Annotated in this window: 36 protein-coding genes and 2 tRNA genes; 21 read left to right on the forward strand and 17 right to left on the reverse strand. The window is 44.1% G+C overall.

The annotated features are described in order from the left end of the window. Positions 1-8 precede the first annotated feature (8 nt). On the reverse strand, positions 9-1523 hold the full coding sequence (locus EI162_RS04035) for a type IV pili methyl-accepting chemotaxis transducer N-terminal domain-containing protein (protein WP_192523146.1): 1515 nt from the start codon (positions 1521-1523) through the stop codon (positions 9-11). A gap of 384 nt (positions 1524-1907) precedes the next feature. Between EI162_RS04035 and EI162_RS04040 the strand changes: the two genes are divergently transcribed. From EI162_RS04040 to modB, 13 genes are all read left to right on the forward strand, one after another. Continuing rightward, positions 1908-3287: a NarK family nitrate/nitrite MFS transporter gene (locus EI162_RS04040; protein ID WP_192523147.1), complete on the forward strand. Its 1380-nt coding sequence runs from the start codon at positions 1908-1910 to the stop codon at positions 3285-3287. A 353-nt stretch (positions 3288-3640) separates the two neighbouring features. Next, the gene (locus EI162_RS04045) at positions 3641-7399 is read left to right on the forward strand and encodes a nitrate reductase subunit alpha (protein WP_192523148.1); all 3759 of its coding nucleotides are present in this window, start codon (positions 3641-3643) and stop codon (positions 7397-7399) included. Between the two features lie 92 nt (positions 7400-7491). Then, on the forward strand, positions 7492-9030 hold the full coding sequence (gene narH / locus EI162_RS04050) for a nitrate reductase subunit beta (protein ID WP_192523149.1): 1539 nt from the start codon (positions 7492-7494) through the stop codon (positions 9028-9030). Positions 9031-9079: 49 nt separating this feature from the next. Then, on the forward strand, positions 9080-9880 hold the full coding sequence (gene narJ / locus EI162_RS04055; RefSeq protein ID WP_413038374.1) for a nitrate reductase molybdenum cofactor assembly chaperone: 801 nt from the start codon (positions 9080-9082) through the stop codon (positions 9878-9880). A gap of 14 nt (positions 9881-9894) precedes the next feature. Continuing rightward, positions 9895-10620, forward strand: coding sequence for a respiratory nitrate reductase subunit gamma (narI, locus tag EI162_RS04060; protein WP_192523151.1), 726 nt, complete (start codon positions 9895-9897; stop codon positions 10618-10620). A 103-nt stretch (positions 10621-10723) separates the two neighbouring features. Then, the gene (locus tag EI162_RS04065; protein ID WP_192523152.1) at positions 10724-11782 is read left to right on the forward strand and encodes a peptidylprolyl isomerase; all 1059 of its coding nucleotides are present in this window, start codon (positions 10724-10726) and stop codon (positions 11780-11782) included. Positions 11783-11925: 143 nt separating this feature from the next. Next, positions 11926-13221, forward strand: coding sequence for a gephyrin-like molybdotransferase Glp (glp, locus tag EI162_RS04070; RefSeq protein WP_192523153.1), 1296 nt, complete (start codon positions 11926-11928; stop codon positions 13219-13221). A 251-nt stretch (positions 13222-13472) separates the two neighbouring features. Further along, complete coding sequence (moaA, locus tag EI162_RS04075; RefSeq protein ID WP_192523154.1) at positions 13473-14582, forward strand: GTP 3',8-cyclase MoaA; 1110 nt, start codon at positions 13473-13475, stop codon at positions 14580-14582. A gap of 143 nt (positions 14583-14725) precedes the next feature. After that, a complete protein-coding gene (moaB, locus tag EI162_RS04080; protein ID WP_192523155.1) occupies positions 14726-15256 on the forward strand; it encodes a molybdenum cofactor biosynthesis protein B in 531 nt (176 codons plus the stop codon). Between the two features lie 104 nt (positions 15257-15360). Beyond that, positions 15361-15639 (forward strand): MoaD/ThiS family protein, encoded by a 279-nt coding sequence (locus tag EI162_RS04085; RefSeq protein ID WP_192523156.1) that lies wholly within the window; start codon positions 15361-15363, stop codon positions 15637-15639. A 64-nt stretch (positions 15640-15703) separates the two neighbouring features. Beyond that, entirely contained in the window at positions 15704-16195 is a 492-nt protein-coding gene (locus EI162_RS04090; protein WP_192523157.1) for a molybdenum cofactor biosynthesis protein MoaE, read from the forward strand. A 281-nt stretch (positions 16196-16476) separates the two neighbouring features. Continuing rightward, positions 16477-17409, forward strand: a complete 933-nt coding sequence (gene modA / locus EI162_RS04095) for a molybdate ABC transporter substrate-binding protein (RefSeq protein WP_192523158.1) — start codon at positions 16477-16479, stop codon at positions 17407-17409. Positions 17410-17742: 333 nt separating this feature from the next. Continuing rightward, complete coding sequence (gene modB, locus EI162_RS04100) at positions 17743-18444, forward strand: molybdate ABC transporter permease subunit (protein WP_192523159.1); 702 nt, start codon at positions 17743-17745, stop codon at positions 18442-18444. Positions 18445-18506: 62 nt separating this feature from the next. On the opposite strand, the gene EI162_RS04105 is transcribed toward modB, so the two are convergent. Then, positions 18507-18986 carry a hemerythrin domain-containing protein gene (locus EI162_RS04105; protein ID WP_192523160.1) on the reverse strand — a complete coding sequence of 160 codons (480 nt, stop codon included), beginning with the start codon at positions 18984-18986 and terminating at the stop codon, positions 18507-18509. Positions 18987-19292: 306 nt separating this feature from the next. Here EI162_RS04105 and EI162_RS04110 point away from each other — a divergent pair, with 306 nt between their 5' ends. After that, positions 19293-20012, forward strand: coding sequence for a hypothetical protein (locus tag EI162_RS04110; RefSeq protein WP_192523161.1), 720 nt, complete (start codon positions 19293-19295; stop codon positions 20010-20012). A 17-nt stretch (positions 20013-20029) separates the two neighbouring features. Here the strand turns inward: EI162_RS04110 and EI162_RS04115 are convergent, their stop codons facing one another. Together EI162_RS04115 and EI162_RS04120 are read right to left on the reverse strand one after the other, a co-directional pair. Continuing rightward, positions 20030-21535, reverse strand: coding sequence for an ATP-binding protein (locus tag EI162_RS04115; protein WP_192523162.1), 1506 nt, complete (start codon positions 21533-21535; stop codon positions 20030-20032). A gap of 1 nt (position 21536) precedes the next feature. Then, positions 21537-22268, reverse strand: coding sequence for a heavy metal response regulator transcription factor (locus EI162_RS04120; protein WP_192523163.1), 732 nt, complete (start codon positions 22266-22268; stop codon positions 21537-21539). A gap of 211 nt (positions 22269-22479) precedes the next feature. Between EI162_RS04120 and EI162_RS04125 the strand changes: the two genes are divergently transcribed. The 3 genes from EI162_RS04125 (at position 22480) to EI162_RS04135 (ending at position 24518) form a co-directional block, all read left to right on the forward strand. Further along, entirely contained in the window at positions 22480-23124 is a 645-nt protein-coding gene (locus EI162_RS04125) for a DUF411 domain-containing protein (protein WP_192523164.1), read from the forward strand. A gap of 41 nt (positions 23125-23165) precedes the next feature. Continuing rightward, entirely contained in the window at positions 23166-23651 is a 486-nt protein-coding gene (locus EI162_RS04130; RefSeq protein ID WP_192523165.1) for a DUF305 domain-containing protein, read from the forward strand. 102 nt (positions 23652-23753) lie between these two features. Then, the gene (locus EI162_RS04135; RefSeq protein ID WP_192523166.1) at positions 23754-24518 is read left to right on the forward strand and encodes a DUF305 domain-containing protein; all 765 of its coding nucleotides are present in this window, start codon (positions 23754-23756) and stop codon (positions 24516-24518) included. Between the two features lie 55 nt (positions 24519-24573). Here the strand turns inward: EI162_RS04135 and EI162_RS04140 are convergent, their stop codons facing one another. From EI162_RS04140 to EI162_RS04185, 10 genes are all read right to left on the reverse strand, one after another. Further along, positions 24574-25002 carry a PaaI family thioesterase gene (locus tag EI162_RS04140; protein ID WP_192523167.1) on the reverse strand — a complete coding sequence of 143 codons (429 nt, stop codon included), beginning with the start codon at positions 25000-25002 and terminating at the stop codon, positions 24574-24576. A 39-nt stretch (positions 25003-25041) separates the two neighbouring features. Continuing rightward, entirely contained in the window at positions 25042-25974 is a 933-nt protein-coding gene (locus tag EI162_RS04145; protein WP_192523168.1) for a DMT family transporter, read from the reverse strand. Further along, the gene (locus EI162_RS04150; protein WP_192523169.1) at positions 25967-26107 is read right to left on the reverse strand and encodes a hypothetical protein; all 141 of its coding nucleotides are present in this window, start codon (positions 26105-26107) and stop codon (positions 25967-25969) included. Before EI162_RS04150 ends, EI162_RS04145 begins: the two co-directional genes overlap by 8 nt. A 26-nt stretch (positions 26108-26133) precedes the next feature. Next, positions 26134-26556, reverse strand: a complete 423-nt coding sequence (locus tag EI162_RS04155; protein ID WP_192523170.1) for a tetratricopeptide repeat protein — start codon at positions 26554-26556, stop codon at positions 26134-26136. Positions 26557-26689: 133 nt separating this feature from the next. Then, positions 26690-27181 carry a M48 family metallopeptidase gene (locus EI162_RS04160; protein ID WP_192523171.1) on the reverse strand — a complete coding sequence of 164 codons (492 nt, stop codon included), beginning with the start codon at positions 27179-27181 and terminating at the stop codon, positions 26690-26692. Between the two features lie 247 nt (positions 27182-27428). Then, positions 27429-29474, reverse strand: coding sequence for a choline BCCT transporter BetT (gene betT / locus EI162_RS04165; protein ID WP_192523172.1), 2046 nt, complete (start codon positions 29472-29474; stop codon positions 27429-27431). Between the two features lie 269 nt (positions 29475-29743). Then, complete coding sequence (gene betA / locus EI162_RS04170; protein WP_192523173.1) at positions 29744-31444, reverse strand: choline dehydrogenase; 1701 nt, start codon at positions 31442-31444, stop codon at positions 29744-29746. A gap of 274 nt (positions 31445-31718) precedes the next feature. Then, entirely contained in the window at positions 31719-33221 is a 1503-nt protein-coding gene (gene betB, locus EI162_RS04175) for a betaine-aldehyde dehydrogenase (RefSeq protein ID WP_192523174.1), read from the reverse strand. Between the two features lie 289 nt (positions 33222-33510). Beyond that, complete coding sequence (locus EI162_RS04180) at positions 33511-34077, reverse strand: TetR/AcrR family transcriptional regulator (protein WP_192523175.1); 567 nt, start codon at positions 34075-34077, stop codon at positions 33511-33513. A gap of 21 nt (positions 34078-34098) precedes the next feature. Next, entirely contained in the window at positions 34099-34443 is a 345-nt protein-coding gene (locus tag EI162_RS04185) for a DMT family transporter (protein ID WP_192523176.1), read from the reverse strand. Between the two features lie 592 nt (positions 34444-35035). On the opposite strand from EI162_RS04185, the gene EI162_RS04190 reads away from it, so the two are divergent. Both EI162_RS04190 and EI162_RS04195 read left to right on the forward strand, forming a co-directional pair. Further along, positions 35036-35111: transfer RNA gene (locus EI162_RS04190), tRNA-Asn, on the forward strand. Positions 35112-35317: 206 nt separating this feature from the next. Beyond that, complete coding sequence (locus EI162_RS04195; RefSeq protein ID WP_192523177.1) at positions 35318-35647, forward strand: CopG family transcriptional regulator; 330 nt, start codon at positions 35318-35320, stop codon at positions 35645-35647. A gap of 306 nt (positions 35648-35953) precedes the next feature. On the opposite strand, the gene EI162_RS04200 is transcribed toward EI162_RS04195, so the two are convergent. The 3 genes from EI162_RS04200 to EI162_RS04210 form a co-directional block, all read right to left on the reverse strand. Beyond that, positions 35954-36044: transfer RNA gene (locus EI162_RS04200), tRNA-Ser, on the reverse strand. A gap of 92 nt (positions 36045-36136) precedes the next feature. Further along, the gene (locus EI162_RS04205; protein ID WP_192523178.1) at positions 36137-37312 is read right to left on the reverse strand and encodes a type I glyceraldehyde-3-phosphate dehydrogenase; all 1176 of its coding nucleotides are present in this window, start codon (positions 37310-37312) and stop codon (positions 36137-36139) included. 76 nt (positions 37313-37388) lie between these two features. Further along, entirely contained in the window at positions 37389-39314 is a 1926-nt protein-coding gene (locus tag EI162_RS04210; RefSeq protein WP_192523179.1) for an AAA family ATPase, read from the reverse strand. A 414-nt stretch (positions 39315-39728) separates the two neighbouring features. Between EI162_RS04210 and EI162_RS04215 the strand changes: the two genes are divergently transcribed. Together EI162_RS04215 and EI162_RS04220 are read left to right on the forward strand one after the other, a co-directional pair. Further along, a complete protein-coding gene (locus EI162_RS04215) occupies positions 39729-41255 on the forward strand; it encodes an aldehyde dehydrogenase family protein (RefSeq protein ID WP_192523180.1) in 1527 nt (508 codons plus the stop codon). Positions 41256-41821: 566 nt separating this feature from the next. Continuing rightward, complete coding sequence (locus EI162_RS04220; protein WP_192523181.1) at positions 41822-42514, forward strand: VIT family protein; 693 nt, start codon at positions 41822-41824, stop codon at positions 42512-42514. The last annotated feature ends 251 nt before the right edge of the window (positions 42515-42765 follow it).

A 42765-nucleotide genomic window follows, 5' to 3' on the forward strand; every position in this document is an offset into this window, starting at 1 on the left:
CTTTTACATCAATTATGGCTACGTCTGATGCCAGCATACTTTTTAGAACACCACCGAATTTTTAAATAGGACAACGACTGTGCCAAAGAATCATGCAGTTCTCGAGCGATGGTCGAACGCTCTTCGAATAGGATAAGTTGATGTTCCTGCTGTCTTTGCTTACGTAGTGACAAGGCGGTGCTGACTAAATTGGTTAGCGCAACGATTAATTCATCATTTTGGGTATCTAACTCAACACTGGTAAACGGAAAAATGCTGTCTGTTCCCGTTTCTATGGTCTTGATACGCTGTGATGGCGCCACACCATCACCAGTATCATTATGGACGTTACTAGTGGCAAAAGACTGATTCATCACTAGCGTCGACTTTGGTCTGACACGTAATTCACCAAACTCTTCTTGTTGATGAGTAATTGGATAAGACTTTGTGAACTCACCATTTTTGGTGGCGCAGCTATCACAATTGAGCTTTTTGCACAGCTCTTTCATTCTTTCACCATGCAGAACGATGGCGTTTTTATTGGTAATATATTTATTCTGTATGCACAGCGTAAACTCTAAGTGTGGCAAGGTTTTGCTGAAATCTGCTACCAGCTTATCTAGCTGATATAAGCTGACTTTATTGGTGGTAATGGTTTTGGAAAAATCATAAAACAACGACAGCACATGATTGGCTTTTACCAAATGTTGGGTCTTTATCTGCACCTCACTCTCAAGCGAGCGCTGATAGGTCTCAATCGTACTTGCCATGTCGTTAAAAGAATTGCCGAGCACCTCAAACTCTCTATAGCCCGTTATAGATACTCGGGTATGGTATTTGCCTCTTTTAAATTGATTATTGGCTTTAATCAGCTGCTGGATAGGAGTTAGCACCGCTTGATGCAATCTTTGCATACCAATCAACATCACAATGAGGGTAAGTATCAATGAGAGTATTTGTAGGTTTTGCTGCCATATTTGACGCTGCTCGTTTCTATACTGTAGCTCGCCTACAAAGCGATCTACGTCTTTAATATACTTGTCTGAAACGCGATAAAACATCTGCTTATCTTGTGCCAACAATGCAGGTTTTAAATCCTGAGACCATTGGGACTGAACCTGTTTTAGCTGGTTGTTGATGCGGGTATGCCTGTTGGCACTCGTCAGTTGATACTGCTGTAACTCTTCAAGTCGTTCTTCCATGTCTTCGACAAGAAGCCCAACCTTTTCAGGCTTGGTCTTATTAGAAAAGTCCAGTTTGTCCTGTTTTTGAAGCGGCTTACCATCTGTATTGTTTACGCTATCTTGGTAAATGTTTAACACTGAGCTCGCGGGATGGTCATCAGAAAAGTCAGTCGCTAACTGAAAATTGATACGGTAGGCTGCCATCCGTATCGAGCCTGCGGTATTAATCGCCTCAGCATCTGAGCGTGCTACCCAAGCCAATGCCCCACTTCCTATCGCTGACATAAAGCATAAGATAGCGATGGTAATAATAGCGATCCAAGCGTGCAGGGACAAAGATTGTTTTCGTAGATTAGACATAACTAATAGCGCTCACCCATCAAAAATCAGTTTCTAAAAATATCTGCTCATAACTTTCAAGACCGTTGTTTTAACTATAGGGTTTGGAAAATAAAGAAGCTTAAATACAAATACCTCATTTGTAAACCCGCCTGCAACCTACCCCCTTCAGTCATCAGTATACCACTATGTATGAATACTCATATTCATGATAACGCAGTACCGTGAGTTATCATTTTTTGATAGATCAAGTGATTCATAGCGCTGACTAGCAGGCACAGTAGCCCTTTTTTATTAATATTAATATGAGTGGGCTTTACGGTATACCGCGAGTTTAAACGGCGGCTTAATCATAAGAAAACACTGATCATAACTAAGCGTAGCCGATACTAAGTGAGGAATAACATGGGCAGTCGTTACAACTTCAAAGGTGGTAAGCTCATCACTGACTGGCGTCCTGAAGTAGAAGAGTTTTGGGAAGGCGGCGGCAAAAAAGTCGCTCGTCGAAATTTATGGATATCGATACCATCATTGCTATTAGCGTTCGCGGTATGGATGGTATGGAGCGCGGTCATCGTACGCTTACCAGAAATTGGTTTTGCTTTTGATGCCGGCCAGCTGTTTTGGCTCGCGGCATTGCCAGGGCTATCAGGGGCGACGCTACGGATTTTCTATTCTTTTATGGTGCCTATTTTTGGTGGCCGACGTTGGACAGCGATATCTACCTTGTCTTTATTAATCCCAGCATTATGGATGGGATTTGCGGTTCAAAACCCTGATACACCATTTATAATATTTGCTATTATCGCCCTACTTTGTGGCTTCGGTGGAGGTAACTTTGCCTCATCGATGTCCAATATTTCATTCTTTTATCCAAAGGCTGAACAAGGCACGGCGCTGGGGCTAAACGCAGGTCTTGGTAATCTTGGCGTATCTGTGATGCAGTTCGTGGTACCGATGATTATCTTGGTTGCCGCGTTTGGTAGCTTGGGCGGTGATGCACAAATATCTGACAGCGGTAGATTGTTTTATCTACAAAACGCCGGCTTTATTTGGGTGCCTTTTATCCTGCTCTTCTCAGCATTGGCGTGGTTTGGCATGAATGACATCGCCACTGCTAAAGCCTCATTTAAAGACCAATCGATTATCTTTAAACGCAAACACAACTGGATCATGTGTATTCTTTATATGGCGACGTTTGGCTCGTTTATTGGCTTTTCAGCAGCGTTCCCGATGTTGATTAAAAACTCATTTCCTGCCATTGATGCACTCAAAGTTGCATTCTTAGGTCCTCTCGTCGGTGCTTTATTCCGCCCATTAGGTGGCTGGATATCTGACAAAACCAGCGGCGCAAAAGTTACCTTTTGGAACTATGTAGTAATGGTATTAGCAGTATTGGCAGTGATGTACTTCTTACCAAGTGAAACCCATGAGGGCAGCTTCGTCGGCTACTTTATCTCCTTTATGGTGTTATTCATCACCACCGGTATCGGTAACGGCTCTACTTTCACCATGATACCAGTCATTTTTAGAACCTTTCACGATCGCCGTCAGCCTCAAAAAGCAGGGACAGAAGAACTATTCGTCGAGATTCGCAAAGAGTCCGCAGCTGTGGTTGGCTTTACCTCAGCGGTCGCCGCATACGGCGCGTTCTTTATCCCCAAAATGTTTGGTTCAGGGTTGGGCGTTGATGGTACGTTTATTGCGCTCATCATCTTTTATATCCTCTGTATCGTTTTGACTTGGTGGTATTACAGCCGTGCTAATGCTGAAATTCCTTGCTAAGGGCAATCTATTAAAACGGGCTTTTAAGCACCATTCTTAAACCAAAACGTCTCTCTTTATAGTGCTACTTACCAGCGTAAGTAGCACTTTTTTTATTCAAGTTTCTGTTTGCTGTTTTTTAGTTTATCGATGCAGGCTATTTAACTTTTCTTAATGGTGTTTTTAACGATATTTTATTTTTGATAGCTACTACTAAGGTGGTAGTGCCCTGCTCATGTTAGCTAATAGTAAGACCGCCGTGGGGTAATTAAAATGACACCATCGAAAAATATTTACAGCTTGGGCAAAGGGTTATTTGTACCGCGCCACTCAGCTTTAGATACACCTTAGGCAATAATACAGAGGATAGCGAAATGAGCCATTTACTCGACCAATTCCGTTTTTTTAAACGTAAACAGGACGAATTCTCCGATGGGCATGGCGAGACACGCGATGAGTCTCGTGATTGGGAAAATGTGTATCGTAGCCGTTGGCAATATGACAAAGTCGTGCGCTCAACGCATGGTGTCAACTGTACTGGCTCTTGCTCATGGAAAATCTACGTCAAAAACGGCTTGGTCACGTGGGAGACGCAGCAAACTGACTACCCTGAAACCCGCCCCGACCTACCAAACCACGAACCGCGCGGCTGTCCTCGTGGCGCAAGCTATAGTTGGTACATGTACTCTGCCAACCGTGTGAAATATCCTAAGGTGCGTAAGCCACTTTTAAAGTTATGGCGTGAGGCCAAGGCTCAGTACCCTGACCCAGTCGATGCTTGGGGCAGTATCGTCCAAGACCCTGTTAAAGCTGAACAGTATAAATCTAAACGAGGCTTGGGTGGTTTTATTCGTTCGACGTGGGCTGAGGTCAATGAAATCATCGCTGCCAGTAACGTCTATACCGCCAAAACCTTTGGTCCTGACCGTATCGTTGGTTTTTCACCGATTCCTGCGATGTCGATGGTTAGTTACGCTGCTGGTAGTCGTTATTTATCGTTAATTGGCGGTGTTTGCTTATCGTTTTATGATTGGTATTGTGACTTACCGCCTGCTTCGCCAATGGTTTGGGGCGAACAAACCGACGTGCCTGAATCAGCCGATTGGTACAACTCTGATTATATTATTGCTTGGGGTTCAAACGTTCCACAAACGCGTACACCTGATGCGCATTTCTTTACCGAAGTTCGTTATAAAGGTACTAAGACAGTCTCTATCACCCCTGACTATGCTGAAGTCTCTAAACTAACGGACTTATGGCTGAACCCTAAACAGGGTACCGATGCCGCCGTAGCACAAGCATTCTGCCATGTCATTATCAAAGAGTTTTACCTCAAGCAACCAAGTGATTATTTCTTAGATTATGCCAAGCGCTATACCGACTTACCCGTCTTAGTAATGCTAGAAGGCGAAGAAGGCGCGCGCCATGCGGGTCGATATCTGCGTGCTTCTGATTTAATCGATGACTTGGGTCAAGAAAACAACCCAGAATGGAAAACCATCGGTCTAAATAGTGATGGCGAGCTGGTCTCTCCACTTGGCTCTATCGGTTATCGTTGGGGCGAAAAAGGCAAATGGAATCTGGAACAAAAAAATGGTGCCACTGGCGCCGATATTGACCTGACACTGACTCTAAAAGACAGTAATGAGACTTGCCAAGTCGGTTTTGATTACTTTGGGCATGTGTCGCACCCGCACTTTACCTCGGTGCCGGGTGAAGCCATACAACAGAAGACCGTTCCTTGTAAAACGGTTACGCTTGCCGATGGCACAACCGCTATCGTCGCTACCGTATTTGATTTAACCGTTGCCAATCTTGGCGTAGATAATGGCGTTGGCGGCGAGCATGTCACCGATGATTACAATGACGAGACCGTACCCGGCACCCCTGCATGGCAAGAAGTCATCACTGGTTTGAGCCGTGAGCGCGTCATCCAAGTGGCACGTGAGTTCGCTGAAAACGCCCATAAAACCCATGGCAAATCGATGATTATCATCGGCGCGGGTATGAACCACTGGTATCACCTCGATATGAACTATCGCGGCGTGATTAACATGCTGATGCTGTGTGGCTGTATCGGTAAATCTGGTGGCGGCTGGGCGCATTATGTTGGTCAAGAAAAACTGCGTCCACAAACGGGCTGGTTACCTTTAGCGTTTGCGCTTGATTGGCATCGCCCGCCACGTCATATGGCGGGTACCAGCTTCTTTTATGCTCATAGCTCACAATGGCGTCATGAGACTATTTCTGCCCATGAAATACTCTCGCCACTGGTTGATAAGAAGTTTTTCCCCGAGCATATGCTTGACTATAACATTCAAGCAGAACGTGCAGGCTGGCTGCCTTCTGCGCCTCAGCTCAACCGTAATCCACTGACTATCGCGGCCAAAGCCGCTGATAGTGGCAAAGATGTGGAAGAGTATGTCGTCGACTCTCTTGAAGACGGTAGCTTACGTTTTGCTTGTGAATCCCCTGATAACCCAGCGAACTTCCCACGCAACATGTTTATCTGGCGCTCAAACCTATTGGGCTCATCAGGTAAAGGTCACGAGTACATGCTGCATTACTTCTTGGGCACCAAAAATGGTCTCCTCAATGAAGAAAACTCAGAAGGTCATTTGCAACCAAAAGAAGTTGATTGGATAGAAAAAGGCGCGACTGGCAAGCTAGATTTGGTTGTCACTTTAGACTTCCGTATGTCTTCTACCTGTTTGTATTCAGATATCGTATTGCCAACAGCAACATGGTACGAAAAAGATGACATGAATACCTCAGACATGCATCCGTTTATTCACCCATTAACAGCCGCTACCGACCCTGCTTGGGAATCTAAATCGGATTGGGAGATATATAAAGGCATTGCCAAGAGCTTCTCAGAAGTATCAAAAGGTCATTTAGGTATTGAAACTGACGTCGTCACCTTACCGATGCAACATGACACCCCCGGTGAGTTGGCGCAACCATTTGGTGGCACTGACTGGAAAACAGCCGGTGAAAAACCAGTCCCGGGCAAAAACTGTCCAATGATTAAAGTGATTGAACGCGATTATGGCAATACTTATGCCAAATTCACCTCGCTTGGCCCTGCCCTAGAAGAACTGGGCAATGGCTCAAAAGGCTTGAATTGGGATATGAAAACAGAGGTCAAACAGCTGGGTGATTTAAACCATAGAGTAACCGAGCCGGGTATCTCTGAAGGTCGTCCTCGTATCTTTACCGCTATCAACGCTTCTGAGATGATTCTAATGCTCGCACCTGAAACCAATGGTCACGTGGCGGTAAAAGGTTGGGCCGCACTATCTGAATTTACTGGTCGCGACCACACCCATCTGGCCAAGTCTAGCGAGCATGAAAAAATCCGCTTCAAAGATATCGTTGCCCAGCCACGCAAAATCATCTCAAGCCCAACGTGGTCTGGTATCGAATCGGACGAAGTGAGCTATAACGCCGGCTATACCAACGTCCATGAGCTGATTCCTTGGCGCACACTGACTGGTCGTCAACAATTCTATCAAGATCACCCTTGGATGCAGGCATTTGGCGAGCAAATGCAGCAGTATCGCCCACCAATCGATACCAAGACCACTGAGCTGCTCAAAGACGCCAAGCCAAATGGTAATAAAGAGATTGTACTAAACTTTTTAACACCGCACCAAAAGTGGGGTATCCACAGTACCTATTCTGAAAACTTGCTCATGCTGACCCTTAGCCGCGGCGGACCTTGTGTTTGGATGTCGGAAGTCGATGCGCAAAAAGCCGGTATCGTCGATAACGACTGGATCGAGCTGTTCAATGCTAACGGAGCGATTACCGCCCGTGCCATCGTCAGCCAGCGTGTCAAAGAAGGCATGACCATGATGTATCACGCCCAAGAAAAACTGGTCAATATTCCAGGTTCTGAGCAGACCGGTACGCGTGGTGGTATCCATAACTCGGTCACTCGGACGATTTTGAAACCGACCCACATGATTGGTAGCTATGCCCAGCAGTCTTACGGCTTTAACTACTATGGCACCGTCGGTTGTAACCGCGATGAGTTTGTCGTGATTCGTAAGATGTCAAACATCGACTGGCTAGAAGATAAGCCAGATAACGAATTACCTCGCCCACTACCTACCAGCATTGACGGATAAAGCCATTTCTTCTATCGAAAATATATCCTTATTTTAGGATATCTCTGAAGAAACCAAAGCTGCTTTTTTACCACTATTTGGAGCACAGATCCATGAAAATTCGTTCGCAAGTCGGCATGGTGCTTAACCTTGATAAATGTATCGGTTGCCACACCTGCTCAGTCACCTGTAAAAACGTCTGGACCAGCCGTGAAGGCATGGAATATGCGTGGTTTAACAACGTTGAATCAAAACCCGGTATTGGCTATCCCAAAGAGTGGGAAAACCAAACTAAATGGAAAGGCGGCTGGATTCGTAATGCCAATGGCACGATTAATCCACGCATCGGCGGTAAATTCAGAGTATTGGCAAACATCTTTGCCAACCCTGACTTACCAGAAATCGATGACTATTATGAGCCATTTGATTTCGATTATCAGCACCTACATACCGCGCCGATCAGCAACCACCAGCCAATCGCTCGCCCGCGCTCAGCCATCACCGGCAAACGCATGCAAAAGATTGAATGGGGTCCTAACTGGGAAGAAATCCTTGGCTCAGAATTTGAAAAACGTCGCAAAGATAAAAACTTTGACAACATCCAAGCCGATATCTACGGCGAGTACGAAAACACTTTCATGATGTATTTGCCGCGCCTATGCGAGCATTGCTTGAACCCAACTTGCGTCGCGGCTTGTCCTAGTGGCGCGATCTACAAGCGTGAGGAAGACGGTATTGTCTTAATCGACCAAGAAAAATGTCGCGGCTGGCGCATGTGTATCTCAGGTTGTCCATATAAAAAGATTTATTACAACTGGAAATCAGGCAAATCTGAAAAATGTATCTTCTGTTATCCACGTATTGAAGCCGGTCTACCGACGGTTTGTTCTGAGACTTGTGTGGGTCGTATCCGCTACTTAGGCGTCTTGCTATATGACGCGGACAAAATCGCCGAGGCCGCTAGTACACCCAATGAAAAAGACATTTATCCAGCACAATTAGATTTATTTTTAGACCCTAATGACCCTGTGGTGATTGCCCAAGCGTTAAAAGACGGTGTACCGCAGTCAGTGATTGACTCAGCCCAGCGTTCACCAGTATATAAACTGGCGGTGGACTGGAAGCTTGCGCTACCACTACACCCTGAATACCGTACGCTACCGATGGTTTGGTATGTGCCGCCATTATCACCGATTCAAAACGCTGCTGAAGCGGGCCAAGTCGGTATGGACGGTTTGATTCCAGATGTCGACAGCTTACGTATTCCGCTACGTTATTTGGCCAATCTACTAACCGCAGGTGATGAAGAGCCTGTTCGTCTTGCATTAAAACGTCTACTTGCTATGCGTAGCTACAAACGTATGCAACTGGTCGAAAAGCAAGAAATTCAAAGCATCTTAGACGATGTTGGTTTGACTAAGCTGCAAGTTGAAGAGATGTATCGCTATCTGGCGATTGCTAACTATGAAGATCGTTTTGTTATTCCAACGGCGCACCGCGAAGAAGCGTTGAGTGATGCATTCGCTGAGCGTAACGGCTGTGGCTTTACCTTTGGTGAAGGCTGTTCAGGACATTCTGACAACAGTATGTTCGGTCAACGCAAAGCCAACCGTCGTGATTTCATCGATACCGTCCAAAAGTGGGAGTCATAAGATGCAAACTACTCAATATCATACCGACCGTTCTGTGAATGACCCTATTATGCCGTCGGTTATTGGTGCTTCAGACCTAAAGCTACTCAAGGTATTAAGCCTGCTCATAGACTATCCAAGCAATGAGCTATTTACGGGCGATACGCTTGCTGATTGTACAGAGATTGTCGCAACATCGACGCTAATTAGCCCAGCCGTGCGGGCGCAAATTATCGAGTTGATCGAAGACTTAATTGATACTGGCTCTCTTGAAGCACAGGCGCGCTATGACGGTCTGTTTGAGCGCGGTCGTTCTTTATCGCTGTGGTTGTTTGAGCATGTCCATGGCGAGTCGCGTGATCGTGGTCAAGCCATGGTCGATTTGATGGGTCAATATCAAGAAGCTGGTTTTGAGATTAGCGTTAAAGAGCTGCCGGATTTTTTGCCTTTATATCTCGAGTTCTTAGCCTATCAAGCTACGGTTATCGAAGATGATATTCAGATTCGTATGGATATTGCCGATGTCAGCCATATCATCGCCTTGCTTGCTGCTAGGTTAGAGGATCGCGGCAGTCTCTATCAAGGCTGCTTCAATGCACTCCTGCAAATTGCCGGTAAGCCGCTCGATATGATTGAAGAGTATCAAGAAAAAATCAGTAAAGAAAAACCTGATGACACCTTTGAAGCACTGGACAAAGAATGGGAAGAAGAAGTGGTCACGTTCTTAGATGCGCAACAAGAAGATCGCTGCCCATCACAAACCAGCACCCAAAGTCTGGCAGCAAAAGCGGGCGTTAGAGCCAATCCAAACGCCGTCGATGCGCCTGTGCATTGGGTAGACTTTAAAACCAACCCATCGGTTAAACAATAATAAGGAGAGATGACATGAATATTGCAGATCCTAGTGTATCGTCTATCGCCAATTTGAATTGGCTGCAAATATTCCTTTTTGGCGTTTATCCGTATATTGCATTGACCATTGCTATCATTGGTACTTGGGTACGTTTTGACTTGTCGCAGTATTCATGGAAAACCGGGTCGACGCAGATGCTAAGAACCAAAAACATGCGTCTTGCCAGCAACTTATTCCACGTAGGCATCATTGTGGTATTGCTAGGGCATTTATTTGGGATGCTGACGCCGCACTTTCTCTATGACCGATTTATCAGCGCGGGCCATAAGCAGATTTTAGCCGTAGTCGTTGGTGGCATTGCAGGGGTGTTCTGTTGGTTCGGTCTTGTGATGCTGATGTGGCGGCGTTTTACGGATGATCGTATTTCCAATACCTCGTCGTTTTCAGACAAGCTCGTCCTTGTGCTGTTATTTATCCAGCTCAACCTCGGTCTCGCGTCAATCTTTACCTCCATGCAGCATTTGGATGGCTTGACGATGATGAATTTAGCTGGCTGGGCACAAGACATCACCGTCTTAAGACCTTGGCAAGCAGCAGCGCGTATCGAGCAAACTGACTTGATTTATCAGCTACATATGGCGCTAGGTATCACTCTAATTGCGATATTTCCGTTCACACGGCTCATTCATATTATTAGTGCGCCCATTTGGTATTTCGGTCGTCGCTATCAAATTGTGAGACAAAAGAAATCTCAGTAAGTTTATAAAGCAGTATGTAGGGCGTGTCATCAATGAGCACATTTAATCAACACGCCCTACCTATTCAAACGTCTATCAAAAAATACATAGTGGAGCAAAAGCCATGACTGTCAGTACCTATAATCCAGCCGACCATGCGACTAACAATAATGTAAACGGTCACGTTCATAGTGGCAGTCAGACTGATGCTAACAACATGGCGAATGATCATGACCACAACCATGAACACAGCCACGACCACGGTGATGACATCGTGCATCTTATGCCAACCATGACGGATCTGCAAAAACCACATTCTGATCAAGAATTCATTGAAAAAGCCATGGAAGAAGAGCGCAGCAATCACAACAACCTAATCGCTTCTAGCCGTGATGAATTGCCTTCGGTCACGGTGAATGGGGTGATGATCGACAGAACCAACATTGCCCAAGAGCTGCAATACCACCCAGCAGAAAACAAAGAAGATGCGGTGTTTTATGCGACTCAGGCACTGGTGGTACGCGAATTACTCAGACTCGCCGTATTGGATGAGCCAAGCCTTGGTGAGACAGCATGGATAGACGATGAAGAACAAGCCATCTCGAGATTGATAGATAAAAACGTCCAAGCGACGATGCCTGATATGGCAACGTGTGAGCGTTATTACCAACAAAACATCACAGATTATATGACCGATCCAATTATGAATGTGCGTCATATATTGTTGGCGTGTTTGCCAGAAGATGGCGACGAGCGATTAAAACTCAAAAAAACCGCTTACGAGTTTATTGAACAAATCAAAAATAACAGCAACCGCGATGCAGAATTCATCCAATTGGCACGCCAGCACTCTGCTTGCCCATCAAAAGAACAAGGCGGTGAATTGGGCATTATTAACAAAGGACAAACGGTGCCAGAGTTTGAAAGCACGTTATTTAAGTTAGATAAAGGACTGGCGCCAAGCCCTATCGAAAGCCGCTATGGTTTTCATGTCGTTGAGGTGCTGAGCAAAGAACCTGGGATACAAATGATTTATGAGCAAGTCAGCCCTGCTATCCACAACAAACTAAGCCAGCAAGCCTTTCATCAGTCATTATGCGATTACCTGTTTACTTTAGCCAATGAAGCAGATATCGAGGGTATCGAGATGATGCTTGAGCAAGAAAACGTGTTTCGCGGATAATCAGTCAACTGTTAATCACTTGCTTCTTATTACTAGGTTTGCCCTCAACTCCTACGAGGGTACGCCCTAATACTTAATACGAATAAAATGAGTACAGAACTATGAGTACAGAGATATGAGTACAAAATTATGGGTACAGAACTATGATTACAGTTGAAGCGCTCAAATCTGCCATAAAACAACGTATAGCAGCTTATCATCACAACGACTATCCGCTGCATAACAGACAAATCGATAGCTACGATTTATTAGCCAGTCGCAATCAAATTTTGGCAAAAGATATTATCTCGCCATTTGCTATACCGAGGCAGAATCTGTCGGCGATGGATGGTTATGCGATTGCTAGAAGTAGCGTGCTGTCAGCAGACTCGACCATCACTATCATCGGTGAGTCACAGGCAGGCAGCGCTTACACTGGCGACATCAAGTCAGGACAAGGGATTCGCGTCTTTACCGGTGCTATCGTACCTGATGGCTGTGATACCGTTATCATGCAAGAAAATACCAATTTTGCCGCGATAAAAGACACCCTTGATAAATCACAACCTTACTCCATCAGCCTGAGTCAAACCGCCAAATGTGATAATAATATTCGTAAAAAAGGCGAAGAAATCGAAGCGGGTGAAGTGGTTTTACGCCAAGGTAAGCGACTCAATCCTACTGATATTAGCTTACTGGCGAACTTAGGGTTTGATAGAGTTGATGTTTATCAGCCGTTAATCGTTGGTTTGCTAGCGACTGGTGATGAGCTGGTGGCAATTGGCCATACACTTGACAGCGTGGCGCAAATCTATAACTCTAATACCCCAACCCTTAAAACCCTATTGGCTGATTTGCCGATAGACATTCGCGATTATGGCATCATCGCTGATGACTTAGACAAGACCACTGCCGCGGTAACCGAAGCGATGCAAGCCTGTGATGTGGTTATTTCTACTGCTGGCGTATCGGTTGGTGACTATGATTTTTTAACCACCGCCATTGACCAACTTGGCAAAATCAATCACTATAAAGTGGCGATGAAACCGGGTAAACCTTTTGTATTTGGTGAGTTGACTCAAAACCTTACCAAGCCCGTATTATATTTTGGCCTACCAGGCAACCCACTATCCACTGTCGTTGGTACGCTACAATTTGTGCTGCCCGCCTTGTGGCAAATGACAGGCGCTGCGACACAAGAGCAACCGGTATCGTTGACAATCACCGCCACGCTTACGAATGAGGTTAAAAAATCAGCAGGGCGTACGGATTTTCAGAGAGGCGTTTTGTCACAAGATAAGTCAGGTGGCTTTTACGTCGAAAGCTTTAATAAGCAGCAGTCGCACCGTATCAAACAGCTTAGCCAGGCCAATTGCTTGATGGTATTGGCTCAAGACACTAGCAGTTTATCAGCTGGTGACAAAGTACACGTTCAACCATTCCCTTGGTTTTACCACTAATATCTGTTTTAATTAATAATCATGGTTATTAGCAAGCGCTTATCCAGTAGCTTCTTTTACTGAATCAACCCTAATTTTACTGAATCATCTCTAAGTCAGCTCAATACTACTTTGGTAGTAGGTTATAGCAGCGTTAGGGTTAATGATTATTTGCTGATAAACTGTCATAATACTAATATAAAACCTCCCACTCACAACCTGAGGCAACGCCTAAAAGTACACACTATAATCAATATTAATGGTAATCATCTATGAACCATCTTGTCCCCACCGTAGGCAATGCACAACTGTATTCGCCTACCACTGCACCCGCTATTTTTGATGGGCACAACGACGCCCCATCGAAAGTCACTATCTCGTCTACTCATTCCCCTGCTACGCTCTCGCAACCATTAACAGATGGTTTCGCACGACGTCTCACCTATCTACGGCTATCGATTACTGACTTCTGTAATTTTCGCTGTGAGTATTGCTTGCCAAATGGCTATCAAGGCAAACCACCACAAAATGAGCTGAGTGTCACTGAAATCGCTACTTTAATCCGTGGGTTTGCCCAAGTAGGGACAAAAAAGGTACGGATTACTGGTGGCGAACCTTCAATACGCCGTGATGTGGTCGAAATTATTAAGATCATTAAAAACACCGAAGGTATAGAAACCGTTGCCATGACCAGTAATGGCTATAAGCTTGGCAAGCACTTAGCCGATTGGCAAGCAGCTGGGCTTAACCAAATCAATATTAGTATGGACAGCTTTGATGCGGCCACTTTTCATAAAATGACTGGCTTTAATATGTTGCCGCAACTGCTGGCGGATATGGATCTGTTATTAGAAACCACCGATATTAAGCTAAAAATAAACAGCATCTTAATGGCGGAAACTGGCTTTGAAAACCTCATAAATGCCATCGACTATGTCAAAAACAGAGCGGTCACCTATCGGTTTATTGAATTTATGCAGACCAGTGACAACAGCGATTTGTTTTTTGCGCAGCACGCCCAGTCCGATATGATTACCAATTATTTGCTAGAAAATGGCTGGCAAACACACGAGCGCGGCAGTACCGATGGCCCAGCGATAGAATACAGCCACCCTGATTATCAAGGCCGTATCGGTATGATTGCCCCTTATGCCGCACATTTCTGTGACAGCTGTAATCGCCTGCGCGTCAGTAGCCAAGGCAAGGTGCATCTGTGTTTATTTGACCAAGGCAACTACGACATTCGAAAGCATTTGCAGCAAGACGATGTCGCAGGGCTGGTCAATACCTTACACAGCTTTATGCCAATCAAGCCTGAACACCATCACCTCCATGATTCTAATAGTGGCATGATGAATAACTTGTCGATGATTGGTGGCTAGGCCACTGCGTTTAGACTCGAGATTTTAGCGTAAAAAAATATTGCGAGATTTTAAAAACTGTCACATTTTAAAGATAGCTGTATTTGAAAAAAAACTATATTTAACACCCTAATTATTGAAACAATAGCCATTAAGGAACATCCATGTCCAAACCTGCTGCAGCATTTATCCCGCTTAATATTGCCATCTTAACCGTTTCTGATAGCCGTACGCTCGCAGAAGATACCTCGGGGCAGTATTTGGTCGATCAATTAATAGAGTCAGGTCATCAACTGGCAGACCGTCAGCTAATTATCGATGATATCTACAAAATTAGAGCGGTGATTAGTGGCTGGATTGCAGACCCCAATGTTCACGCGGTTATCACCACCGGCGGTACGGGCTTTTATATTAGAGATAGCATGCCAGAAGCCGTCAATGTATTGTTTGACAAATCAATTGATGGATTCGGTGAAATGTTCCGCTTAATCTCCAAAGATGATATCGGTATGTCAACGGTTCAATCGCGTGCGGTTGCAGGAATGGCAAATGGTACGGGTATATTTTGCTTACCCGGCTCATCTGGTGCTTGCCGTACGGGCTGGGAAGGCATCCTAAAAGAGCAGTTCGATAGCCGCACACGTCCCTGTAATTTTGTACCGCACTTTATGCAGATCAACCCAAGCCATGGTTAGTCGCAAATGATGAGTCGCCAATAACGGCCTCTTGCCTTCAAAAGATAGCGACGGCAATGCCTCGTGCATAAAGTGTCGATTATGAACCAATAACGGAGTTATCTATGAGTACTGTAGTAGAGAACCATACAGATGCCACGATGAATATCACTGTTTTATACTTCGCCAGCTTGGCTGATGAAGCCAACTGTCATGATGAAAAAGTTGAAGTTAAACAAACGACTTCACTGACTGAGTTGTATGAACAGCTGAGCCAAAAACATCGCTTTAGTCGTCCGCAATCTGAGCTGCGTGTAGCAGTGAATGACTACTTTGCCAAATGGACGGATGAGATTCATGACGGCGATAGCGTGGTTTTTATTACCCCAGTCGCAGGTGGTTAATATAGCTTGGACGTTTCATCCATATCATCGCAACGCTTGTTAAAATAATAGTTTGAGAAAATAAATGACAGACAATGTACACGGACAATCGATGAATATTAAGCGCAGCATCGATGAGGCTTACTCAATCGCTGAACGTGATGGCTTTGCGCTGCTAGATACTGACATCGACGAAAATCGACTCAAAAAAACCCTTGATGATGATAGCTGCGGGGCGTTTGTCTGCTTCGAGGGGCGCGTACGCAACCATAATAATGCCAGTAATGTAAATCGCTTAACCTATTATGGTTATGAAGACTTAGCAATCAATCAAGGCCGTGCCATTATCAAAGAAGCCAAGCAACGTTTTGAGATTACCCACGCAATTGCTATCCATCGTATTGGTGCTTTAGAGATTGGTGATGTGGCCATTTGGGTTGGGGTCGTTTCATCGCATCGCTACCCTGCTTTCGATGCCTGTCGCTGGATATTGGATACTATTAAGGCGGATATTCCTGTCTGGAAGCAAGAATACTACCAAGACGATTCTTCTAAATGGCTAAGTAATAATGGCTAAGTAACAATGGTTAAGAAAGATGGTGGAATAACAACTAAAATTAAAATATCTTAAAAAACGCTACGGTACTGCTGATATATTTTTTTCAGCCTCTGTCTGTGTAGGCACAGCAGGCCTGTTAAGTAAAAAACCTTCATTTCAGCACACAATAAGATCAGCCAAACGTATTGTTGATTGGCGAAAAACTGCCAGTCAACTATGAAGCTGTTTACTATAAAAAGATAATGTATTTTTACTAACTTTTGTTTTTTATTTTGAATTGAGAGTATAGAGTATAGAGTATGCAAGCAGAGCAATCAAATAATCGTCATAAACCAGCCAACCATTTATCTGACGTATCACCTTATTTAAAAGCATCAGATTTAAAAGTATCAAAATCTATCGTGACACTAGGCGCGTCTGCTTGTTTAGCATTGGCCCTAAGCGCCTGTAGTAAAGAAGCCAGCACTGATGAGACACAAGCAGCTGCTAATGATGCACCGCAAACCACACAGCCAGCTGAAAATATCCGTATTGCCGCGGCGGCCAACTTATCAGATGTGTTTCCGGAGATTATCGAGGGTTATAAAGCGGATAGAAATCTGCCAGATCAAGAGATTGAAGTTACTTTCGCCTCCTCAGGTAAACTCTATTCTCAAATCACTTCAGGTGCACCTTACGATGTATTCTTGGCTGCCAACCAATCCTACCCTGCTCAGTTAGCCGAGGAGATGTTCAAAGGTGAGGCTAATCGTACGCCCTTTACTTACACCCAAGGTCAGTTATCCATCTATAGTGCAACCAAACCAGTCGATGGGTTAAATCAGACCACTTTGACCGATTTGTTTAACAGCGATGACAAAACCAAGATAACCATTGCCAACCCTGATCTTGCTCCATACGGCGAGTCTGCAAAAACCTATCTCCAATCACAAGACCTCTATGATTCCTTAACCGCACAAAAACGCATCATTCAGGCCGAAAATATCGGTCAAGCGTTCCAGTATGCGCATACTGGCAGTGTCGATTATGGGTTTGTCGCCCATTCGCAAGTCACTGCCATCAAAGCGACGCCTGAGCAGTTTTATATCTTACCGCCAGAGTCTTATCCTGCTATTTTACAGGACGGCATGGTCATTACTGATGTCGCTAGCGCTGAAGATTTTGCTGACTATCTGCGCTCTCCTGCAGGGCAAGCCTATTTCTCTGAAGCTGGTTATTTAGCCGTTAAATAGCACCGCTGTTACTTATAAGCTGTCATTTATAAATGGGGCGCGTTGACAATGAAGTTTGAGCTGTCGTTGTCAGCGCGCCTCTATATAGTCGATTCCAAATAAAACAGATACATTATATTTTGATGCGGAACTGGTATAAATTTTTCTGGCGTGCTGTGCCTGCGCAGACAGAGGCTGCAAAAAATTCATTCCAGTCCCGCTGTATCGCTTTTATACTGAACTCACTATAGTATGATGCTAAGTAGAGTAAATAGCATGACACTATGAGCGATGCCTTATAAATAACGCCCTATCAGTAACGCATTAAATAAGAGGTAGATAAACAATAACGCTATGATATCTCAATCCCTTATTTTAGATATGCTGCTGCCAGTATGGGTCAGTATCAAGCTTGCTGCTATCACTACCCTATGCTTATTGTTACTTGGCACGCCATTGGCTTATTGGTTGGCCAAACCCAGTCGCGGTAATATCGTTGGTCGCATCAAAATACTGCTTATGGGCGTGATTGCCATGCCACTTGTCTTGCCGCCTACTGTCATTGGGTTTTATTTATTATTACTGCTCAGCCCAAATTTCGGTATTGGTAAATGGCTCGCTCAATACAACATCAGTGCCTTTACCTTTACCTTTGAGGGACTGGTCATCGGCTCTATTATCTACTCGCTGCCTTTTTACGTGCAGCCTGTCTACGCACAATTTTCACGCATCCCAGCCAGCGTCATGGAAGTGGCAAGCCTACTAGAACCCAACCGTCTAAGACGCTTTCTACGAGTGGCACTACCGCAAGCACGTATCGGCATTATCCTTGGTAGCTTAATCAGCTTTGCCCATACCATTGGTGAATTTGGTGTAGTACTGATGATTGGCGGTAGTATTTCAGGTGAGACCAAGGTCGTCTCGATTGCTATCTATGAGCAAGTAGAAGCGCTTAATTATGAGGCAGCTCATATGATGTCTGTCATTCTCATCATTATGGGCATGGTCATGGTGGCACTGATTGCTAGCTTTAATAAATCCAGCCACAACCCATAAACACAAGCTCAGCCTAAATAATACCCAGTCAATTCAATGACACGCCTTATTCACGAAACTGCTTAGCGATTCTCGTCTGAGCGTTTAATGCTGTCTGGGCTGGCCTCATAAATAGTGTCCAACTCTGCTTCTGTCAGACAGCTCTCAACGATGGGAAACAGCTCGCGTTCCTCAAAACGAATATGATCGTATAGCAATGTGGCCAGTTCCCTGACTTGGGTAACCGTGATAGGGTTGCTTTGAGACGACTCTGAGCTTTCACCTTCTTCCATCAGGGCATGTAGTGCTTTATGCTGCTCATCAAGGGTATTAAGTACTGAGGCTACTTCGGGTTTAGAGTCTTGATAAGGCCGTAACGCATCAACGATTAAGTTATCTTCAATCCGAAAGTGATGCTCCATCTCTTTAAGGTAACCCGTTATATTCAACCAATGCTTGCTGATTTCTGCTGGCTCATCTATGCATTCCTTAGCATGACGCGATAGATTTAACCCGAGGTGATGTTGACGGGATAATGGCTGTAATTGATTGGCGCGTTTCATAATTAATTACCTCATTGTATTTAGTTATAGTCGATTCACTTTAAAGCGATACAAAGAAAACCAGTGCAAATACTACATTTAACAAGCTAGCCCTTCATAAACCAGCCGTGGCATCAATGACCACCCTACCATCTTAATCGACATGATGGGTGAGCATTTCATCGATTAGGCCGTGCTAAAAAATTACTGGTTGTTATAGTCCTGTAATGATATCAGGGTCTAGGATACTGGGTAGATGTCATTCTCAATAAATTCAATTATAGTAAGCTTTTGACGATATTTTTAATAAAATTGAGGAATTTAATAATGAAAACACTAAGTTTATGTATATTAGCAGGACTGAGTTTAAGTGCTTGTGCTACTGGTAATGCCAATCAAAATGGCGCTACTAACAACGGTTCTAATAATGGCTCTAACAATACAGTCACTCAATACCCTGTTGAAGCAGCGATGCTGAATATTTACACCAAGGAGCGCAGTCAAAAGCTGGTGGGCACTATAGACGGTCAAAATGTATCTGCAGAAATTAAAGTCACACCCAAAGGGCCAATGGTGTTCAATAATAAAAAGGTACAAGGTGCCGAAATAAACACCATCAATAAATTAAACAATCAAATCACCGGTCAGTCAGTGGCTATCAATTACTTTACCAAAAATCCACTGATGTTTTACGGCTTTACCGACAGCTCAGGCGAGTATTCGTTAGCCACGCAAACCACGACGATACCGAAGATGGCGACCATTGGCGACTCTAGTAAACTACTCACTGAAAACACTTATAGCGATAGCAGTATGGCTAAAAAAATAGGCACCTATAACCAAGGCTGGTCTTTGCAGCGAGACAGCAACAATACTGCGTGGTTCTGTATCGGAACATCAGCCAATCTATTGCTCGATAACGACCCCGCTGGCTCATCAGAAGAATGCTATAAAATCAACGCTAAAGGTAATATTTTAAGCAGCAAAGTGACCATCAGCCAGCCGAGTAATAATGGCAATAGAAAAATGGTTTTTACCAGCCAATAACTTATTAAATGGCGATATCACAACTCGACGCTGACTTGAAAGCAATACTCATCTTTGATAGCGATGCTCATTTTACCGTTGTGAGCATCGACGATGGCTTTTACGATAGATAACCCCAAGCCAGTGCCTGAATGAAAGGTATTGGTTTTATCATGGCGATAAAAGCGCTCAAACAGCTTATCTGCTTCGCTTTGAGTCAATGGCGAATCCAACTGATTGCTGATGGTTACTTTTAAAGAAGACTGTTTTAAAGAAGACAGCTTTGAGGACTCAGCTTGCCTGCTTTTTCCATCAGTACTGTCAGTGGTAGTGCTATGAGCGCTATTATAAGTAAGGGTGTCAGCCTTGATAGATGCAGCTTCGATAACAATCACACTATCGCTTGCCGCGTAATAAACGGCATTTGATATCAAATTAGAAAACAGCCGTTGCAATAAGCTGTCATCGCCCAATACGGTATTAAATACGCCAATTTTCTCAAAATAAATACCGCGATCTTCCGCCATGAATTCATAATAAGCCATCAACTTAATCACAAGAGAGTCGATATCAACATCACTGAGCTGAGAACTATGCAGTCCTTTTTGCGTCTTTGCCAATAGCAGCATATTGTTAATCAAGCTCGATAACTGCTCGAGTGTGTCATGCTGATCATGCAGCTGCTCAACATATTCGCTGCGCTCTCTCGGCTTACTCAACATTACTTGGGTTTGGGTACTTAAGGTGGCAAGCGGCGTACGCAGCTCATGAGCAATATCATCTGAGAATCGCGATAAAGACTCAAAATTATGCTCAAGTTTGTCCATCATAGCGTTATAAGCGTCAGCAAGCGCGCGTAGCTCACTGGGCATCTCGCTGACAATGATACGATCGTCAAGTTGTTCGGCATTGATACGGGTCATCTTTTGTCTGATGGTCGCCAGCGGAGCAAAGCCTAAATGCACACTAAAGGCTGCGACAGAAACTAAAATAAAGGTAATGGCGATGAGTATAAAAATAAGCTGACGGTTAAAATGTAGCAGATACTGATGATGAACATCAATCGGTAAGGCAATAAGCGCCAAGCGTTCAGAATGTTTAATCACAATAGCGCGATAGTGACGATGATTCATTTTTAAATCAAACGGCTGGTCATGGTATTGCTGCCATAACGCTTTTACACGCTTATTACCCAGCTCGCTTATAAAAACGTTGGGATTGCTGGTGATGACTTTTCCCTGACTGTCAGTGATAAGGGTTTTTACCCCGTAGTCCAGTCCAGCGTTGGGTGGTTGCGGTGCAGGTGTGGATTGATTAAAGGCTGATGCTGCCCTCTCATCGTCGAGCAAGCGATCAGTCATTTGCTGACGTAGATTAAACGCAGCATGGGTTAAAATCTCTGAGTCCATTTGCTCAAAATGACTGTTTACCGAACGCTGAATCCAGAGATACAGGCAGATTTGAATAATGACGACGCAGAGCGTCAGCAACAATAGCGTCCGCCATAACAGCGATAAGCGGCCGTCTGTGATAATGGGTGTCATATTATTGGCCGTCTATCGGCTGGTATAGGCTAGGCTGAGCTAAATCGACGCTGCTTTCTATCACATCTAAGCGATAGCCCATCCCGCGTACGGTATGTATCAGCTTTACTTTATAATCATCATCGATCTTAATTCTTAACCGTCGAATCGCTACATCAATGACGTTGGTATCGCTATCAAAATTTATATCCCAAACTTGTGAGGCGATGACCGAGCGCGGTAGTACTTCACCTTGGCGCTCAAGTAAAAACTGTAATAATAAAAACTCTTTGGCGGTGAGTTTAATCGGCTGCTCATCTCTGTGTACGCTGCGTTTGGCAATGTCCATCGTTAAATCGGCAATTTGTAAAAGGTTACTACTATAATCTGCCTGATTGGCACGGCGTAGTAAGCTTTTTATTCTCACCAACAGCTCGGCAAAGGCAAAAGGCTTGGTAAGATAGTCATCACCGCCAAGCTCAATACCTTTGATACGATCACTTAAGTCATCTTTGGCAGTTAAAAATAAGATTGGCGTGTGCTTGCCAGCAGCGCGGTAATTGCGTACCAATTCAAAACCACTGATATCTGGCAACATCACATCCATGACCACGACATTAAAATCTTCGCTCATTAACGCATGGTAGCCGCTCAGCCCCGTGGTTTGATGCTCAACCATAAAGCCCGCTTCACTCAGACCTTTTTTTATATAATCACCAAGCGATAATTCATCTTCGACCAATAATATTTTCATAGCAGGCGCGACACTAATGGGTTGGGTTAATACTATCAATAATAGGGGAATGATAGAGGATTGCTAGCAATATTCCTATGCTAAGACTGCAACATGACAAAATTGTCATCTTCGCGTCATGTTGTTGTCAGAGTCGTTGTATTAAGCTGTTCGTTATCTTAATGTATTAACGATACTATTAGTTGCTGTAGAAAACACATGAGTGAGCTTTATGAAAACCTTTAAAACTGAGACTAGCCCTATGTCTAATAGCCAGCCTTCTAAGCTATTGCGCAGTACACTTATATTATTTGCCGCCTCATCACTGTTTGCTTGCGGTCAAGCCAACACTAGCGCCTCTGAGCCTAATGTCTCAAAAGTTGAAAGTTCTACCGTTGCAACGTCTAACACTACTAATCCAAACGCTACAAATGCAGCACTAATGACAACGCCTGCCAGCAATCCAGACCTACTAAAAAACGTCTCAGCAACTGTTTATAAAGATGCCAACTGCGGCTGCTGTAAAGATTGGATCAGCCATGCAGAAGATAACGGTCTAAGCACCACGGCGCACGATGTTGCAGATTTGGCATTATTCAAAGAGCGTTACGGCGTGCCAAATGACATGCGCTCTTGCCATACTGCGGTCACCACCGATGGTTACGTCTTCGAAGGTCACGTACCAGCGAAATATGTGGCGCAGTTTTTGGAAAATCCGCCCGTACAAGCGCTTGGACTTGCGGTACCGGGCATGCCTATGGGTAGCCCAGGTATGGAATATCAAAATAAGTTTGACCCGTATCAGATTATGCAGCTTAATAAAGACGGTACAAGTGAAGTCTACGCGGATATCAGCTCTGTTCAACAGCAATTATAATTTGTATTATCGATATTGAACCCATTTATAGAGGCAACCCTATGAATAACTCTGATCAACAAGAGATGAATCATAAAGAAAGCATGAACCCTTATATTAAGTTCACTCTGATGATTTTGACCTCTACTGTTGTGATGTACATCATGATGTATTTCAATACCTACCAGTGGGATCACGTTTATTTTAGTGAAACCAGAGCTTATATGGCGCTGTACATGGGCGCTGGTATGGCAGTCATTATGCTGGCATTTATGAGTAACATGTATAAAAAGACTAAGCTGAATTTACTGGTTTATGGGCTAAGTGTGGTGATGTTTGCCGTTGGCATTTGGGGCGTTAGATCCCAAGCAACCGTCGATCAAGTCGATTGGATGCAAGCGATGATACCGCATCATTCCATTGCTATTTTGACCAGCTCAAGAGCAGATATCGAAGACCCCCGAGTGCGACAACTGGCGGATGATATTATTGAAGCGCAAAAGCGTGAAATTGGTGAGATGCAAGCGCTGATCGAAGAATTAAAGTAAGTTTTTAACTTATAAGCGGTTATAGATTTATAAACAGTCACTTTTAGACAAAGGCTTTCAAACGAATAAAGCGATTGAAGCAATTATAATTAAGGATATACCATGAAAACTCATTACAAATCAGGCTTTTCCATTCTGGCCGCTAGTGTCAGTGCCGCACTATTACTAAGTGCCTGTCAGCCAACCAATGACAATGCTAACGATACTGTCGACCCTGCCGCAGAAGGCGTCACCACCGTTGAAACCACTGCAAATGACACTAACACTGTTGACCCACACACTGAGCATGACATGAGTGCAGATGGTATGGCAATGGATGACGAGCCAATGAGCGATATGCACAAAGACTATACCGATTCCATGACCACCATGCACGATGAGATGATGAAAGGTATGACTTATAATGACCCTGATGCGGCATTTGCTCAAGGCATGCTTGGTCATCATATCGGTGCAGTAGATATGGCAGAGATTGAGCTAAAATACGGCACAGACGATGAAATGCGCAAGCTGGCTCAAGAAATCATTGATGCCCAGAAATCTGAGATTGAGCAGATGAAAGACTGGCTCGCTAATAACCCTGACGCGGCAGAACCAACGGCTGATACGGCGGCGATGCAACAAGCCTATGCCGATGGAATGGATGCGATGCACGGCGAGATGATGGCAGGTATCGCAGACCCAGTACCAGATATGGCCTTTGCTCGTGGTATGCTTCCGCACCATGTTGGCGCAGTAGATATGGCAGAAACTCAGCTTAAATATGGTAAAAATCCTGAAATGCTTAAGCTGGCTCAAGAGATTATCGACGCACAGCAGCCAGAGATTGAGCAAATGCAAAGCTGGATTAATGCAAATAAAGGCTAACTATGTTTTGAGTATGATTTAGCAAGCAGGTTTTAACAAAGATAACTTAGACAACTTAGCAAGATTTGGGTGGTACAGAACTTGGCGGCACAGAATACGTACCGACCACATGTGCCACCAAATCGCTCGAGCCTTCTGAATATAGAGAAACCTCGCCAACGATAAGCGTGCGTCCGACTTTCATCAACGTGCAGTCAGCGATAATACGTGCTTCTGCTGAGGGTTTACGTAGAAAATTAATATTTAAGCTCGTCGTCACTGTCAATGGAACAATGCCAATCTTGCTAAGTATCGCCACATAGAGGGCCACATCAGCGATACTCATCATCACAGGCCCAGAAACGGTGCCACCAGGACGCAATTCATCGACACCAATATCGTGCGATAGAGTCGCACCACTATCATCCACTGCCTCGATTACGTATTTATTCTGTGGAAACTCTAACGCCATAAAGGCGATAATTTCTTCTTTAGTGGCAGACATATACCCTCCTTTTAAGTAAAACTCAGATAACTTTCATTTTTACATAGATTTCATTTTTACTCCGCCCCACGTTACTAGGCCAACGCCCAAGGCTATCAGTGAAGCACCTAAAAACAGACCTTCGGGTGGCGCTTCCCCTTGTAAAAAAATAGCGACTGGCACACCAACCACTGCACCGACTGAGCCTAATAAACTCAATAATACGGGACCGCCCGTCTTTTGTAGTAGAAATAACAATGAAAACTGCCCCGCAAATACGCCTGACTGTACGGCAATTAGACCCAAGGTCAGCCCTTCAAGCGGCATAGTGACTGAGAAATTAGGCAGCATACCAAGTGTAAGCAATAATAGCGAAGCGGCAAGCAGCATACCTGGTGCGAGTGCACTAGGAGAAGCCTTATTAGGCCAGCGCAATGTGCGATATATATTACCAATAGCCAGCAGCACGGGCCCGAAAAGTGCTATCAAAATCCAAAAAATACTGGCATCTGGTGCTGAAAACTTACGCGCTGCCAATACCCCTGCCCCAATAAGCGCAGCGGCCACGCCCAAAGCACGGATAATATTAAATCGCTCCATGCGTAGCGTTAAGGCACCAAGATACGTCAGCAATGGCGGTAGCGAAATAATAAGGGCGACGAAACCTGCGCCAACATGCGGAATGGCTGAGAACAACAGAAAATTGGAACCAGCAACACTAATGAGCGCGGCGACAAAATAATACTCAAAGCTACGTGCATTTAAAGGTGGTAGCTCTTGTTTAATAAAGGCAACGACCAATAAAATAATCCCTGCGCCCGTTATAGACCAAAAGAGAAAAGCCAGTGCGGTAATACCTATCTCGCCAGCATACTTTGCCAAATTGGTAGAGATACCAGTCAAACTTCCGCCAACAAGCAGGCACGCGAACGGGATAAGCCACGTGCTCTGTTGCCGAGATAGCTGCTGTTTTGGCGCGTCAGTGTCAGTCATCGATAATCCTATTGGGTGAAAATTTCGATGACGATAACAATATCGATGGCAAATCAGCCAAATCTTGTACTGCCGTAGCTGCATACAAGCCACTTAAATCACCACCAGCAATTACAACAGGGACATCTTGCATAGAGATTGACTCCTACCTAATTGAGATTATTCAGCCAATAATTTAGCAAGCAGCTCGTCTATCTCAACCTTAAACTCTTTGTCTTCAATCTTATTGGCCGTAATTTTGGCATTTTGCAGACTGTTAATCGCGGTGTCTTTTTCACCCATTTCCAGCTGTAACACCGCCATCGAAAAGGCAATCGATGACATATGATCTTTCGAACTCATCGCCGTGGCTTTTGCTAATGCCTTTTCATAAATAACCAATGCGCCTTCCAAATCCTCGGTGAAGTCTGCGAGCGTTTCCCACTGCTCTGGATGGTCTTTATCGGTGTTTTCATTATCAGTACAGATGGCTTTTAGCTCAGCATAAAGTGCATCGAATGCTTCTTGGTTGCCTCTACGGTCGGCTTCGAGTAAATCTTCCGCTAAGGTATAAATTGCTTTATATATCTTGGTATTAATCATTATTTTCTCTATTTTTAGTTAGGACATGACATCTGAGCAAGCTTATCATGCCTAGCTGTCAGTATTAATTTTTTAATTTAAGCGTCTATCAAAATATCTCATTTCAACCCATGGATAATCCAAATCACAACAATCACGCAAGCTCACGCCAATGCAACCACAAACGCGTATCTAGCTCGACTTGATGATAATCAGGCTGCATATGACAACATAATTGATAAAAAGCCTTGTTGTGCTCATGCTCTTTAAAATGTGCCAACTCATGCACGACAATCATACGTAAAAACTCAGGTGGCGCTTCTTTGAATAAGCTAGCGACAGTGATGCTATTATGCGACTTGAGCTTGCTGCCCTGTACACGAGATTGGGTGGTATGAATGCCCAGCGCATGCTTGAGGACTTTAAGTTTACTGCTATAGCTGACATTTGATAACGGGCCAATTTTACGCATCGATTGGTTTTTGATCTCATTGATATACTGATACAGCGCTTTGTCACTCTGAACCTGGTGCTGATTGGGGTACTTTTTTTCTATATATTCTCCCAGCTTGCCTTCACTAATTAATAGCGCGGCTTGGGTTTGGATTTGCTCAGAATAATGAGCGATATACTTGAGTGTGGTCACAAATTTATCCTTTGCTGATACTTTAAAACGTCCGAGCTTTATACAATCAATCTCATATAAAAGCATGACGGTTTTTAACTGTATACGAGGCTGATAAATTTTTCTTCAGCCTCGCTATAATACCTTCAAAATAAACCAATGATATACTTTACCCTATCTCTGCTTATTTTATGGTTAATAAAAAACCCACAAGCTGCATCCAGCTTATGGGCTTATCTTCAAAAATATATTTACTCAGGGTTATTAATTAACGCTCCAAATGCAGATACTGCATATGACGTTCGTACTGATGCAAGATATCGACCAGTACTTGCTCTTTGGTATAGCCAACCAAATCATACTCTTGTGAGCCATCGCTTAAGAACACTTCAGCGCGATAATAAAACTCGGCATGCTTCGTTGAGGTATTAAGGGTAAAGTTCGGACGCTCGGCTTTGATTAAATTAACCTCATAAACAAAATCGTCCTCATCACCATGTCCCACGCGCAAACTTAGACCATCTATTTGACCGCTATTGTCATCCGAACCGTCATCTATATCTTGCCCGATATGTGCCAAATTACGAATATCTAGAGCGGTTTTTAGACCACCAGCTTTAAGCTCATTTTCAACTTCAGTCATGGCAGGTCTAACAATATTTTGCAAAAACCGTTCAACTTGCGTATGGCTTGGGAAGCTGACAATACGTTGCAAGCGCGCTTTCCAGCCCTTACCACTATCCAATACATTGGCCGTACCAACCGTACTGGCTTTACGTTTATTGCCCTCTTCTTTTAACGAGCGCCACATCGACACCATGTAGAGCAAGAGGATAAGCGAGAATGGCAAACCGGCAATGACAGAGACTGACTGCAATGAAGCAAAGCCACCGGCAAACAGCAAACCTAAGGTAATAAGACCCGTTGCTGCTGCCCAAAACAGGCGCAACCAAACTGGCGCATCGGTATCATTGGTCATGCCTCTTGAGCTCAAGTTCGCTAATACTAACGCGCCCGAATCCGCTGAAGTTACAAAAAACACTAAACCAATAACCACACCAGCAAATGACAAAATATCACTGTAGGGAAAGTACTCAAACAGGGCAAACATGCCCATCGCTGCATCATTAACCGCAATCTCACCAAGCTCAGTAGCACCATTGGCAACCAAATCTATCGCGGAATTACCAAAGATAGAGAACCAAGCAAAGATGAAACCAAGTGGGATAAACATCACCCCAAAGACAAACTCACGCAAGGTACGGCCACGGCTAATACGAGCGATAAACAAGCCTACAAACGGTGCCCAAGCCACCCACCATGCCCAGAAAAATATCGTCCAGCCTGATTTCCAATCAGCACCAGCAGTACCATCATAAGCGTACACATCAAAGGTTTTATAAACGATGGTTTGAAAATACTGGCCAATACTTTGAGTAAAGGTATTCAATAGATAAATCGTATTACCCATCACTAATATTGCCAGTAATAACAATACTGAAGACAGCATGTTAAATTCAGAAAGACGGCGTACACCTCTTTCCACACCGGTCATGGCAGAAATGGCCGCAGCAGCGACGACCCCTACAATGATGAGCGTCTGAACCATTTTACTCGATTCGATACCGAATACATGTGACAGTCCAGCATTGGCCTGTAATACACCAATCCCCAAACTCGTGGCAATCCCCATCAAAGTACAAACCACGCCAAAGGTATCAATGCCATCGCCAAGCCAGCCTTTGATTAAACGCTCACCAAATATCGGCGTCAACGGCGAACGTAGTGCCAATGGCATATTTTTACGATAAGCAAAGTAAGCCAGCGCCATGCCGATGAGTGCGTAAATACCCCAACCATGTAGCCCCCAATGCAAGAAAGTTTGCGATAGCGCTTCTCGCATGGCCTCGGCACTGGCAGGCTCTAACCCAGTATGTGGCGTTAGATAATGCATCAACGGCTCAGAAGCACCAAAGAATAACAAATCAATGCCAATACCTGCTGAAAACAGCATGGCAGCCCAGGTTAAAAAAGGAAACTGGGCTTTTTCATGGTCTTGACCAAGTTTGATATCGCCATATTTCGACAGACCAACGAATAATGCAAAGATACTATAAGCGGCAACCACCAGCATGTAATACCAGCCAAAACTCTCTGACACCCAAGCCATACCAGCGCTAAGCAGGTTTTCGCTATAATCTGGAAACGCGATCGTCCAGACTATCAATAAAATAGAAATAATAGCTGAGCCTAAAAATACAGTTTTATTTAGACCCAGAGGTTTCGTCGCATCTTCTGCAGGCGAACTGTGCATAAAAGACCTCAATAAGTAAATTGAACACTACGTGGTATTGCTTTGTCCGTTATGACTTTATTGCCGCATGACGCACAAAGCAGTACCAATAAATAAAAACATGGTAAAAAAACCACTCTCTAAATGGCAAAATAAATAATAGGCAAATGCTGCCGTAGGATTATTTATGACACTAATTGCTTAGCGCTGATGAAAAAGACCTTTACGTGGAAAGGCCTTTTTGATGAGATTCGCTTATATGATTATTGAATAAATGGCTTATCGGTCGCTTAGACAGCAGCGCTATAGACGCGCATCGGCTCGGCTCTGAGCGGTGCGCCATTGGCGACATAATAATCCACGGTTGAACGTGGCAACTGCTTACCTTTCATCTTATCGACGATTTTTTCTGCCAGCATAATGGTAGTAGCGTTGAGGTTGCCACTGATGATATTTGGCATAATCGACGCATCGACGACGCGCAAACCATCGATACCATGCACTAACCCTTCACCATTGACTACCGAATCATTACCCTCGCCCATCGGACAGGTACAAGAAGGATGATAAGCCGTCTCACTATTATTACGGACGTATTCATCTAATTGCGCATCGGTCACCAAATCATCGGTTGGCGAGATAGCACGACCACGATAAGGATCGAGCGCAGGCTGATGCATAATCTCGCGGGTAATACGCATCGCCGCACGGAACTCGTGCCAGTCTTGATCGTGAGACATATAGTTAAATAAAATACTCGGATGCGCACTTGGGTCTTTCGAAGTCAGCTTGACGCGACCACGACTTGGCGAGCGTAATGAGCCGACATGCGCTTGGAAGCTATGTGATTTCACCGCACTGCGACCGTCATAACGCACCGCTAATGGCAAGAAATGATATTGGATATTAGGATGGGTGAACTTCTCATCGGTTCGAATAAAGCCACCACCTTCAAACTGATTGGAGGCACCCAGTCCTGTGCCATTGAATAACCATTCCGCACCAATCGCTGGTTTATTCCACCATTTATTGGCAGGTGCAATCGAAACAGGCAGCTTACATTCATACTGCATATACAGCTCTAAATGATCTTGCAGGTTATTACCGACGCCTGGTAAGTCAAGTATCTCATTTACACCTAAGTCTTTGAGCCATTGGCCAGGACCTATGCCTGAGCGCTGTAACAGTTGCGGCGAGGCAATCGCGCCCGATGAAACAATGACTTCACGAGATGCATGGAAGTTTTTGGTTTGACCTTGATGCTCTACTTTGACGCCAACAGCACGCTTGCCATCGAATAAAATCACATCGGTCAAGGCACCCGTCAAAATGGTGATATTGCTACGCGGTTTGGCACGGTCAAGATAACCGCGAGCTGTTGAAGCACGGCGCCCATTAGGGGTGACGAACCTATCCATTGGCCCAAAGCCTTCTTGCTGATAGCCGTTTAGGTCTTCGGTGCTTGGATAGCCTGCTTGTACGCCCGCTTCAATCATGGCTTGAAACAGTGGATTAACCCCTGGTTTGGAAGTAGTCATCTCAACCGGACCACCGACGCCATGATAGTCATTCTCGCCCGCGTCACAGTTCTCTAACTTTTTAAAGTAGGGTAAGCAGTCCGAATACGTCCAATCTTCCAGACCTTTAATTTTAGCCCAGTCATCAAAATCCAAGGCGTTACCACGGATATAGCACATGCCATTAATCAACGATGAACCACCGAGCCCTTTACCGCGTCCGCAGTCCATAACGCGGTTATTCATATACGGCTCGGGATCGGTTTTATAGCCCCAGTTATAAGTGGTTCCTTGTAAAGGCATGGCAAGCGCCGCTGGCATTTGGGTACGAAAGTCTAGTCGATGGTCTGGACGACCCGCCTCTAACAGCAACACCTTAATGTTGGCATCTTCGGTTAAGCGCGTAGCAAGTACATTGCCTGCTGAACCGGCACCGACGATGATATAGTCGTACTCAGGTGTAGTGGATGTCATAAAACGCTCCGTAATATTAAAAAATCCATCATTCCATATACGTAAGGCTGTGCTAAAAGGACACATTATTCCTAATATAGTTGATTCACTTTAAAACCGATACGAGTGCTACTGGAGTAAATTTTTCGCAGCCTCTGTCACGCTTGCGAACAACAAGCAAGAAAATTTATACCAGTAGCACGTGGCTATTTACTTTATTACAATCGTATCGCTCTTATTTAGAACTACCTATACATCAACCTTACTGTTTTAAAAATCTTTCAAATACAAATGATTAGAATACAGACTCAAACGCACCCAGCTCTACTTGGATAGATTTGGTTTGCGTGTAATGCTCAAGCGCTTCAATACCGTTTTCGCGGCCAATACCTGAATGCTTGTAGCCACCGACTGGCATTTGTGCTGCCGACTCACCCCAGGTATTTAACCAGCAGATACCGGCTTCAATTTGGGCAATGACTCGATGTGCGCGGGTTAAATCAGCGGTCACGACACCTGCTGCCAAGCCATAATTAGTATCATTGGCACGGCGAATCACTTCTTCTTCGCTTTCATAAGTCAATATCGACATTACTGGACCAAATATTTCTTCGCGTACGATAGTCATGTCATCGCTGCAATCGCTAAACACAGTCGGTGCAACAAAGGCGCCATTAGCCAAATCGCCTGTGATCACACGTTCGCCGCCAGTCAATAAGCGCGCGCCACTAGTTTTACCTTGCTCGATATAGCCAAGTACTCGCTCCATGTGTGGGAAGCTCACCAATGGCCCCATATTGATGCTTTCATCCATCGGATCGCCTAGCTTGATACGCTCAACACGCGTTAAAATGGCTTGCTCAAATTTGGCCTGTAAGGCTTTCGGGATAAAGACACGCGTGCCATTGGTACAGACCTGACCGGTGCTATAGAAGTTCGCCATCATGGCGATGTCAGCGGCGGTATCGATATCAGCATCATCAAATATGATTAATGGCGATTTACCACCCAGCTCTAGGGTCACATCTTTAAGCGACGATGCTGCTGCGCTTGACATGACTTTTTTACCCGTTGGTACGCCGCCGGTAAATGAGACTTTAGCGATATCAGGATGTTGGGTTAAGGCTTCGCCCACTTTGTAATCCCCTTGCACGACGTTAAAAACGCCATCTGGCAAGCCCGCTTCTGTGAATATTTCTGCTAGCTTTAGCGCGGTTAACGGGGTAACTTCTGATGGTTTAAAAATCATCGCATTACCAGCGGCTAATGCTGGCGCAGCCTTCCACATCGCTATTTGAATGGGATAATTCCAAGCGCCGATACCAGCGACCACGCCCAATGGTTCACGGCGAGTATAGACAAAGCTGCTATCACGTAGTGGAATCTGACGACCTTCTAACATTGGAGCCAGTCCGGCATAATATTCAACGACGTCAGCACCAGTGACGATATCGACGTATTTGGTCTCAGAGTAAGCTTTACCGGTGTCTTTGGTTTCCAGTAACGCCAGTACGTCATTGCGTTCGCGCAATATCTCCACCGCCTTTGATAAGATACGGCCACGCTCAACCGCGGTCATCGCCGCCCATACCTTTTGGCCTTTTTGTGCCGCTTTAACCGCTGCATTAACTTGCTCATCAGTCGTTTGCTGAATAGTTGCTAGCACCTCACCAGTCGCAGGATTAATATCTTCAAAAGTTGCAAGCGAATCATCAACAGGTAGGAAACGACCGTTGATATAAGCCGTTTGCACTTGGTCTAAATGGATAAGGTCGGTTAAATTATTGGAATTTGTCATAAAATCTCCTTGCGACGACTGATAAATGCTATTAATAAAGAACACTCATCTCAAATCGTGTCGTTACTGTTTAAGTATTAAAATACTTTAGAATAAAAAGTGTTTTAATAAAGTTTTTACGTTGACTTATACATCGGTAATTATGTGATATTGGTATAATTTTTTTGCAGCCTCTGTCTGCTAAAGCACACAGCAAGCAAGAAAAACTTATAGCAATATTTCTATCTTATTTATAGAGCGCTTGAACCCATCTTGAACCCATTAACTACCCTAAAACTACTGCTCAATCCTACTCACGCTGGGTCATGTTTATCAAACGCGCGCGTAAGGATTTTTTGTCAGATATATTGATGCCTGAAAAGTCAGAAAGCCAAATACCATCGGCAACCAAACGCACCATACATAAGGTTTCGTTATTATCAGTGGCGTCATGTTTCTTTAATTGCGCATTTGACCATTCGGCCCACAATTCACGCAGTTCGATATCGCCAAGCATCAATACATATAACGTGGCTTGGCTATTAAACTCTTCCTGTCCTTTTTCGCCCAAACTGATGGTGGCGTCGATATAAGCGCGGGTAAAAGCACCATAACTGACAGGGTCTTTGGCCATTGCCGTATTCACTTCTGCCTCAAATTTCGCCATCGCATCATGAAACACTTCAAGGATAAGCGCATTTTTGGTGGCGAAATGATGCATCACACCGCCTTTGGTCACGCCGACCGCATCAGCCACCGCTTGAAAAGTAACCTTAGACAACCCCTGCTCTAGCGTTATCCGTGCGGCTTGGTCAAGCAGCGCACGACGAACCAGTTCGGGCTGTTTTTTACGCTTATAAGCATTCTCAATTTCCATTTTTACCTCCCTGTTAAATGGTTAATTCACCACAGAATTAGACAGTAAGTTCATCACCACGACCCCGCCAACAATCATAGCGATGCCAACCACTGCTGCTGTATCCAGACTTTGCTTAAAAAATACCAAGCCAACAAGCGATGTCAGCACAATTCCCAGACCACCCCACAGTGCATAAGCGATGCCGAGCGGTATGGTTTTGATGGTTTGGGTCAGCAAATAAAACGAGATGGCATAAAGCACACCCATAATTAAGGTCGGCACCAAACGGGTGAATTGCTCTGACTTCACTAAAAAGGTGGTACCAATCACTTCGCAAATAATGGCAATCGCAAGGTAACCGTAAGCAATAGTGGTAGGACTCATAATTAGGATGCCTTTTTTAAGTCATGCTTAAATTGGGTTCAAATCAAGTATATATTAATAATGTATATACATTAAAGAAACCACACGGTCGGTATTTTATAGAAATAATTGCGCAATGTGAAGGGTATATTCATAAATTTTGTTTCAATTTATTTATGGATTGCTTTAATATTCAAAAAGATAAGTAATTCATTCAATTAAAACCAGTTTTACCTGTTGATATAGTTGATTCACTTTAAAACTGACACAGTGCTGCTGGAGCAAATTTTTTGCAGCCTCTGTCACGCTTGCGAACAGCCAGCAAGAAAAATTTATACCAGTAGCACGTGGCTACTGACGTATCGATTTTATTTAGAACTGACTATATCTAGGCCGCGTCATCGATTAGCACATCGACTAAAACAGTTTATTTAATATGCCAAAACACCTATTTTTGATAGATTACGATAATATTTATAATTAATGCTCTAATAAGGTTGACAGCTCATAACTACTTGGCTAAAATACGCTCCACATAACGCAAACAAGACAAGCAACGGCGCTTATCAACCCCTTTGTAAAACTTGTAGCAACAACCGTTATGACAACTTATTCTCCAATAGCTCAGTTGGTAGAGCAACGGACTGTTAATCCGTGTGTCCCTGGTTCGAGCCCAGGTTGGAGAGCCATATACTAAAAACCTTCATCATTATTTGATGAAGGTTTTTTTATGGTTATCACTTTTATATTGATTAATGTATTAATTGAACACTTAGAATATTCGCGCAGCTGCGGTGTTCTTTTGAACGTATTTGTTGTATGGTAAGGATTGTTTTCATTAGGTTAGTTTTTATCTGAGTGCTTTACTCCTACTCACTAAAAGTAATGGTTTATTATGATACCTGCACGTATAAAAAATAAGTTTTCTGATCATCCGCAAAAAATCATGCGCCCGATCAGTATTCGTTTGTCTGAAGAGATGATTACACTACTAGAGGCGACTTCGGAAGAATTGGGTTTTAAACGCATTCAAGGACTTATTCGTTTATATATTCGCCAAGGGCTTGACCGTGATCATCAAGATTATACACTCGCCCATGATGAGGTGTTTATTGAGACTCTGCGTAAGCGTGGTGTGAGTCAGCACATCATTGATGAGGCGATTGTGGTGACCCATAATAATAATATCACCCACCCTTTATCTGAGCTGCAAGACAACGACTAACTCACTATATTAAAAACAGCTTCATTCAATAAAAAGACCGAGCCTGCTTAATCGCGCTTGGTTTTTTTATATTTAACAAACCATTTTTCTTCTCTGCTCTGTCCTATAATAGTCAGTGAAACGTAAAATCGATACATCACGTACTGCAGGTATAGTTTTTTCTTGCTTGCTGTGCCTACGCAGACAGAGGCTACAAAAAAACTATACCAGCAGTATCGTAGCGTTTTTAAAGTATTTTAACTATATAGCACTAAAGCAGTGTCATAAAAAAAGCCCCAATCATTACTGATTGGGGCTTTTTGAATTTGGCGGAGACGGAGAGATTCGAACTCTCGAAGGGCTATGAACCCTTGTCGGTTTTCAAGACCGGTGCATTCAACCGCTCTGCCACGTCTCCATTTGTGCATCATTATAGCGATCTGAAATAAGAATGCAAGCGCTTATCTCAAAAAAGTTAAATTAATTTATAAACGGCTTAAAATCTCTGGGCTATGACTTGCTTGAGGCAAGATGCAAGCACATATCTAACAGCCTGTTGGCATAACCCCATTCATTATCATACCAAGCAAAAACCTTATACTGCTCGCCTATCTGCATAAGCTGTTGCCCATCAATAATAAGCGATTCAGTCTGATGGATAAAGTCACTTGAGACTAAAGGTTCATCGGTATAAGCCATAATATTGATCAAACTACCAGCGCTGGCAGTTTTCAATACTTCTCGAATCGCCTCAATGTCGACGTCCAGCGTATCAAATATAAAATTGACATCAATCGCCGCCACATCGATGGTTGGCACACGAATGGAGTGACCGTTAATCTTGCCTATCATATTAGGTAGCACGCGCTCCGTAGCGGCGATGCTGCTTGAGGTCGTTGGAATGATATTATAACCAGACGCGCGCGCCCGTCTCAAATCACGATGCGCTTGATCAAGCACCGTTTGATCCGCAGTCACGGCATGAATCTCAGTCATCATCGCCGACTTTACGCCAAAGGCTTTATCAAGGGTATCAATGAGCGGCACTAATGCCTGAGTGGTGCATGAGACACTCGATATAATAGGCAATTTACGCGTTAACGACTCGCCATTAACGCCCATAACGATAGAAGCATCGACATGATCAAAGGGAGCCGCGCCGATTATCACCTGCTTAGCGCCTGCCTCTATATGCACACTGGCTTGCTCGTATGAACGATAGTGTCCCGTACATTCAAGTACCACATCAACCTGCAAATCTTTCCACGGCAGTGTCTCTGCATTCTCTCTTGATAATAAACGGATACAATAAGTGAGATTGTTTTTATTTAAGCACAGCTGAATATCGGTTTCTGCTGTCGCACAGGGCTTTTGCTGATAATCAGTAATACCATCTTGAACAATATCAGCGGTCACGCCCAATCGGCTCAAACGCCCATGGGTACTATCGAACCTAAGTAGATGCAATAAGGTCTCAGCTGGCGCCAAATCATTAATGGCGACCACATGAATGGCACGCCCTAGCACCTCAAATCGCTCTAATAATGCGCGCAGTACATTACGACCAATACGACCAAAACCATTGATAGCCACTCGCAAAGGCTGAGTTTGCTCGTTGGTCGCATAAAAACCTGCAACAGAAGGGTCAGAGGTTAGACGATAGGTAGCACTAGAAAAATCAGGCATAACAAGTTATCGCTTTAAAAGATATAAAAAGGAATTGAGCGCTTTCATTGAACAGAGCCTAACCAATCGTAATAAATTAGGGCGTAATAAAGATTAATGCCAAGCGTATGGTGTTGTAATCAATCGCCTGTTTGAGGTGCTCAAAGATTGGGCGTAGCTTAATACTACCATCATCATTGAAGTCGTTGGGGTTATTGGCCACTTTAATCGCTATATAGGCATTACCAACCGCCGTCATCACCTCATCCTCTGGACGCAGATGATCACAAGCGAGGCTCGGATCTTGAGATTTTAGCTCACCAATATGCCGCATGATGGTCGATTGTGAAAGCTGACGCGCCTGGGATATCTCAGCGATAGATAAGCTTTCTTCTAGTAATAGCCGGGTCGCCTGTAAGGTGCTTGCTGATTTATCAGAGACTTGATTGCCTAATTTCTGTTTTTTATCTAGCTTCGCGTGCTGCTGCTCGCGGCGCTTTTTTTGCAAATTGGCATAAGCATCAATCACTGATTTACTTAATGTACCGCCTGATTTCAAAACAAACTTCTCATGGGCTTGCGTCATGCTTTCTTCATCGAGCATGGCATAGCTGGCATCAGCTTCGTCAGACAACACTAAAAAGCGCTTATCGGCGCCACGTGCCAGCGGATCAAGCTGCAAGCTCATCTCATTCATTCCTAGCAATTGCAGACCTGCCAGCGACTTTAGCCGTGATAACGCCACATAACCTTGCCCAAGCTCAAAGGTGCGTGACAAGTCAATCTCAGCGGCATCAAGCGTCATACCTTGTGACTTATGAATAGTAATCGCCCATGCCAGACATAACGGCACTTGCTCATAGCTCGCCAACACTTCACCCGTCTCGTCCTCGATGATCCACTCTTCTGGCTCAGCGATGACCTCACGTCCTGAATTGAGCCGAACCACTGGCATTTTTTGTGTGGTTATTTTTTTGTCCTTTAACTTTTCTTTATCCTTAGCTTTATTTTTTGTATTGTCAGCCTTGTCTTCGTCAGTATCTACAGTGGTTTCATCGTCTGCAATCAAATTATCATTGCTGTCTTTATCATCATTAATTTTTACCGCCGCAAAGCCTATCAGCTCACCCATGGTGCCGTTAGACACACCAAGCTCGGTATTGTTTTTAATAAACATCACTTTTGAGCCAACCTTGAGGATAAGCTCATCTTGGGTACGGACGGTTTTCTTTAGCGTCTCAACCAATTTACTATCGCCAACAGACGTGGCTTCAAAGCGCATCATCTCACCCGATAGCTCGGCTAACTCTTTATCATTAATTTTATTGACATTGAGATTATGGGTATAAAGGCGCGTGCGCTTGATATCGACGTCTTGATCAAAGGTCGCCTCCAGTGCAGCAATCGCTTCAAAGGTCACTTCTTGACGGCGGATTTGATTGAGAATATCGTCCAAATCAAGCCCGCCATTGGCCGCTTCACTCACTTGCCGATGTTGCTCGGATAAATAGCAGATATGAAACTTAGCGTCGAGCCACGCTTCCGACATAAAGGCAAACTTCTCACGGTTGCTCTCACCCTTGCTACCAATCGGCGGTAACTGAAAAAAGTCTCCTGCTACGACGACTTGAATGCCACCAAAGGCTTTGTCATTTTTGCGTACATGCTTAAGTACTTGGCTGACCAAATTGATCTGCTTGGCATGCAGCATCGATATTTCATCGATAATCAGTACCGCAGTGTCTTTGAGTCTATCAGCCAAAAACTGCTTGCGTGATAAATTGGTCAAATCGCGCTCAGATAACTCATCTTTGATGCCAATACCTGACCAGCTATGGATGGTCGTGCCGTTCATATGCGTCGCAGCAATACCAGTACTGGCAGTGACGGCAACGGGTACACGGCGCGCACGCAGATAGTCAATATATTGGTTGAGCGTATAAGTTTTTCCTGAACCTGCTGAGCCAGTCAAAAAGACATTTTGTCCTGTTTTTAAAATATTGAGAGCAGAAGATTGACGCATATATCCAAACCAATTTATTTAATAGTGATAAGAGAAAAATCTAAAGAAAAGTAATATATAGTCAGATCAATATAAAAAATATATAGCGGGACTGATATGAACTTTTTGTAGCTTCTGTCGGCGAAGCCACAGCACACAAGAAATTTTATATCAGTCCCACGTTATATGCCATGTATCCATTTTATTTATTATCGACTATCAGCAAAAACAGCTGCCATGATTATAACAGCTACCTGCATATTACGAACCACTTTAACCCTCATACGTTGTATAACTTAAAGTTATATGATACAAAATATATCATTATAAAAAGTCATTATCACTCTACCTAAAAGCTCAGTACGATAGAGTCATAACTTGATCAGGAAGATCAAGTATTCTCAAGTAGTCATAATACACAACAAGGAGTGGTTAATGTTATACGCTTATCCCAACACTGAAAACAGTCCCGTCCAATTCCGCGAAAAATATGATAACTTTATTAATGGTGAGTGGGTAGCACCAGTCGATGGCGAATACTTTGATAACCCAAGTCCTATCGATGGAAAAACTATTTGCCAAGTCGCACGCTCAAAAGAAGCCGATATCGAATTAGCATTAGATGCCGCTCATGCTGCTAAAGACGCTTGGGGCAAAACCAGTGTTGCTGAACGCGCCAATCTGTTACTCAAAATCGCTGACAGCATGGAAGCCAATCTAGAAGCCATCGCCATTGCCGAATGCTACGAAAACGGTAAGCCAGTACGTGAGACGCTAATGGCAGATATTCCATTGGCCATCGATCAATTCCGTTATTTCGCCAGTGCCATTCGTGCCCAAGAAGGCGGCATCAGCCAAATCGATGAAGACACGGTCGCTTACCATTTCCATGAGCCACTAGGCGTGGTCGGTCAAATTATTCCCTGGAACTTCCCAATTTTAATGGCCGTATGGAAAATTGCGCCTGCCCTAGCTGCTGGTAACTGTATCGTCATGAAACCTGCCGAGCAAACGCCTGCGTCTATCTTATTTATGCTAGAGACTATCGGTGTCGCTGATATCTTGCCAAAAGGCGTACTAAACGTGGTCAATGGCTTTGGTGTTGAGGCCGGTAAGCCGCTTGCATCGAACCCGCGTATTAACAAAGTAGCGTTCACTGGCGAGACGACGACTGGTCGCCTCATCATGCAGTACGCCAGTGAAAACATCATTCCAGTGACACTAGAGCTGGGTGGTAAGAGCCCAAATATATTCTTTGCTGATGTCATGGATGAAGACGATGATTTCTTAGACAAAGCCGTTGAAGGCTTAGTAATGTTTGCCCTCAACCAAGGCGAGGTTTGTACCTGTCCGTCGCGCGCACTCGTCCATGAAAGTATCTATGACGAATTTATGAAACGCTGCATTGCTCGTGTCGAAGCCATCAAAATGGGTAACCCATTAGATACCGAAACCATGATTGGTGCCCAAGCCAGCTCAGATCAATTAGAAAAAATCCTATCTTATTTGGATATTGGTAAAAAAGAAGGCGCGAAAGTTCTGGTTGGCGGCGACCAAGCCAAACACGACGGCGCCCTATCAGATGGCTACTATGTCAAACCAACTATCTTTGAAGGCACCAATGACATGCGCGTGTTCCAAGAAGAAATCTTCGGACCTGTACTTGCTGTCACCACTTTTAAAGATGATGAAGAAGCCATGCAGATTGCTAATGACACGCTATATGGTCTGGGTGCAGGCGTATGGACTCGTAGCATTCACAAAGCCTACCGTTTCGGCCGTGGCATCCAAGCTGGTCGCGTTTGGACCAACTGTTATCATCTCTATCCGTCACATGCCGCCTTCGGTGGTTATAAGCAATCGGGTATTGGTCGTGAAAACCATCTAATGATGCTTGACCATTATCAGCAAACCAAAAACATGCTGGTATCTTATAGTCCAAAAAAGATGGGTTTCTTTTAATCTAAGGTAGCAAAATCACTTTAGGTAAATCAATGCAATCTATCAAAAGGTAGGTTGCATTTTTTTATAAATAATTTGGTGGTGTGTCAGAAAGTATGCTGGGGAATAAAGGAGGGTGACAGCCGAGGCAAGATGATATATTTGAGTAGATATCAGCTGCCCCGACTGTCACAGTCCCGGTTTAAAGAAACCCCGATATTAACAACGTCACCTAAGGAAAGTAAACTTCATACCTCAGTCTTCTACACTATATAAATAGTAGCATATAGAGCTTTCTCGACTCATAAGATTTAAATAAACCCATAGTAATTATAGATATTAATAATATTTCGAGCACTATAATATTGAGGGATCCACTACCTAATAAGTTATAGTGCAGATTGTATAGGTTAACTGATCTCTAATATCGCTCTCAAATTCGGAACTGAATCTTTAACTTGATTAAAATTTGAACAATTCTTGAAGCCTTGAAAGCCCTATAGAATCAGAGAACTTAGCATAGATTTCTTATTGATTTTATCGCCAGCATACTTTTTAGAACACCACCGTATTTTTTGAGGATGTCTATGTCATACTCTATTCACGATGAGCCGCACCTAAGTAACCGGAGTCAATGGCTCAGAGCAGCGGTACTTGGCGCCAATGATGGACTCATTTCTACCGCCAGTTTACTGGTTGGTGTTGCCGCCGCAAACGCGAGCAGCCAAACCTTATTACTGACAGGATTGGCGTCACTGACTGCAGGGGCTTTATCGATGGCGGCTGGTGAGTATATCTCTGTGTCCTCACAAGCAGATACTGAAAAGGCTGATTTAAAAAAAGAGCTTTACGAGCTGACGCATAATCCTGAGCGGGAGCTTGTCGAGCTGACAACAATTTATAAACAGCGTGGACTTGATCAAGACTTAGCACACCAAGTTGCTGTCGCCTTAACTGAGCACGATGTACTTGAGGCTCATGCTCGTGACGAGATAGGGCTAAATGAAATCAGTCAAGCAAAGCCCCTGCAAGCTTCCATTGCCTCCGCATTGGCCTTTATTACTGGTGCCATATTTCCTGTCATCGGCATCTTGGTGTTTCCAGCCCAGATCCTTGTTTGGTCATTGGCCGCGCTGACCATAGTCGGCTTAGTCCTACTTGGCATGGTATCGGCGCGCTTGGGCGGTGCACCCACTCTCCCTGCTGTCACTCGCGTCGTCGTGTGGGGTGTATTGGCCATGGTCGCAACATCACTTATTGGGCGATTACTTGGGGTGTAGCAGATTCAATTTAAAAGTATGACAGTTTTATTTTCAAATGACTAGAACGGTTTAGAGCCCAGTTTATTTTTAGCGCTCATTACTTTTTCGTAACGCATCCTAGAACGATACGTCTGTATCAGCGCGCGTTTGTAAGTAAAGACCTATTAAGGTATTCAAAAAGTGGTGGTGTGTCAGAAAGTATGCTGAGGAGATGAAAGGAGGGTGACAGCCAAAGCAAGATGATATATTTGAGGTTATGAAGACACAAA

Origin of the sequence: Psychrobacter sp. FME6 (assembly GCF_014861365.1) — a bacterium.
Classification (GTDB): domain Bacteria; phylum Pseudomonadota; class Gammaproteobacteria; order Pseudomonadales; family Moraxellaceae; genus Psychrobacter.

Coding starts and splice junctions, on each gene's coding strand:
- EI162_RS04150 (WP_192523169.1), bottom strand. CDS start 26,107: ATGCAAGATGTCCCTGTTGTAATTGCTGGTGGTGATTTAAGTGGCTTG.
- EI162_RS04065 (WP_192523152.1), top strand. CDS start 10,724: ATGACTGTCAGTACCTATAATCCAGCCGACCATGCGACTAACAATAAT.
- glp (WP_192523153.1), top strand. CDS start 11,926: ATGATTACAGTTGAAGCGCTCAAATCTGCCATAAAACAACGTATAGCA.
- EI162_RS04125 (WP_192523164.1), top strand. CDS start 22,480: ATGAAAACCTTTAAAACTGAGACTAGCCCTATGTCTAATAGCCAGCCT.
- narH (WP_192523149.1), top strand. CDS start 7,492: ATGAAAATTCGTTCGCAAGTCGGCATGGTGCTTAACCTTGATAAATGT.
- moaA (WP_192523154.1), top strand. CDS start 13,473: ATGAACCATCTTGTCCCCACCGTAGGCAATGCACAACTGTATTCGCCT.
- EI162_RS04130 (WP_192523165.1), top strand. CDS start 23,166: ATGAATAACTCTGATCAACAAGAGATGAATCATAAAGAAAGCATGAAC.
- EI162_RS04040 (WP_192523147.1), top strand. CDS start 1,908: ATGGGCAGTCGTTACAACTTCAAAGGTGGTAAGCTCATCACTGACTGG.
- EI162_RS04115 (WP_192523162.1), bottom strand. CDS start 21,535: ATGACACCCATTATCACAGACGGCCGCTTATCGCTGTTATGGCGGACG.
- EI162_RS04215 (WP_192523180.1), top strand. CDS start 39,729: ATGTTATACGCTTATCCCAACACTGAAAACAGTCCCGTCCAATTCCGC.
- EI162_RS04180 (WP_192523175.1), bottom strand. CDS start 34,077: ATGGAAATTGAGAATGCTTATAAGCGTAAAAAACAGCCCGAACTGGTT.
- EI162_RS04210 (WP_192523179.1), bottom strand. CDS start 39,314: ATGCGTCAATCTTCTGCTCTCAATATTTTAAAAACAGGACAAAATGTC.
- betB (WP_192523174.1), bottom strand. CDS start 33,221: ATGACAAATTCCAATAATTTAACCGACCTTATCCATTTAGACCAAGTG.
- betA (WP_192523173.1), bottom strand. CDS start 31,444: ATGACATCCACTACACCTGAGTACGACTATATCATCGTCGGTGCCGGT.
- EI162_RS04145 (WP_192523168.1), bottom strand. CDS start 25,974: ATGACTGACACTGACGCGCCAAAACAGCAGCTATCTCGGCAACAGAGC.
- EI162_RS04035 (WP_192523146.1), bottom strand. CDS start 1,523: ATGTCTAATCTACGAAAACAATCTTTGTCCCTGCACGCTTGGATCGCT.
- narI (WP_192523151.1), top strand. CDS start 9,895: ATGAATATTGCAGATCCTAGTGTATCGTCTATCGCCAATTTGAATTGG.
- modB (WP_192523159.1), top strand. CDS start 17,743: ATGATATCTCAATCCCTTATTTTAGATATGCTGCTGCCAGTATGGGTC.
- EI162_RS04090 (WP_192523157.1), top strand. CDS start 15,704: ATGACAGACAATGTACACGGACAATCGATGAATATTAAGCGCAGCATC.
- modA (WP_192523158.1), top strand. CDS start 16,477: ATGCAAGCAGAGCAATCAAATAATCGTCATAAACCAGCCAACCATTTA.
- betT (WP_192523172.1), bottom strand. CDS start 29,474: ATGCACAGTTCGCCTGCAGAAGATGCGACGAAACCTCTGGGTCTAAAT.
- EI162_RS04120 (WP_192523163.1), bottom strand. CDS start 22,268: ATGAAAATATTATTGGTCGAAGATGAATTATCGCTTGGTGATTATATA.
- EI162_RS04220 (WP_192523181.1), top strand. CDS start 41,822: ATGTCATACTCTATTCACGATGAGCCGCACCTAAGTAACCGGAGTCAA.
- EI162_RS04045 (WP_192523148.1), top strand. CDS start 3,641: ATGAGCCATTTACTCGACCAATTCCGTTTTTTTAAACGTAAACAGGAC.
- EI162_RS04110 (WP_192523161.1), top strand. CDS start 19,293: ATGAAAACACTAAGTTTATGTATATTAGCAGGACTGAGTTTAAGTGCT.
- EI162_RS04185 (WP_192523176.1), bottom strand. CDS start 34,443: ATGAGTCCTACCACTATTGCTTACGGTTACCTTGCGATTGCCATTATT.
- EI162_RS04140 (WP_192523167.1), bottom strand. CDS start 25,002: ATGTCTGCCACTAAAGAAGAAATTATCGCCTTTATGGCGTTAGAGTTT.
- EI162_RS04085 (WP_192523156.1), top strand. CDS start 15,361: ATGAGTACTGTAGTAGAGAACCATACAGATGCCACGATGAATATCACT.
- EI162_RS04205 (WP_192523178.1), bottom strand. CDS start 37,312: ATGCCTGATTTTTCTAGTGCTACCTATCGTCTAACCTCTGACCCTTCT.
- EI162_RS04155 (WP_192523170.1), bottom strand. CDS start 26,556: ATGATTAATACCAAGATATATAAAGCAATTTATACCTTAGCGGAAGAT.
- EI162_RS04105 (WP_192523160.1), bottom strand. CDS start 18,986: ATGAAACGCGCCAATCAATTACAGCCATTATCCCGTCAACATCACCTC.
- narJ (WP_413038374.1), top strand. CDS start 9,080: ATGCCGTCGGTTATTGGTGCTTCAGACCTAAAGCTACTCAAGGTATTA.
- EI162_RS04195 (WP_192523177.1), top strand. CDS start 35,318: ATGATACCTGCACGTATAAAAAATAAGTTTTCTGATCATCCGCAAAAA.
- EI162_RS04135 (WP_192523166.1), top strand. CDS start 23,754: ATGAAAACTCATTACAAATCAGGCTTTTCCATTCTGGCCGCTAGTGTC.
- moaB (WP_192523155.1), top strand. CDS start 14,726: ATGTCCAAACCTGCTGCAGCATTTATCCCGCTTAATATTGCCATCTTA.